At 74.6% G+C, this 57,671-nt stretch carries 15 protein-coding genes, 1 tRNA gene and 2 pseudogenes (2 of these 18 cut by a window edge); 5 read left to right on the forward strand and 13 right to left on the reverse strand.

Features of this window, described 5'->3' with window-relative positions; translation table 11 throughout:
* The 7 genes and pseudogenes from ABD343_RS03285 to ABD343_RS03315 form a co-directional block, all read right to left on the reverse strand.
* Positions 1–15,702 (reverse strand): annotated as a pseudogene (locus ABD343_RS03285) (amino acid adenylation domain-containing protein) (its annotated part extends 6,276 nt beyond the left edge of the window); the annotation flags it as partial.
* A 34-nt stretch (positions 15,703–15,736) separates the two neighbouring features.
* Positions 15,737–24,301 carry a type I polyketide synthase gene (locus ABD343_RS03290; protein ID WP_344523720.1) on the reverse strand — a complete coding sequence of 2,855 codons (8,565 nt, stop codon included), beginning with the start codon at positions 24,299–24,301 and terminating at the stop codon, positions 15,737–15,739.
* Positions 24,302–24,424: 123 nt separating this feature from the next.
* Positions 24,425–25,546 (reverse strand): DUF6421 family protein, encoded by a 1,122-nt coding sequence (locus ABD343_RS03295; protein ID WP_344523722.1) that lies wholly within the window; start codon positions 25,544–25,546, stop codon positions 24,425–24,427.
* A 14-nt stretch (positions 25,547–25,560) separates the two neighbouring features.
* A complete protein-coding gene (locus tag ABD343_RS03300; RefSeq protein WP_344523724.1) occupies positions 25,561–27,042 on the reverse strand; it encodes an FAD-dependent oxidoreductase in 1,482 nt (493 codons plus the stop codon).
* Positions 27,039–28,367, reverse strand: coding sequence for a cation:proton antiporter (locus ABD343_RS03305; RefSeq protein WP_344523726.1), 1,329 nt, complete (start codon positions 28,365–28,367; stop codon positions 27,039–27,041). Before ABD343_RS03305 ends, ABD343_RS03300 begins: the two co-directional genes overlap by 4 nt.
* Positions 28,364–37,654 carry an amino acid adenylation domain-containing protein gene (locus ABD343_RS03310; protein WP_425578097.1) on the reverse strand — a complete coding sequence of 3,097 codons (9,291 nt, stop codon included), beginning with the start codon at positions 37,652–37,654 and terminating at the stop codon, positions 28,364–28,366. Before ABD343_RS03310 ends, ABD343_RS03305 begins: the two co-directional genes overlap by 4 nt.
* Before the next feature lie 20 nt (positions 37,655–37,674).
* Positions 37,675–44,022: an amino acid adenylation domain-containing protein gene (locus tag ABD343_RS03315; RefSeq protein ID WP_344523730.1), complete on the reverse strand. Its 6,348-nt coding sequence runs from the start codon at positions 44,020–44,022 to the stop codon at positions 37,675–37,677.
* 743 nt (positions 44,023–44,765) lie between these two features.
* Between ABD343_RS03315 and ABD343_RS03320 the strand changes: the two genes are divergently transcribed.
* Positions 44,766–45,434: an O-methyltransferase gene (locus tag ABD343_RS03320; protein WP_344523732.1), complete on the forward strand. Its 669-nt coding sequence runs from the start codon at positions 44,766–44,768 to the stop codon at positions 45,432–45,434.
* Between the two features lie 79 nt (positions 45,435–45,513).
* On the opposite strand, the gene ABD343_RS03325 is transcribed toward ABD343_RS03320, so the two are convergent.
* Positions 45,514–46,635: an HAD-IIIC family phosphatase gene (locus tag ABD343_RS03325; RefSeq protein ID WP_344523734.1), complete on the reverse strand. Its 1,122-nt coding sequence runs from the start codon at positions 46,633–46,635 to the stop codon at positions 45,514–45,516.
* A gap of 271 nt (positions 46,636–46,906) precedes the next feature.
* Here ABD343_RS03325 and ABD343_RS03330 point away from each other — a divergent pair.
* From ABD343_RS03330 to ABD343_RS03340, 3 genes and pseudogenes are all read left to right on the forward strand, one after another.
* A pseudogene (locus ABD343_RS03330) lies at positions 46,907–47,755 on the forward strand (metallophosphoesterase family protein); the annotation flags it as partial.
* The gene (locus ABD343_RS03335; protein ID WP_344524367.1) at positions 47,729–48,517 is read left to right on the forward strand and encodes a 4'-phosphopantetheinyl transferase family protein; all 789 of its coding nucleotides are present in this window, start codon (positions 47,729–47,731) and stop codon (positions 48,515–48,517) included. The pseudogene ABD343_RS03330 and the gene ABD343_RS03335, both read left to right, overlap by 27 nt.
* A gap of 84 nt (positions 48,518–48,601) precedes the next feature.
* The gene (locus ABD343_RS03340) at positions 48,602–50,668 is read left to right on the forward strand and encodes a phosphocholine-specific phospholipase C (RefSeq protein WP_344523736.1); all 2,067 of its coding nucleotides are present in this window, start codon (positions 48,602–48,604) and stop codon (positions 50,666–50,668) included.
* A 44-nt stretch (positions 50,669–50,712) separates the two neighbouring features.
* Here ABD343_RS03340 and ABD343_RS03345 read toward each other — a convergent pair whose 3' ends face one another.
* Entirely contained in the window at positions 50,713–51,474 is a 762-nt protein-coding gene (locus ABD343_RS03345; RefSeq protein WP_344523738.1) for an ArsR/SmtB family transcription factor, read from the reverse strand.
* Positions 51,475–51,538: 64 nt separating this feature from the next.
* On the opposite strand from ABD343_RS03345, the gene ABD343_RS03350 reads away from it, so the two are divergent.
* A complete protein-coding gene (locus ABD343_RS03350) occupies positions 51,539–52,414 on the forward strand; it encodes a PhzF family phenazine biosynthesis protein (protein ID WP_344523740.1) in 876 nt (291 codons plus the stop codon).
* 54 nt (positions 52,415–52,468) lie between these two features.
* Here the strand turns inward: ABD343_RS03350 and ABD343_RS03355 are convergent.
* From ABD343_RS03355 to tmk, 4 genes are all read right to left on the reverse strand, one after another.
* Positions 52,469–52,542, reverse strand: a tRNA-Thr gene (locus ABD343_RS03355).
* Between the two features lie 85 nt (positions 52,543–52,627).
* Entirely contained in the window at positions 52,628–54,307 is a 1,680-nt protein-coding gene (locus ABD343_RS03360) for an alpha/beta hydrolase (RefSeq protein WP_344523742.1), read from the reverse strand.
* A gap of 163 nt (positions 54,308–54,470) precedes the next feature.
* On the reverse strand, positions 54,471–55,682 hold the full coding sequence (locus tag ABD343_RS03365; RefSeq protein ID WP_344523744.1) for a DNA polymerase III subunit delta': 1,212 nt from the start codon (positions 55,680–55,682) through the stop codon (positions 54,471–54,473).
* A 93-nt stretch (positions 55,683–55,775) separates the two neighbouring features.
* Positions 55,776–57,671, reverse strand: partial view of a dTMP kinase gene (gene tmk / locus ABD343_RS03370; protein ID WP_344523746.1) — the 3' portion only. The gene runs 1,389 nt beyond the window's last position; 1,896 of the gene's 3,285 nt are visible here — the last part of the coding sequence; its start codon lies off the right edge, out of view; the stop codon is at positions 55,776–55,778.

Here is a 57,671-nt window from a genome sequence, read left to right on the forward strand (position 1 = left end):
CGCGATGTGCTCGGCGAGCAGCAGGCCCAGCGCGCCGGTGCCGCCGGTGATCACATGGGCGCCCTCGCCCGTGAACGCCGAGCCGCCGGGTGCCGGGACGGCGGACGGGAGGCCCGCCTCGCGCCAGGACCGGCGCGACCTGCCCGCCGCGTCGATCCGGACCTCGGGCTCGCCCGGGGCGCCGAGTTCGGCGGCCACGGCGTCCGGGAGGGAGCCGGAGGCGACGGTCAGCACGCCGAAGTCGATCGCCGGGTGCTCCAGCCGTACGGAGCGGGCGAAGGCGGCCATGGCCGGGTGGGCCGGGGAGGCGGCCGGTTCCTGGAGCGCGTAGAGGTAGCGCAGGGCGCCGCGCCGCTGCCGCTGCCACTCCTGGAGGAAGGCGACGGCGGTGTGGAACCCGTGCTCGACGGCCCCGCCCGGGTCCTCGCCGGGACCGGCCAGGTGCACGACGTGGGTGGGGGCGGCGTCGCCGTGCAGCACCGTGCCGGGGTCGAAGTCCGCGCCGAGCGCGACCCGCCGGGCCGTGGCGCCCGCGGCGGTCAGCGCGGCGCACACGGCGTCGCCCTCGGAGGCGCCGGAGCCCTCGGAGGCGCCGGAGCCCTCGGAGGAGCCGGAGCCGCCGGAGGCCGCGTCGAGGACGAGGACGTTCCCCGTCAGCGCGTCACGCGCGGCGGGCGCGGGCTGCCAGTACGGCTCGAAGCCCCGCACCGCGTCCCCCGCCTGCTCCGCCTGGTCCGCGTGCTCCGTCCGGCCCGCCTGGTCCGTCGGCACCTCGCGCAGCGTGAACGCGTCCAGCGACACGACCGGTTCGCCGGTGCGGTCCAGCAGCGTCACGTCGTAGCAGAGCGTCCCCGGCGCGGCCGGGCGCGCGGAGGGCGTGGCGTACGCGTACATCTGCGAGGGCAGCGCCGCGTGGATCCGGACCGCGCCCAGCGCGTACGGCAGGTACGGCAGCGGGCGCGCGGAGTCGTCGGCGCCGGACGCGAGCATGCCCGCCGTCTGCAGCGCCGCGTCGAGCAGCGAGGGGTGCAGGACGTACGCGTCCGCGTCCCCCGTCCGCTCCACGGGCAGCCGCAGCGCCGCCAGCGCCTCGTCCTCGCCCAGGGCCAGTTCGTCGATCACCTGGAACGCGGGGCCGTAGTCGAGGCCCCGCCGGGAGAAGAGCGCGTAGCAGCTCGCGCCGGTACGCACGTCCGCGCAGCGGCGCCGTACGGACGCGACGTCGGTACGGGCCGGACGCGCCCCGGACTCGCCGAACAGCAAGGTGCCGCGCGCGTGTCCGCGTGCGCCGCCCTCCGCGCTGTGCACCTCGAAGGGCACATCGCCGTCGCGTGCGGCGTCGAGGCGGACGGTCAGCCGCCGTTCCCCGGCGCCCTCGGGCAGCCGCACGGGCGCGGCCCACACCAGGCCCTCGACGCCGCGTACGGGCGAGGAGGCGGTGAGGTCGCCCGCGAGCCGGGCCATCTCCAGGTACACGACACCGGGCAGCACGGGATCGCCGCCCACGACGTGGTCGCGGAGGAAGAACTCCCCGCCGGTCAGCGTCTTCTCGAAGACCCGCTCGCCGCCCTCGGAGACGGTGGCCCTGTCGAGCAGCGTCGGGTGCGGGCGCGGCTCCTCGACGGCCGCCGCCCGTTCCGGCGTGAACCAGTGCCGGGTACGGGCGAAGGGGTAGCCGGGCAGATGGACGCGGCGGCGGCTGGTGCCCTCGTGCAGCGGCTCCCAGTCGACCTCGGCGCCCGTCAGCCACGCGTCCACGGCGGCGTCGAGGCCGTCGCGACTCGCGGTGAGGCCCTCGGGGGCGCTGCGCGCGGCCCGTCCCGTACGGACCGCCGAGGGGCGGCCGTCCAGGTGCGCGGCCAGCTCGGACCGCAGCCCCGCGACGCCGTCCGTGACGACGGCGAGCCGGTGGGCCATCGGCTCGCGGCCCGTCTGGAGCGTGTACGCGAGCGCGCCCGCGGGGACGTCGTCCCGGGTCTCCAGGTGGTCGGCGAGCCGTCGCGCCGCGCTGCGCAGCGCCTCGGGGGTACGGGCCGAGAGCACGTACGCCTGCTCCGTGCTCCCCTCCTCACGGGCGTCCGGCATCTGTGACTCCTCCAGCACGATGTGCGCGTTGGCCCCGCCGAAGCCGAAGGAGCTGACCCCGGCGCGGCGCGGCGTCTCGCGCCCGTCGGCGTCGCGCCTCCGCGGCCAGTCCCGGGCGGTGGCGGCCACCTCGAACGGGCCGCCGTCCAGCTCCAGATACGGGTTCTGTTCCTGGAAGTGCAGGCTGGCGGGGATGGTGCCGTGCCGCAGCGCGAGCACGGCCTTGAACAGCCCGGCGATGCCCGCTGCGGCCTCCAGGTGGCCGATGTTGGTCTTGACCGAGCCGATGGCGCAGCCGGGAGAAGCGGCGTCCGTGCCGCCCGTCCCGTCCGTGCCGCGCTCCGCGCGCAGCCGCCGGAAGGCGGCCGACAGCCCGGCGGTCTCGATCGGGTCGCCCAGCGCGGTGCCGGTGCCGTGCGTCTCGATGTAGCCGACGGTCTCCGGCAGGACGCCGGCCGTGCGGTACGCGTCGACCAGCAGGTCCGCCTGCGCGTCCGGGTTGGGCGCGGTGAGCGAGGTGGTCCGGCCGCCGTGGTTGGCCACGGCCGCCTTGATCACGGCGTGCGGGGCGTCGCCGTCGCGCGCCGCCCGCTCCGCGGGCTTGAGCAGGACGACGCCGACGCCCTCGCCGCGCACATAGCCGTCGGCCCGGCTGTCGAACGCCTTGCAGCGGCCGTCGGGGCTGAGCATCTCGCCCTGGCCCAGGACCTCGTAGACGGACGGGGTGAGGATGAGGTTCACGCCGCCCGCGAGCGCGAGGTCGCAGGTGCCGTCCTGGAGCGCGGCGCACGCCTGGTGGACGGCGGTCAGCGAGCCCGAGCAGGCCGTGTCCACGGCCATGCTGGGGCCGCGCAGGTCCAGCAGGTACGAGACCCGGTTCGGGATCATCGACAGCGCGGAGCCGGTCGCGGTGTGCGCCTGCGGGCCGTTGCCCGCGGCCCGCTGCGCCTCCAGGTAGTCGTTGTTGGCGACGCCGACGAAGACCCCGACGCGCTTGCCCGCGAGGTCGGACGGGCGGTAGCCCGCGTCCTCGACGGCCGACCAGACCGCTTCGAGCAGCAGCCGCTGCTGCGGGTCCATCAGCTCGGCCTCCCGGGGGGAGATCCCGAAGAAGGCCGCGTCGAACCGGTCCACGTCGTCCAGGAACCCGCCCCGGTGGGGGCGGCCGTCCGAAGTGCCGCGCCCCTCCCAGCGGCCCTCGGGAACCTCCCGGACGAGATCGTCCCCGGCGGCCAAGTGCTCCCAGAACTCCGCCAGGTCCTCCGAGCCCGGCAGCCGCCCGGCCATCCCGACGACGGCGATGTCGCCGCCGCCCTCGGGCCGTACGGCCGGGGCCGTGGCCCGTACCGCAACGTCCTGCGCCTCGGTGGCCTGGGCCTCGGTGACCGGCGCCTCCGTGGCCTGGGCCGCCGTGCCGAACCGTGCGGTCAGCTCCGCCGGGAACCGGTCCCACAGGTGCTCGGCCAGCGCCTGGAGAGTGCCCCGGCGGTAGAAGAGCGTGGGGTAGACCTCGATGCCGTAGTCGGCGCGCAGCGCGGCGCTGAGCGCGGTGAAGCCCACCGAGTTCATCCCCGCCTCGCCGAGGGGGGTGTGCGCGCCGATCTCCTCGGCGGGTACGCCCGCCAGCCGCGCGACGTGGGCGGCCAGTTCGGCCCGCAGCGCCCCCACGCGGCCGGAGCCGCCCGTGGTCGGCGCCGGGGCCTCCGGCTGTCCGGCACCGGCGTCGGCGTCGGCGGAGTCGCCGAAGCGGGCGCGGATTTCGGCGAGCGGCAGCGTGGCCAGGGTGGTCCGGTCGACCTTCTCGTTGAGCGTGTGCGGGAAGCCGGTGACCGGGATCAGCACGTCCGGGAGCATGTAAGCGGGCAGCCAGTCCGCGAGGCGCTCGCGGTCCGGGTCGGCGCCGCCGTCGTCCCGTACGTAGCAGGCCAGCAGCGAACGGTCGCCGCCGCCCCGGCCGCGCGCCACCACCACGGCGTCGCGGACGCCGTCCAGGCGGCGCAGCGCCGCCTCGATCTCCTCCAGCTCCACGCGGTGGCCGCGCACCTTGACCTGCGAGTCGATCCGGCCCAGGTGCTCGATCCGCCCGTCGCCGAGCCGCCGCACGAGGTCGCCCGTGCGGTACATCCGCGCGTCGGCGCCGGGGGACGCGGCGAACGGGTCGGCCAGGAAGCGCTCGGCCGTCAGCTCGGGGTGCCCCGGGTAGCCCTCGGCCACCCCGTGGCCGCCGATGTACAGCTCGCCGGGCACCCCGGCGGGGACCGGCCTGCGGGCGCTGTCGAGCACGTACAGCGCGGTGTTGGCGATCGGCTCGCCGATCGTGACCCGCTCGCCGGGGGCGAGGCGGCACGCCGCCGACCAGATGGTCGTCTCGGTGGGCCCGTAGAGGTTCCACACCGCGCCGTTGCCCGCGAGGAGCCGCTCCGCCAGGTCGGCGGGGAGCGCCTCGCCGCCGCACAGCACCGTGAGGCCGGGGTCGCCCCGCCAGCCCGCGGCGAGCAGCATGCTCCAGGTCGCGGGCGTCGCCTGGACGACCGTGGGCGCGCTCCGCTCGACGGCCTCGCGCAGCCGTATGCCGTCCTGGGCGACCTCGGTCGGCAGGATCTCGACGGTGCCGCCGGTGATCAGCGGCAGGTACAGCTCCAGGCCCGAGATGTCGAAGCAGGCCGTGGTGAGCGCCAGCAGCGTGTCCCGGGGCCCGAAGCCGGGCTCGCGGGCCATCGACCAGAGGAAGTTGGTCAGCGCGCGGTGCGGGACGGCCACGCCCTTGGGCCTGCCGGTCGAGCCGGAGGTGTAGATGACGTACGCGGTGTCCGAGGGCCCGGAGGCGCCCGGCGACGGCGCCGCGGGCGGCTCGCTCCCGGAGCCGGGGACCATCCGCGGCACCGTGCCGCCGCAGTCGGCATCCACGGCCGGGTGCGTGAGCAGCAGGTGCAGCCCGGCGTCCTCGGCCATGTACGCGAGCCGCTCCTCCGGGTACGCCGGGTCGAGCGGGACGTACGTGCCCCCGGCGGCCTGCACCGCGAGCAGCGCCACGGGCAGTCCGGCGTCGCGCGGGAGCAGGACGCCGACCGTGCGGCCCCTGCCGACCCCGGCGGTGCGCAGCCGGTCGGCGAGCGCCTCCACCCGCTCGCGCAGCTCGCCGTAGGTGAGTTCGCCGTTCTCGTCGCGGACGGCGACCGCGCGGGGCCGGGCCTCGGCCTGGCTCCGGACCAGGTCCCAGACGAGCTTGTCGGCCGGGTAGTCGGCGGGCGCGGGCGCCTCGGTCGCGGCGCGCTCGGCGGGCGTCAGCAGGTCGAGGGCGCCGACGGCGGTGCCGGGGGCCGCGACGGCGGAGGCGAGCAGCGTGACGAAGTGCGCGCCGAGCCGCTCGACCGTGTCCGCGTCGAAGAGGTCGGGGTCGTACTTGAGCGTGTAGCGGCAGCCCTCGGGGCTGTCGACGAGGTCGAGGGTGAGCGGGAACTCGCCCTCCTGGTGCACGCCTTCGACCCGGTCGCCGACGAGGCCGTCGGTGCGGATGTCGCGGACCCAGTTGTGGAAGTAGAACGCGACGTCGAAGAGCGCGCCCCCGGCTCCCGCACCGCCCGGGCCGCCCGCACCACCGTGCGCCTCGCGGCGCAGGTCCTCGGTGAGCGTGAGCAGCGGGTACGCGCTGTGCTCCAGCGCGCCCAGCACCGTGCGGTGGAGCCGGCGGACCAGCTCGCGGAAGGGCTCGTCGCCCTCGACCCGGTCCGCGACGACGACCATGTTCATGAAATAGCCGAGCACGTCGTCGTAGCCGCTCGCCGGGCGGTTCGCGGTCGGGGTGCCGACGGCGATGTCGGCCTGGTCGCTGTAGCGGTGCAGCAGCGCGAAGAAGCTCGCGAGCATGACGCTGGAGAGCGAGGTGCGCTCCCCCGAGGCCAGCGCGCGGGCCCGCTCGGAGACCTCGGCGGGCACGCGGCCCTCGACGCTGGCGCCCCGGAACCCGGGCACCGCCGGGCGAGGCCGGTCCAGCGGCAGCGGCACGGCCGTCTCCCGGCCGCGCAGCCGCTCGGTCCAGTAGGCGCGCAGCCGCTCGCCCGTGGGCCCGTCGAGCAGCTCGCGCTGCTCCCGCGCGTGGTCGGCGAACGTACGCTCCGGGCGCACGCCCGGCAGCGGGCGGCCCTCGCGCAGCGCGCGGTAGCCGCTGTCGATCTCCTCCAGCAGCAGCGGGATCGACACCCCGTCGAGCACCAGGTGGTGGACGTCCAGCAGCAGGGCCTGCCTGCCGTCGCCGAGGCTGTAGAGCGTGGCGCGCACGAGCGGCCCGTCCGTCAGGTCGAAGGGCTCGCGCATGTCGGCACGCAGCCGCGCGCGCAGGTCGTCGTCGGAGACGGTGGTGAGGAAGACCTGCCGGAAGGGGAGTTCGGGCCCGGCCGCGATACGGACGTACGGCCGGTCGTCCTCCGTACGGACCGTCGCGCGCAGCTCCTCGTGCCGGTCCAGCAGGTCCTGGAGGACGACGCGCAGGGCGAGCACGTCCACGCCCGGGTCGAGCCAGAAGGCGAGCGGCAGGTTGTAGGCGTGGTTGCCGGGCGCGATCTGCTCGATCACCCACAGGGCCCGCTGCCCCTCGGTCATCGGATGCGTGGACGCCTCCGCGTCCGTGGCGTCCGTACGGGGACGCAGCACGCGGCGTGCCTCGTCCGCGGCCGTGGAGGCCACGACGGGGGCCGACACCACGGGCGCGGGCTGCACGGTCGCGGCGGGAACGGCCGTGGCGGGAACGGCCGTGGCGGGGGTCTCCGCCGCCGCGTCGGCGAGCCAGTCCGAGGTGAGGTGGACGGTGAGTTCGCGCAGCGTCGGGCGTTCGAAGAACTCGTCCAGCGGCACCGCGACGCCGAACTCCTCGTCCACGGCGGACACGATCCGCAGTCCGCTCAGCGAGTCGAAGCCGTAGTCCCCCAGCGAGCGGTCCGGGTCGATCGGCTCGTCCAGCTTGAGGATCCGCTCCAGCAGCTCGCGCAGCCGCTCCTGCACCCCCGCGCCGGAGGCGGCCGTCTCAGGGGCGGCCGTCACCGCGGCGGGCACGGCGGCGGGCGCGGGGCCGGGTACGGCCGCCGGTGCGGGCGCCGCGCACTCCGCGACGAGGACCCGCTGCCCCAGATCGGCCGCGTCCGCGCCGAGCGCCTCGGCCCCGACGTACCCCTCCTCCCGGAGGAGCCGCGTCCAGACCTCCGGCGGGGCCAGCGGGGCGCCGTGGACGCGCAGTTCGCTGTCCTCGAAGGCCCACCATCCCTCCATGACGCCGCCGCCGACGGTGAGGTACGGGCGGATGGTGGTCAGCTCGTTGAGCACCAGCAGGCCGCCGGGCCGGAGGAGTTCCCCGATCTTGCGCAGCGTGGCGCGCAGGTTCCGGGTCGCGTGCACGACGTTGGTGGCGATCACCACGTCGGCCGAGCCCGGCGCGACGCCCTGCTCGGACAGCTCGCGCTCCAGGTTGAGCAGCTCGAAGCCGACGTACGGGTGCCCGGCGGCGAAGCGCTCGCGGCCGTGCTCCAGGAAGCGGGGCGAGATGTCGGTGAACGTGTAGCCGACGCGGTCGGCGTGGCCGTCCAGCACGGGCAGCACGCTCTCGGTCGTCGCGCCCGTTCCCGCGCCCAGCTCCACGATCCGGACCTTCTCGCCGTCCGCGAGGAGCGGCAGCCGGGCCTCGGTGCGGCGCAGGACGCGGTCGGCGACGAGCCCGTTGAAGAAGTCGGTGAGCGGATTGCCCTTGTACAGGTCCCGCACCAGCTCCATCGACGCGTCGGGGAACATGACCTCGGTCCCGACGAGTTCGGCGCGCAGCAGCCGGGGATACGCGTGCAGGAACGCGCGGTTGAGCGCGGCGGTCGGCGCGACGTCCGGGCAGTCCCGCACGGCGCGGTCGAACGCGGCCTCCCAGTCGTCCGCGCGGACGGCCTCGGCCGTGGCGGTGACCTCGTCGCCGTCGCGCGTCAGATAGCCCGCGTCCACGAGCAAGCCGAGCAGCGCCCGGTGCAGCCGGGCGAACTTGTCCCTGATCCCGAGCCTGCCGCGCAGCTCCTCGGCCTCGTGCCGCTCCCCCGGCTCCAGGAAGGCGCCCATGCTCCGGTAGGCGGCGAGCACCCCGGCGACCGAGGCGGCGTCGAGCGCCGCGTACCCGTCGAGGACGCGCGCGACGCCGGGATCGACACCGGGCGCGGCACCGGACGAGGAGACGGCGGCGGAGGCCTCGGCAGCGGTCGCGGCAGCGGCGTGCGGCTGCGGGATCCAGCAGTGCTTACGGGCGAACGGGTAGCCCGGCAGCTCGATCCGGCGGGCCCCCGCCGGGGTGATCCGGGCCCACTCGACCTCGGCCCCGGCCAGCCAGTGCCCGGCGACCGCCGCCAGGTCCCGTGCGGCCAGCGCCTCGTCCAGGGCACGGGCCTCGTCCGCGCCGGGCCGCGTGCCCAGGCGGGTGACCTGTCCCGTACGCACCTCGTCGGTGGCGCGGCCCCCGGCGTACGCCTCCAGCGCCGGTACGGCCTCGGCGAGCGAACCGACGGTCAGGGCGAGCCGGAACTCGTAGGCGGTACGGCCCGACTGGAGGGTGTGCGCGACGTCGGCGAGCCGCAGCCCGGGATCGACGGCGACCTCGTCACCGGCGGCGGACGGCATCAGGGGCGCCACGGCCTCGGCGACGGCGCCGAGGGTGTCGGCGGCCGTGGCCGCGGGGGGCAGCTCCGCGCCCAGCTCCTCGGCGAGCGAGGCGAAGTAGCGGGCGCGCTCGGCCAGTCCGAAGCCGCAGTCGACCAGGTCGTCGGCGAGGCCGAGGGAGTCGAGGGGCACATCGGCGAGGTCGGCGGCGAGCCGCAGGCAGAGCCGCCCGGCCTCCTCCCGCGCCCCGTCCGCCGCCGTCTCCGCCGCCGAACCCGTCCCCGGCCCCGTCGCCGTCTCCGTCGGGGATTCCGCTCGCAGCCGGGCCGCGAGGTCGGCCGCGCGGGCCCGGAGGCGGTCCTCGGTCTTCGCGGAGAGGACCAGGACCTGCTCCTGTCCGTCGTCCACGGGCTCCGGCACCTCGGCCGGCACGTACTCCTCCAGCGTCACGCAGGCGTTGGCGCCGCCCGCGCCGAAGGAGCTGACGAGGGCGCGGCGGGGCAGCTCCTGCCGCTCCCAGGGCGCCAGCTCCTGCTGCACGGCGAACGGGGTGGCGCCGAAGTCGATCTCCGGGTTGGGGCGTTCGGAGTGCAGGGACGGCGCGAGCTTCCCGTGCCGGAACTGGAGCAGCACCTTCGTCAGGCCCGCGATGCCCGCCGCGGCCTCCAGGTGGCCGATGTTGGTCTTCACGGAGCCGAGCGCCACGGGCGGCAGCCCGGCGCCCCGCTCCTCGCCGCCGCCGAACACCTCGACCAGACCCGCGATCTCGATGGGGTCGCCCAGGTGGGTGCCGGTGCCGTGGGCCTCGACGTAGCCGATGGTGCCGGGCGCGAACCCGGCGCGGGTCAGCGCCCCGCGCACCACCTCGGCCTGCGCCGACGCCTTCGGGACCGTGTAACCGCCCGCGTCCCCGCCCGCGTTGACGGCGGAGCCGCGGATGACGCCGAGCACCCGGTCGCCGTCGGCGACCGCCGCCGCGAGCGGCTTGAGCAGCACGGCCCCGACGCCCTCGCCGTCCACGAAGCCGTCCGCGTCCGCGCCGAACGCCTTGAGGCGGTCGTCCCGCGAGAGCATCCCGGCCCACGAGAGGCTGCGCAGGTGGTGCGGGTGCAGGATCAGGTTGACGCCGCCCGCGAGCGCCGCGGCGCACTCGCCGGAGCGGATGCTCTGGCACGCCAGGTGGAGCGCGGTCAGCGAGGCCGAGCAGGCGGTGTCCACCGCGAGGCTCGGGCCGGTGAAGTCGAAGAACGACGAGACGCGGTTGGCGACCGACCAGTGGTGGGAGTGCGCGTCGTTCGGGACGCCGAGCGCGTTCGCCTCGCCGCCGATCCACGCGTAGTCGTTGCTCATCACCCCGGCGAAGACCCCGACCGGGCCCTGCGCCGCGAGCCGGGCCGCCGGGTAACCGGCGTCCTCCAGGGTCGCCGCGGCGGTCTCCAGGAACAGCCGCTCCTGGGGGTCCATCGCCTCCGCCTCGGCGGGCGAGATGTGGAAGAAGAGCGGGTCGAACGCGGCCACGTCGTCCAGGAAGCCCGCCCACTTGCTGTACGAGCCCCGGGTGCCGCTCGGGTCGTGGTGCGCGTCCGCGTCCCAGCGGTCGGCGGGGACCTCGCGGATGCCGTGCCGGCCCGCGGCGAGGTTCTCCCACAGGCGGCCGACCGTACCGGCCTGCGGATAGCGGCCCGCGACGCCGACGATCGCGATGCCGTCGTCCACGGCGTCCACGGCGTCCCCGACGGGCGTGGTGGGCTCGGCGGAGGCCTCGGCGGGCCGCCGTCCGGCGCCGGACAGCCGTCCCGCGAGGTAGTCCGTCAGCCGCCTCGGCGTGCGGTGCTCGAAGACCATCGTCGCGGGCAGCCGCAGCCGGGTGCGGGCGGCGAGCCTGTTGCGCAGCTCCAGCGCGCTGAGGGAGGTGAAGCCGAGCCGGTGGAAGTCGGCGTCGGGGTCGATGTCGTCGGCCGAGGCGTGCCCGAGCGCCGCCGCGACCTCGCGCATCACCAGGTCACCGGCGAAGCGCTCGCGTTCGGCGCCGGACATCCCCTGGAGCCCGTCGCCCGCCGGGGCGCCGGGCGCGGCCCCCCGTACGGCCGGGACGGCCCCTGCCGTACGGGCGGGGCGCCGGCGGCGTGCCGGGGCGAGCGTCCGGAACAGGTGCGGGACGGAGCCCTCCCCGTCGTCGAGCGCCGTGGGGTCCAGCCGGGCCGGGAGCAGGTGGGCGCGGCCGTCGCCGCGCGCGGCGTCGAGCGCCGCGTCGAGCAGCGCGAGCCCTTCCTCGGCCGCCATCGGCCGTACGCCCGCGCCCGCCAGCCGCGCCAGGTCGGCCGCGTCGAGGCCGCCGGTGAGCGCGCTGCGCTCGGCCCACAGGCCCCAGCCCAGCGACAGCGCGGGCAGGCCCTCGGCGCGGCGGTGGTGGGCGAGCGCGTCGAGCGCGGCGTTCGCCGCCGCGTAGTTGCCCTGGCCCGCGGTGCCGAGCGTGGCGGCGACCGAGGAGAAGAGCACGAAGGCGGACAGGTCCGCGTCCCGCGTGAGTTCGTGGAGGTGCCGGGCGCCGTCGGCCTTCGCCGCCAGCACCGTGTCCAGCCGCTCCGGGGTGAGCGAGCCGATCACGCCGTCGTCCAGCGTCCCGGCGGCGTGCACGACGGCGCGCAGCGGGCGGTCGCCGGGAACGGAGGCGAGGAGCGCGGCGAGCGCGTCGCGGTCGGCGACGTCGCACGCGGCGGACCTCGCCGTCACGCCGTCCGCCGTCAGCTCCTCGGCGAGTCCCGGCGCCCCGGAGCGGCTCACCAGCAGCAGGTGCCGCACGCCGTGCGCGGCCACCAGGTGCCGGGCCACCAGCCCGCCCAGCGTGCCGGAGGCCCCGGTGACCAGCACGGTGCCGTCGGCGGGGAACGCGGGACCGGCCGGCTCCTCCGGCTCCTCCGGCTCCTCCGATTCCCCGGGCAGCGTCGCCCGTACGAGACGGGGAGCGCTTATCTCCCCGTCTCGCACCAGCAGTTCGGGCTCGCCGGTCGCGAGCAGGGCGGGCAGCGCCGCGTCCAGTCCGTCCGGGTCGTCGGTGCCGACGAGCACGATCCGGCCGGGGTTCTCGGTCCGCGCGGAGCGTACGAGGCCCCGGACGGCGGCGGAGGCGGGGTCCGCCCCGGCGTCACCGGTCACCACGACGAGTCGCCCGTCGCCCTCCTCGTCCTCGGCCAGCCAGGCCTGGAGCCGTCCGAGCACGTCGGCCGTCGCGGCCCGGATCCGCTCGCCCGTGTCGCCCTCGGCGTCGGGGCAGCGCAGCACCGTGACACCCGTGAGGTCCGAGCCCTCGATGTCGGCCCCGGCGTCGGCCCGGACGGGCACCCAGTCCAGCGCGAACAGCGCGTCGCCGCCCGCGAGGGCCCGGCGCGCGGCGCTCAGCGGGCGCAGCGTCAGGGAGTCGGCGGCCAGGACGCCGCGCCCGGTGGCGTCGGTGATCCGCAGGGAGACAGAGCCGTCCTCCAGCAGCGAGACACGCGCCCGCAGGCCCGTCGGCTCCGCCGCCGCGTCCGCGTCCAGCCACCGCACCCCGCTCCAGGAGAACGGCAGCGCGGGCTCGGTCTCCAGGTCGAGCGCGGCGTGCAGCGCCGCGTCGAGCAGCGCGGGGCGTACGGGCTCGGGCAGCGCCACCTCGGCGTACAGGTCGTAGCCGTGCCGCCACAGGGCCCGCAGGCCCCGGAAACCGGGCCCGTACTCCAGGCCGCGTGCCGCCAGGTCCTCGTACCAGGTGGAGAGGTCGGCCTCTTCGGCGCCGGGGGGCGGCCAGGCGGCCAGGTCCGCGTCGTCCGCGTCGTCCGCCTCGGGGCCCGCGGGCCCGCCGAGCGCGCCGGTCGCGTGCAGCTCCCACGCCGCGTCGGACCCGGCCTCGCGGGCGTACACCCGCAACGGCCGCTGCCCGTCGCCGTCCCCGGCGGGCCCGACGAGGACCTGGACCTCGGTCTCGCCCCGCTCTGGCACGAACACGGGTGCCAGCAGCGACAGTTCCTCCACCGTGTCCAGACCGCCGTCCGGACCGCCGCTCGGGCCGCCGTCCAGGCTGCCGCAGGCCGTTCCCGCCTGGAACGCCATCTCCAGCAGCGCCGTCCCCGGCACCACGACGCGGCCCCGTACGCGGTGCCCGGCGAGCCAGGGGTGGCTGCGCAGGGAGAGGCGTCCGGTGAGCACCGTGCCCTCGCCGTCGGCGAGTTCGACGGGGGCGCCCAGCAGCGGCGCGGGAGCCGCCAGCCAGTACGGCGTCCGCGCGAAGGCGTAGGTCGGCAGGTCCACGGCGCGGGCGCCGGTGCCGTCGAAGGCGTGCGTCCAGTCGACCGCGACGCCGTGCGCGTGGAGCCGCGCCATCGACAGCAGGAAACGCCGGACCGCGTCCTCCTCGCGCCGCAGCGTGTCCGCCACGACGACGCCCCCGGCCGGGATCCCGTTCTGCGCGCCGTCCGGCGCGTCGTTCAGCGCGTCGACGGTGTCCTCGACCGCCGTGGTCAGCAGCGGGTGCGCGCTGACCTCCACGAACAGCCCGAACCCGGCGCCGACCAGGGCCCGTACGGTCTCCTCGAAGCGCACCGGCTCCCGCAGATTCCGGTACCAGTACGCGGTGTCCAGCTCCGTGCCGTCGAGCGGGCCCGCCGTCACGGTCGACCAGAACGGCACCTCCGTACGGCGCGGAGCCACTCCGGCGAGGACCCCGGCCAGCTCCTCCTCCAGGGCCTCCACGTGCGCGGAGTGCGCGGAGAAGTCCACGCCGGGCACGTTCCAGCGCATCACCCCGGACTTGGACAGCACGACCCCGAACTCCCGCAGCGCGTCCGGGTCCCCGGAGACGACGACGGTGTTCGGGCCGTTCACCGCGGCGACGGAGATCCGGTCGCCGAAGGGCTCGATCCGCTCCCGCACCCACTCCTGGGAGGCGACGACCGACAGCATCCCGCCGGTGCCGCTGAGGGCCCGCAGGGCGCGGCTGCGCAGCGCGGAGATCCGCGCGCCGTCCTCCAGGGACAGCGCCCCGGCCACGCAGGCGGCGGCGATCTCGCCCTGCGAGTGGCCCACCACGGCGGACGGCGCCAGTCCGGCGGCGCGCCACGCCTCGGCCAGCGCGACCATGACGGCCCACAGCGCGGGCTGCACCACGTCCACTTCGGCGAGCGCGTCCTCGTCGTCGAGGACGTCGGTCAGCGACCAGTCGACGTGCGCGCTCAGCAGCCGCTCGCACTCCTCCAGCCGCGCGGCGAACGCCGGGGACGCGGCGCGCAGTTCCCGCGCCATCCCGGCCCACTGCGCGCCCTGGCCGGGGAACACCCACACGGCGCCGGCCTCGGGGACCACGTGCCCCTCGACCACGCGCGCCAGCGGCTCGCCCCCGGCCAGCGCCGCGAGGCCCTCCACGAGTTCGGCCCGGTCCCCGGCGACGACCACGCCCCGGTGGTCCAGCGCCGTCCGGGTCGTCACCGTGGAGTACCCCAGCTCCGCCGGGCGTACGTCCGCGTCGGCCTCGACGTGCTCCAGCAGCCGCGCGGCCTGGGCGCGCAGCGCCGCGCCGGTCGCGCCGGAGACGACGACGGGCACGGGCCCGGCGGGCGCGGCGGACGCGTCGGGCCCGTCGCCGGAACCGTCGTCGGAACCGGGGTCCTCCAGGGGCGGCTGCTCGACGATCACGTGCGCGTTGGTGCCGCTCGCGCCGAAGGCCGAGACCCCGGCCCGGCGCGGCCGCCCCTCGCCGTGCTCCGGCCACTCGCGCCGCTCGGTGAGGAGTTCGACGGCCCCGGACGACCAGTCCACGTGCCGCGAGGGCTCCTCGGCGTGCAGGGTCCTGGGCAGGACGCCGTGCCGCAGGGCCGTCACCATCTTGATCACGCCGCCGACCCCGGCCGCCGCCTGGGCGTGGCCGATGTTCGACTTGAGCGAGCCCAGCCACAGCGGCTCCGTACGGTCGCGGCCGTACGTCGCCAGCAGGGCCTGCGCCTCGATCGGGTCGCCGAGGACGGTGCCGGTGCCGTGCGCCTCGACCGCGTCCACGTCGGCGGGCGCCAGCCCGGCCGCGGCGAGCGCCTGCGTGATCACCCGTTCCTGGGCGGGGCCGTTGGGCGCGGTGAGGCCGCTGGAGGCGCCGTCCTGGTTGACGGCGGAGCCGCGCAGCACGGCCAGCACCCGGTGGCCGTTGGCGCGGGCGTCGGAGAGCCGTTCGAGGACGAGCATGCCCACGCCCTCGGCCCAGCCCGTGCCGTCGGCCGCGTCCGAGAACGCCTTGCACCGGCCGTCCGGCGAGAGGGCGCGCTGGCGCGCGTACTCCACGAACGTCCTCGGCGTGGACATCACGGCCACGCCGCCCGCGAGCGCGAGCGAGCACTCCCCGGCGCGCAGCGCCTGCGCGGCCAGGTGCAGGGATACCAGCGACGACGAGCACGCGGTGTCCACCGACACCGCCGGGCCCTCCAGCCCGAGCGTGTACGCGACGCGGCCCGAGGCCACGCTCGGCAGGCTCCCGGTGAACAGGTGGCCCTCGTAGCCGCCCGTGTCGTGCCCCAGCCGCGTCCCGTAGTCGCTGTACATCACCCCGGCGAAGACCCCGGTGGCGCTGCCGCGCAGCGAGCCGGGGGCGATACGGGCGTGCTCCAGCGCCTCCCACGACGCCTGGAGCAGCAGCCGCTGCTGCGGGTCGGTCACCAGCGCGTCCTTCGGGGACATGCCGAAGAAGGCCGGGTCGAACTCGGCGGCGTCGTGCAGGAATCCGCCCTGCCGCGTGTAGCTGGTGCCGGGGCGCTCGCCCTCGGGGTCGTAGAGCCCGTCGAGGTCCCAGCCCCGGTCCACGGGGAAGCCGGAGACGGCGTCCACGCCGTCGGCGACCAGCCGGTACAGCTCCTCGGGCGAGGTCACGCCGCCGGGGAAGCGGCAGGCCATGCCGACGATCGCGAGCGGCTCCCGGCCCTCCTGGCCCGCGGACTCCAGCGCGTCCAGCTTCTGCCGCGTGTGGCGCAGTTCGCTGGTCACCCGCTTCAGATATCCGAGCAGCTTCTCGTCGCTCATGTCAGGGCCTTCCCAGCTCATCGTCGATCAGGGCATAGAGCGCGTCCGCGTCCGCGTCGGCGATCTCGTCGTCTCGGGCCGGCTCTGCGGGTCCGGCGGTCTCCAGCGCGGCCATCAGGCGCCACAGGCGGGTGGTGGCGGCCAGGCGGGTCTCGTCGTCGGCGATGCCGGTGACGCTCTCCTCCAGCCGCTCCAGCTCGGCGAGGAGAGGAAGGGGCGCCGACGGCTCGGGCGGACCCTCCGCGCGCGCGGAGGGCTCATCCGGCCCGTCCGGTCCGCCCGGCTCATCCGAAGTCACCGGCTCATCCCGCTCCTCCGGCGTCACCGGCTCCTCCGGCGTGAGCCCCTTCACCAGGTGCCGGGCCAGCGCGGCGGGGCTCGGGTGGTCGAACGTCACGGTCGGCGTCAGCCGCAGTCCCGTGCGGGCGCCGATCCGGTTGCGCAGCTCCAGCGCGGTCAGGGAGTCGAAGCCCAGGTCGGTGAAGCCCCGTTCGACGCCGACGTCCCCCGGGCCGGAGCGGCCCAGTACGGCCGCGATCTCCGACTGCACCATCCGGCGCACCGTCAGCTCCCGGTCGCGCTCGGGCATCGTCGCCAGCCTGTCGCGCAACGTCGGCGCGCCCTCCCGCTCCTGCCCGGCACCCGGGGCGGGGGCGGCGTGAACGGCGGTCACGGCGGGAACGGCGGGAACAAGGCCCCGCAGCAGGGGGTTCGGCGTGCCGGTGTCCCGCAGGGCCGCCACGTCGAACCGGGCGGGCACCAGGTGCGCCCGGTCCGCGCCGAGCCCGAGGTCGAGCAGGGCCAGCCCGGCGTCCGTGGGCAGCGGGCGCAGTCCGCCGCGCGCCATCCGCTCCCTGTCGGCGTCGGTCAGCGCGCCGGTGAGCCCCGTGCTGCGCTCCCACAGGCCCCAGCCGAGCGAGACGGCGGGCAGCCCCTGGGCACGCCGGTGGTGGGCCAGCGCGTCGAGGAACGCGTTCCCCGCCGCGTAGTTGGCCTGTCCGGCCAGCCCCACGGTCGCCGAGACGGAGGAGAAGAGCACGAACGCGGAGAGGTCCAGCTCCCTCGTCAGCTCGTGCAGATGCCAGGCCGCGTCGACCTTGGCGGCCAGCACCGCGCGCAACTGCCCGGGCGTCAGCGAGAGCAGCGCCGCGTCCTGGAGGGTGCCCGCCGCGTGCACCACGGCACGCAGCGGCGCGGTGTCGGGCACGGACGCGAGGACGTCGGCGAGCGCGGCCCGGTCGGTCACGTCGCAGGCGGCGACCGTGACGGTGGCCCCCGCCCCGCTCAGCTCCGCGACGAGCGCGTCGACGCCCTCGGCGTCCGGCCCCCGGCGGCTGACGAGCAGCAGATGGCGCACACCGTGCCGCTCCACCAGGTGCCGGGCGGCCGTCGCGCCCAGCCCCCCGGTGCCGCCGGTGATCAGGACGGTGCCCTCCGCGTCGAGCGCCGCGGCCTCGGGACCGGGCGGCGGCACCGAGCCGCGCCCCAGCCGGGGCACGAGCACGCGCCCCGCGTCCAGGACGAGTTGCGGCTCGCCGGTGGCCAGGGCCCGGCCCAGCTCCTCGGCGTCCGGCTCCTCGTCGCCGGTGGAGTCCACGAGGACGATACGGCCGGGGTGTTCGGTCTGCCCCGCCCGCAGCAGCCCCCACACGGCGGCCCCGGCGAGACCGGAGGCGACGGTGCCGACGGGACCGACAGGACCGGCAGGGGCAGCGCCGGTGTCCGCCCGTACGGGCATGGCTCCCCGCGTCAGCACGACCACGGGCGCCCCGTCGTCGCCGTCCTTGCGGCCCAGCCGCTCCTGGACCTCCCGCAGCACGGCCTCGACGGCCTCGTGCACGCCCTCGGGCACGTCCACCGCCTCCGCGGGACCCACGCGTACGACGGCCGGGCCCTCGGGGCCCACGGGCCGGGCCGGAACCGCCGGGGCCGGGGCCTCGTGCCAGTCGACCTGGAAGAGCGCGGGGTCGAAGCGGCGGGCGTCCAGGGGGCGGAGGGTGAGCGCTCCGACGGTGAGGACCTCGGCGCCGGTGCCGTCGGCGACGGTCAGCGAGGCGCGGTCGGGTCCGTCCGTCGTGACGCGCACCCGGGCCTGGGCGCCGCCCGGCCCGGCGAGCCGCACGCCGGACCACGAGAACGGCACCATCGGCGCCGCCCCCTCGCCCGCCTCCAGCACCACGGGGTGCAGCGCCGCGTCGAGCAGCGCAGGGTGGACGGGGAACGGGCCCGCGTCCTCGCCCAGCGCGATGTCGGCGAGGAGCGCGCCCTCGTGCCGCCAGACCTGCCGCAGGTTGCGGAACGCGGGCCCGTACTCCAGGCCGCGCGCCGCGAGTTCGTCGTACCAGCCCGTACGGTCCACCGGGACCGCCCCTGCGGGCGGCCACTCCGCGAGGACGAGGTCCGGGCCCGGGTCCGGGGCGCCGCCACCGGGCGCCGCAGCGCGGACCGTGCCGGTGGCGTGCAGCCGCCACCCGTCGCCCTCGCCGTCGGCGGAGCCGTGCGTACGGCTGTGGATTCGGACGGCGCGCAGCCCCTCCTCGTCCGGCGCCGCCGCCGTGAGCTGCACCTCGACCTCGTCGCGCTCGGGCACCACCAGCGGGGTGTGCAGGGTCAGTTCGTCCACCGTGGAGCCGACGCGCAGGGCCATGCCCAGCAGCGCGGTCCCCGGCACGACCGCCCGCCCGAGCACGCGGTGGTCGGTCAGCCAGGGGCGGGAGCGCAGGGAGAGGCGTTCGGTGAGGACCGTGCCCCCGCCGTCCGCGAGATCGACCGGCTCGCCCAGGAGGGGCGTGTCGGCCGTGGCGTCCACCCAGTAGCGCTCGTGCTGGAAGGCGTACGTCGGCAGCTCGACGGGGGACGCGCCGGTGCCCTCGAAGGCCGGGGCCCAGTCGACCGTCGCGCCGCGCGTCCACACCCGCGCCACGGAGGTGAGGAACGTGTCCAGGCCGCCCTCGTCGCGCCGCAGCGACCCCGCGACCCGCGAGGCGGCCTCGTCCGCGGCCTCGGAGTCACCGGAACCCCCGGAATCCCCGGACACGCCGGCCTCCAGGATCTCCTGGACGCTCATGGCGAGCACCGGGTGCGAGCTGATCTCGACGAAGGTGCCGTACCCCTGCGCGGCCAGCGCCTCCACGGCGGACCGGAAGTGGACGGTCCGCCGCAGGTTCCGGTACCAGTAGCCCGCGTCCACCAGTCCGTCGCCCAGCCAGTCGCGCTCGACGGTCGAGAAGAACGGCACGCGCGCGGGCCGGGGCCGCACCTCCGCGAGCAGCGCGGCCAGTTCGTCCTCGATGCGCTCCACATGGGGCGTGTGCGAGGCGTAGTCCACGGCGACCTTGCGGGCCCGTACGTCGTCCGCCCGGCACGCGGCGTGCAGCGCGTCCAGCGCCTCCGGCTCGCCCGCGACGACGGTGGAGGAGGGCCCGTTCAGCGCCGCCACCCACAGGCGGCCCTCCCACTCCTCCAGCCGGGACTCCACGTCCGCGAGGGGCAGGGCCACCGACATCATCCCGCCGTGCCCGGCGAGGCCCTTCGCGACGGCCTGCGAGCGCAGCGCGACCACCCGCGCGGCGTCCTCCAGGGACAGCGCCCCGGCCACGCAGGCGGCGGCGATCTCGCCCTGCGAGTGCCCGACGACCGCCGACGGCTCGACGCCGTACGCCCGCCACAGCGCCGCCAGCGACACCATCACCGCCCAGGAGGCGGGCTGTACGACGTCGACGCGCTCCAGCGTGGGCTCGCCGGGCACCTGCCGCAGCACGCCTTCGAGGTCCCAGTCCGTGAACGCGGACAGCGCCTCGGCGCACTCCCGCAGCCGCGCGGCGAAGTCCGGTGCGGTGTCGAGGAGTTCCACGGCCATGCCCGCCCACTGCGAGCCCTGGCCGGGGAAGACGAAGACCACGGGGGCGCCGGTGTGCCGGGCCGTGCCCCGGACCGTGCCCGGGGCCTCGTCGCCGCGCGCCAGCGCGTCCAGCCCGGCCGTCAGCGCGTCGGACCCGTCGGCGACGACGACGGCGCGGTGCTCCAGCGCGGCGCGGGTCGCCGTGGTGGAGAGGCCGAGGTCGGCGGGGCGCGCGTCCGGCGCCGACGCCAGGTGGTCACGCAGCCGCGCGGCCTGGTCCCGCAGCGCCGCCCCGGTCCTGCCGGACAGCACGACGGGTACGGGCCCCGCGGCCCTGTCCGTCGCGCCCTCGCCGGAACCGGTCTCGCCGGAACCGGCCTCGCCGGAACCGGCCTCCTCCGGCGCCGCTTCGAGGACGACGTGCGCGTTGGTGCCGCTGATCCCGAACGAGGAGACGCCGGCCCGGCGCGGGCGCCCCGGCTCCTGCGGCCACTCGCGCCGCTCGGTGAGGAGTTCGACGGCACCGGACGACCAGTCCACGTGCCGCGAGGGCTCCCCGACGTGCAGGGTCCTGGGCAGGACGCCGTGCCGCAGGGCCAGCACCATCTTGATCACGCCGGTGACGCCCGCCGCCGCCTGCGTGTGGCCGAGGTTGGACTTCACCGAGCCCAGCAGCAGCGGCCGTTCGCGCTCCTGCCCGTACGCCGCCAGCAGCGCCTGCGCCTCGATCGGGTCGCCGAGCGCGGTGCCGGTGCCGTGCGCCTCGACCGCGTCCACGTCCGCCGGGGACAGGCCGCCGCTCGCGAGCGCGTCGCGGATGACGGCCTGCTGGGAGGGGCCGTTGGGCGCGCTCAGCCCGTTGGAGGCGCCGTCCTGGTTGATCGCCGAGCCGCGCAGCACGGCCAGCACCCGGTGGCCGTTCGCCCGCGCGTCCGAGAGCCGCTCCAGGACGACCATACCCACGCCCTCGGCCCAGCCCGTGCCGTCGGCCGCGTCCGAGAACGCCTTGCACCGGCCGTCCGGCGACAGTCCGCGCTGCCGCGAGAACTCCACGAACATGCCGGGCGTCGACATCACCGCGACACCGCCCGCGAGCGCGAGCGCGCACTCCCCCGCCCGCAGGGAACGCGCGGCCAGGTGGAGCGAGACCAGCGACGACGAGCACGCCGTGTCCACCGACACCGCCGGGCCCTCCAGCCCGAGGGCGTAGGCGACGCGGCCCGAGGCCACGCTCGGCAGGCTGCCCGTGAGCGCGTGGCCGCCGAAGCTGTCGGACGTCTCGTGCAGCCGGGGCACGTAGTCCTGGTCGCTGATCCCCGCGAAGACGGCCGTACGGCTGCCGCGCAGCGACGTGGGGTCGATCCCCGCGCGCTCCAGCGCCTCCCACGAGACCTCCAGCAACTGCCGCTGCTGCGGGTCCATCGCGCGGGCCTCGCGCGGGCTGATCCGGAAGAGGTCGGCGTCGAAGCCGGGGGCGTCCGCGAGGAAGCCGCCCGTACGGACGCCGCCCGTGACCGCCGGGTCCAGGCTCCAGCCCCGGTCCTCGGGGAACGCCGCGACGGCGTCCCCGCCCGCGTCGAGGAGCCGCCACAGCGCCTCGGGCGAGTCCACGCCGCCGGGCAGGCGGCAGCCCATGCCGACGATCGCGACGGCGTCCTCGTCCCCCGGCGTGCCGCGCGGGGCCGCGCCGGGCGCCCGCGGGCCGTCGCCCGAAAACTCCTCGCCCAGGTGCCGCACGAGCGCGGCAGGGGTCGGGTGGTCGTACAGCAGGGTCGTCGGCAGCCGCAGTCCGGTGGCGCGGCTCAGCCGCCTGCTCACCTCGACGGCCGTCACCGAGTCGGAGCCCAGCTCCTTGAACGAGCGGTCGGCCTCGACCGCTTCGGGGCCCGCGTGCCCGAGCACGGCTGCCGCCTGCCCGCGCACCAGCGCCCACAGGTCCCGCTCCCCGGTGCCGGAGGACGGCACGGGCGCGGGCCCGGACTCCCGTACGGGGGCGGCGGGTACGGCGGGTACGGAGGGCGCCGCCGGTGTGCCCGCGATCCAGTACGGCTCCCGCTGGAAGGCGTACGGGGGCAGCGGCACGGCCGTCGCGCCGGTGCCCGCGAACACCGGGCGCCAGTCGAGCGCGATGCCCTGGACGTACAGCTCCGCCATGGACAGCAGCAGCCGGCGCGTGCCGCCCTCGCCGCGCCGCAGGGTGCCCCCCACCACCGCGCCCGCCACGGACTCCACCGTGTTCACGGTGTCCTGGGCGGGCGTGGTCAGCACGGGGTGCGGGCTGGCCTCCACGAACACCGCGTGGCCGTCCTCCGCCAGGGCGCGGACGGCGTCCCGGAACCGCACGGTCTCCCGTACGTTCCGGTACCAGTACCCGGCGTCCAGCGCCTGCGCGCCGAGCCGCGTGCCGGTGACCGTGGAGTGGAACACGACGCCGGTGTCCCGCGCGGTGACGTGCGCCGCGGCGCGCAGCACCTCGTCGCGGATCTCCTCGACCTGCGGGGAGTGCGAGGCGTAGTCGATGGGGACCATCCGGGCCCGTACGTCCCGCTCCCGGCACTCGGCGACCATCGCGCGCACGACGTCGACGGGGCCCGAGACGACGGTCGCGCCGGGGCCGTTCACCGCGCCGATCGCGACGCGGTCCAGGTCCACCTCCTCCGGGTCCACGGCGAGCTGGGCCATCGCGCCCCGGCCCGAGAGCCGGGCGACGATGACGCGGCTGCGCTCGACCATGAGCCGCAGGGCGTCCTCCAGGGAGATCATCCCGGCGGCGCAGGCCGCGGTGATCTCGCCCTGGGAGTGGCCCACGACGGCCGAGGGCGCGAGCCCCACGGACCGCCACACCTCCGCCAGCGACACCTGCACCGCGAACAGCGCGGGCTGCATCACATCCATGCGCAGCAGGGCGTCCTCGTCGCCGAGCACGTCCCGCAGCGACCAGTCGACCAGCCCGTCCAGCAGCGCGGCGCACGCGTCCATCCGCGCGGCGAACACCGCCGAGGACTCCCACAGTTCGCGGGCCATCCCGGCCCACTGCGGGCCCTGGCCCGGGAACATCCACACGACGCCCGGCGCTGCCCCGGGCCCCGATCCGGTGTCGCCCTCGACCACGTGCGGCGACGGCGTGTCCGAGGCCACCGCGTCGAGCCCGGCGAGGAGTTCGGCGCGGTCGGCGGCGACGACGACGGCGCGGTGCTCCAGCGCCGAGCGGGTCGTGACGGTCGCGTACCCCACGTCCTGGGGGCGCAGCTCCTCGTCGCCCGCCACCCGCTCGCGCAGCCGCCCGGCCTGGGCCCGCAGGGCGGCGCCCGTACGGCCCGAGACGACGACGGGCACGGGCACGGGCGCGCCCGGGGAGTCGGCCCCGTCCGGCTCCGCCGGCCCGGCGGGCGGCGCCTCGCCCACCACCAGGTGGCAGTTGGTGCCGCCCAGGCCGAAGGAGCTGACGCCCGCCAGCCGGGGGCCCTCGGGCCAGGGGGCGGTGGCGGCGTTGACGCGCAGCCGGAGCCGGTCCAGCGGGATCGCCGGGTGCGGCTCCTCGTAGTGCAGGCTCGCCGGGAGGGTGCCGTGGCCGAGGGAGAGCGCGACCTTGATCAGGCCGACGACGCCCGAGGCGCCGTCCAGATGCCCGATGTTGGTCTTCACGGAGCCGACGGCCAGGGGCCGCTCCTCCGGCCGTCCCCCGCCGAGCACCGCGCCGAGCGCCGCGGCCTCGACCGGGTCCCCGGCACGGGTGCCGGTGCCGTGCAGCTCGACGTAGCCGACCCGCGCGGGCTCGACCCCGGCGCGGGCGCAGGCGTCGCGCAGCAGCGCGCGCTGCGCGTCGCCGTCGGGGACGGTGAGGCCCTCGCCGCCGCCGTCGTTGTTGACGGCGCCGCCGAGCAGCACGCAGTGCACGCGGTCGCCGTCGGCCACCGCGTCGGCGAGGCGCTTGAGGACGACCACGCCGCCGCCCTCGCCGCGCACGGTGCCGTCGGCCCGCGCGTCGAACGTACGGCAGCGGCCGTCCGGCGACAGGGCGCCCGACCTGGCGAAGGCCAGCGTGCTGTCCGGGGTGAGGTTGAGGTGGACGCCGCCCGCCAGTGCCAGCCCGGTGGCGCCCGAGAGCAGGCTCTCGCACGCCATGTGCACGGCGACCAGCGACGAGGACTGCGCGGCGTCCACGGTCAGGCTCGGCCCGCGCAGGCCGAGGTGGTACGAGATCCGGTTGGCGATGACGCCCCGGCTGAGCCCCGCCAGGGAGTGGTGGGAGACGGCGTCGCCGCCGTGCCGGTGGACGAGCGTGGCGTAGTCGTCGCCGGTGGCGCCGAGGAAGACCGCGGCGGGGCCGCCGCGCAGCGTCTCCGGCACCACGGCGGCGTGTTCCAGCGCCGTCCAGCTCAGCTCCAGGGCGAGCCGCTGGCGCGGGTCCATCGCGGCGGCCTCGCGGGGCGAGATGCCGAAGAACCCGGGGTCGAAGCCGGCGACCCCGTCGGGGCCGCCGAGGAATCCGCCGCGCAGCACTCCCGCCGCGCGGAGGTCGTCGGGGACGCCGTCGAGGTCCCAGCGCCCCTCGGGCACCTCGCCGACCGCGTCCACGCCGTCGCGCAGCAGCCGCCAGAAGGCGTCGAGGTCCTCGGCGCCGGGGACGCGGCAGGACATGCCGACGACGGCGACCGCGCCGCTCCCGGCCGGGCGTGACGTGTTCGTGTCCCGGGGCTTCCGCTCCGGATGCTCCTGTCGCAAGTGGCTCCTCGTGCGCGCTCACGCGTACCCGCCCGGTCCGGGCCTGCGCGGGCCCGGACCAGGCCCGTCAGGGCTGTCCTCGGATTCGTGCGGGGAGAGCGGGACGGCCCGCTCCCCGGGGGCTCAGACCCCCAGCCGCTCCTTGATCTCGGCGAAGAACGGGATGTGCCGGTAGTCCTTCGCCTCGGGGTCGTAGTCCGTGTACTGGTTGGTGAATTCCAGAAGGTTCTTCTGGACCTCTTCGACGGGCTTTCCGTGGATCCCCGATTCGATCCGCTGGATCTCTCCGAGGAAGCGCGTGAGCACCTCGGGGAGTTCGGGGTGGAGGTGGATCAGACCGTCGCGCAGCTCGATCCCGCCGTTCTGCGACAGGTAGTTGAAGAGGAGCTGGGAGGCGACGGCGTCGTAGTTCGGGCGGGGAATTCCCTCCACGGCGTAGCGCAGCAGCCGCTCGGAGAGGATGTACTCGTAGGCGAGCCGCGATTCGCGCTCGGGGAGGTCGTCGTCGTTGAGGCAGACGAGCATCGCCGAGACGTCGACGCGCAGCTCCTCCAGCCCGGCCAGCGGCTTCCGCTTCTTGTACGGCAGGTAGTCCGGGATCGGCATGTCGCCCTGCCGGTGGTGGTATTCGTGCAGCCGCACCCACCACGACGAGGCCTGCTCCACCGTGACGTCGTCGACGCCCTGGAGGTGCGGGAAGCTGCCCTCGGCCATCACCGCGTCGATCATCTTCCGCGTGATGCGGTTGTGCCGCTCCACGAACTTGTTGATGAAATAGAAGATCAGGTCGTCGCCGTGCTGGACCCCGTCGATGTGGTTCTCCGGGAACAGCGCCACCACGACGCGGGACGTGAATCCCTTCGAGCTGGCCGTGATGTTCACCGGCATGGTGTTGCTGGCGTAGCGGGTGGCCAGGTGCGGATTCGTCGGGAGCGTCTCGTACGTCAGGTACTCCAGCGAGAGGGAGGGGAAGTACGAGGCGTCGAAGAGCGAGAAGATGTGGTGGTCGCGCTCTTCCCCGATATGGGCCTTGACGTTCTCCAGCCGGGGCGCGTCGGAGAAGTTCCGCAGGTCCTCCGCCAGCGCCTTGGCGGCGGGCTGCTGCCCCAGGTGCGGGGAATCGGAGATCCGCTGCGCGAGCTTGTCCAGGAATTCCTGGTCGCGGAATGCCTCGCGCGAGCCCTTGACCTCCTCACGCAGGGCGTCGACCTCTGCGATGAACTCGGGCGTCGTGTTGTTCGACATCGTGCACCTCCTCCTCAGGCGTGGACCCAGGACATGCCGTCGGGCGAGGGGATCAGCCCTCCCTCGAACAGCGGGGTCTCCTCTTCCGCGTCCTCGCCGAGCGAGGCGTGCATCTGCACCTTCGAGCTCTCGGTCATGGCCTCGCGCACGACGGACGAGCCCAGCAGCGGGGCCCAGTTGTCGTTGTCGCCGTCGGAGATCGCCTCGACGGCCTCGGCGAACTCCTGGTTCTGCGCGTTCAGCCGCTTGGCGACCGCCTCGCCGTCGGCGAGCGCGGCCTCGCCGGAGGAGACGCCGCCCACCAGGTCGACGAACGACTCGATGTCGGAGCTGCTGTTCCGGGTGAGCTTCTTGGCCTCCCAGAAGTAGGAGCCCTCGACCTGGTGCATGTCGTAGAACGACATCAGGAACTCGTAGAAGACGCCGTACTCGCGGCGGTAGCGCGTCTCGAACTCCGTCATGGCCGCCTCCTCCTCGACGGTCCCGGCGAGCACGCTGTTGATGGACCGGGCGGCCAGCAGCGCGCTGTACGTCGCGAGGTGCACGCCGGAGGAGAAGACCGGGTCGACGAAGCAGGCGGCGTCGCCGACGAGCATCATCCCGGGCCGCCAGTACGAGGTGTGGTGGTACGAGTAGTCCTTGCGGACCCGGATCTCGCCGTACTGCCCCTCGGTGACCCGGCGGGCCGGGGAGAGGTAGTCGGAGATCATCGGGCACTCGTCGATGAGTGCCTGGAGGGCCTTCTCCGGGTCGCCCTGGACCTTCTCGGCCATGTCGCGGCGGACGACGGCGCCGACGCTGGTGAGGGTGTCGCTGAGCGGGATGTACCAGAACCAGCCGCTGTCGAAGGCCACGCACAGGATGTTGTTCCGGCTCGGCTCCGGCAGCCGCTTGCCGCCCTCGAAGTAGCCGAACAGGGCGAGGTTGCGGAAGAAGTCCGAGTACTCGCGGTGGCCGCCGAGCTTGGTGTTGAGCCTGCTCTTGTTGCCGGAGGCGTCCACCACGAAGCGGGCGGCGACCTCGCGCTTCTCGCCCTTGTCGTCGGTGTAGCGCACGCCGGTGACGCGCTCGCCCTCCTCGCGGATGTCGGAGACTGCGCAGCCCTCGCGGACCTCGGCGCCGACCTTGCGGGCGTTGTCCAGCAGGATCTTGTCGAACTTGGAGCGCTCGACCTGGAACGCGGTCGAGGTCGGGCCGGCCATGCGCGGCGAGACCGCGAACTCGAACTTCCACGGCTCGGGGTTGGCGCCCCAGCGGAACGTGCCGCCCTTCTTGACGGGGAAGCCGGCCTTGGCGATCTCCTCGTCGGCCCCGGTCAGCTTGCAGACGCCGTGGATGGTCGAGGGGAGCAGGGACTCCCCGATCTGGTAGCGGGGGAAGAACTCCTTCTCCAGAAGGAGGACCGAGTGCCCCTGCTTGGCCACGAGTGCGGCCAGCGTCGAACCGCCGGGGCCACCGCCGACGACCACGACATCGAATTCTTCGGTGCTGTTCACGCTGATTTCTCTCCCGTTCGTTCCCCGCCGGGACCGGCGGGCTCCGCAGGCTCTGCGGAATGGGTGGACGTGGTGGAGGTGGACGTACGGGCGGAGTCGGCGGGCCGCCCCTTTCTCTCCTTGCCGACGAGTTGGAGCAGCGGCCCCGTCATGAACGTGGTGACCAGGGCCATGAGGACGAGCACGGCGTACAGGTCCTGGCCGATGAGCCCGGCGGACCTGCCGACGTCCAGCACGATCAGCTCGGTGAGCCCCCGGGTGTTCACCATCACGGCGACCAGCGAGGACTGCCGGGAGTCGAGACCGCCCAGCCGGGCGGCGCCGTAGGCGGGGACGAACTTCCCTGCGATGGCGATCAGCAGGATCAGCGCGAGCAGCCCGAAGCCGTCGCCGCCCAGCGAGCCGATGTCCACGGAGAGCCCGGTACTCACGAAGAAGAGCGGCAGGAGCATCCCGGAGGTCTGTTCCATGGGCCCGAGCACGTCCGCGCTGGGCCGTCCCTCGCGCCGCGGCATGGCCAGCCCGGCGAGGAACCCGCCGAACACGGCGTGCAGGCCCAGCGATTCGGTGACCCACGCGCTGCCCAGGGCGAGGATCATCGCCGCGGGCACGGGGTTGCTCAGCAGCGTCGCGGGCCGGTCGAGCCACCCGCGCAGCAGGGGCCTGACCGCGAGGAACAGGAACGCGGTGAACGCCGCCAGCAGGCCCAGCGCGACCGGCCACGAGAAGCGGGTGGCCTGCCCGGAGTCGCTGAGCACCGCCGCCAGCACCAGCCAGGCCGCGACGTCCATGAACCCGGCGGCGGCGATCGACACGGTGCCCGCGGGCGTCCCGGCGGCGCCGCGCTCCCGCACGATCGCGGCGAGCACCGGCAGCGCGGTGATGGAGACCGCGACGGCCACGTACATCGCGAACGAGCCCTGGTCCGCGTGGCCCGGGTCCACGGCGGAGAACGCCCCGCCGAACAGCGCCACGGCCCCGACCGCCAGCGCCATCGGCGCCAGCAGCCCGGCCGCCGCGACGCCCACGGCGGTGCGCCCGGCGCGGAAGGCCCGGAAGTCCATCTCGTACCCGGCGACGAACATGAACAGGACGATCGCGACCTGCGCGAGCATCGACAGGAACGGCCGGGCGTCCTCGGGGAACAGATGGCCGGACGGATCGCCCGGGATCCGGCCCAGCAGGGTCGGCCCCAGGGCGATGCCCGCGAGGATCTGCCCGATCACCGTGGGCTGCCCCAGGCGCCGGGCGGCGGCGCCGAAGGCCCAGGACACCAGGATCACCAGTGCCACGTCGCCCAGGACGGTCGCTGTCAGGTGGCTCACGCGCGGACGCCCCCGATCGTCGCGCCGGGCTCCGCCACGATCCGTTCGAGCAGCCGTACGTAGCTCCGGCCCAGCCCGGCGGCGGTCGCGGGGGCGAACAGGTCGGTGCTGTACTCCAGGTGGCCGTCCAGTCCGTCGACCGTCTCGTGCAGGGCGAGGCTCAGGTCGAACTTCGCGGTTCCCGAGTCGCTGACGACCGGCTCGGCCTCCAGTCCCTCGATGCCGCCGTCCCCGTCGCTACCGCCGTGGGCGACCAGGTTGAACATCACCTGGAACACCGGGGAGCAGGACGGGTCGGGCTCCGGCACCAGGTCCCGGGCGAGTTCCGCGAACGGCAGGTCCTTGTGCGCCTGCGCCTCCGCGACCACCTCCCGGGCCTGCGCCAGCAGCTCCGGGAACGTCCGCTCGGGCGCGATGTCGAGGCGCAGCACGAGCGCGTTGACGAAGTAGCCGACCAGCTCCTCCAGTTCGGCGGCCGGACGGTGGGTCACCGGGGAACCGACGGCCAGCTCGCGGTCGTCGGTACGGCCGCCGAGGAGCACGGCGTACGCGGCGAGCAGCACCATGTAGAGCGAGGCCCCCTGGTCGGCGCCGAGCTTCCGCAGCCGCTCCGTCAGCGCGGCCGGGACGGCGAAGTCCACCGCCGCGCCCTGGTACGACTTCACGGGGCACCGGGGGTAGTCGGTGCGCAGCGCCAGGCACCCGGGCAGGCCGTCGAGCCGCTTGCGCCAGTGGTCGCGCTGCCGGTCCAGCTCCGCCGCGTCCAGCGTGCCGCTCTGCCAGCGGGCGAAGTCGGCGTACTGCAGGGGCAGCGGCGCGAGCCCGTGGGCGCGGCCCGCGCTCAGCTCCCGGTAGGCGCTCGCCAGTTCGCGCAGGAGGAGGCCCGTCGACCAGCCGTCGAAGACGCCCCAGGGCCGGGTGAGCACCAGAACGTGGTCCTCGTCCCCGAGCGCGAGCAGGTGCGCCCGCAGCGCGAACGGGCCCTCGGGCGCGAACGGCCGCAGCCGCTCGGCCCGCAGCCACGCGGCCGGCGCCCCGTCCCCGTCCCCCTCCTCCTGCGGGACGTCGAGCACCGGCACCTCGAAGCCGCCGGCGCCGTTCACACGCTGCACATAGGCGTCCTCGCGGCGCACATAGCCCGTGCGCAGGACCGCGTGCCGCTCCACCAGGGCGCGTACGGCCCCGGTCAGGGCCTCGCGGTCCAGCGTGCCCCGCATCCGCACGGCGAGCTGCACATTGTCGTACGCGCTGCCCAGGTGGCCGGGGCCGCGCAGGAACCACAGGTCGCGCTGGAACGTGGACAGCGGCGCCTCGGCGCCCTCGGCGGCGGGCGTCGCGGGCACCAGGCCCGGGCCCTCCTCCTCGCCCAGCTCCTCCTCCAGCGCGGAGGCCATCTCCTCCATCGTGGCGGCGGTGAGGATGAGCTGGAGCGACAGCTCGACGCCCGTCTCCTTCTTGACCCGCAGATTGAGCCGGGTGGCCAGCAGTGAGTGGCCGCCCAGGTTGAAGAAGTTGTCCTGGAGGCCGACCCGTTCGAGCTGGAGGACGTCCCCGACGATCCGGCACAGCGTCCGCTGGGCCTCGGTGCGGGGCGCGACGTAGACCTCCTTGGCCAGGTCCTCCTCGTCCGGCGCGGGCAGCGCCCGCTTGTCGATCTTGCCCTGCGGGGTGACCGGCAGCTCCTCCAGCACGACGAAGGCGCCGGGGACCAGGTGGTCGGGGAGCCGGTCGGCCAGGTGGTCGCGCAGCTCCTTGACCAGGCCCGTGCCCAGCCTGTCCACCTGCGGCGCGTTCGCCAGGCGCCGCTCGCGGTACGGGGACCGCGCCCGCGCCCGGGGCGCCCCGCCGCGGGCGAGGATCAGGTCGAGGCCGTCCAGCCGGTCCTGCGACCAGGTGGCCGCCACCTCGTACCCGAGGGACTCGGCGTGCAGCAGCGCCGCCTCCAGCTCGCGGACCTCCTCCCGGGCCTCCGGGGAGAGCCTGCCGCCGCGCGGCAGCGGCTCGACCTGGCGGGACGGCGCCCAGCGGGAGAGGGACGTGCACACGCGCACGTCCTCGGCGACCCGGTGGTTGGTCAGCCCCGTGACGCCGAAGACGTCGGGGGCGCCGCCGTCCAGCAGGGCGCGCAGCTCCGCCGGGGTCGCGGCCTCCAGCCAGGGGTGCTGGGGCGCCGCCGGGACGGTGCCCTTGGTCAGCACCACGTCGTAGCGGTAGGCGAGCATCTCGTTGTCGCCGGTGCCGCGCTTGACCATGAGGTCCACGGCGCCCACCTCCCCGAACCGCTCCGGGAGCAGGGTGAAGTACGTGGGGCTGACGAGGAGTTCGGTCTCCTGGCGCCTGCGGCGCTGCACCTGTGCGTTGAGCGCGCCCGCCGTGCCGGGCACGCCGGAGCGGCTGCGCTCGATCGCGGAGACGTGCGCGGAGAACAGGTCGAGGTTGCGGATGTCGCCCAGCAGGATCCGGCCGCCGTCGGCGACGAGGGGCAGGACCCGCGCGAGCACCTCGTCCAGGTAGTTGCGGCTGGGGAAGTACTGGGCGACGGAGTTGAGCACGACGACGTCGAAGAGCGCGCCGTCCGTGCCCTGGCCGTCCGCCTCCTCCCCGAGCCGGTCCACGGAGAGCGCGTCGCCCTGGGCCAGGGTGACGTGGGACCAGCCGCGCCGAGCGGCGCCCCGGCGTACGTCCGCGAGGGCCGAGGCGGAGATGTCCACGCCGTGCACGGACTCGCACTCCTCCGCGTAGCGGAAGAGGAGCAGGCCCGTGCCGCAGCCGATCTCCAGGAGCCGCTTCGGGCGGAGCGCGCGGATGGTGGCGACGGTGCCGTCGATCCACTCGCGCATCTCGTCCTCGGGCACGGGCTCGCCCGTGTAGCTGCTCTCCCAGCCGGCGAGGTTGAGGTCGTCGGGCACGGACTCGTCGCCGCCGCGCGCGTACTGGTCCTCGAACAGCCGCTCCCACTGGCCCAGGTGCTCGGAGGTCTGCGCCTCGGCCGCCGCCTCCAGCCACTCCTCGGCGGGGCTCACATAGGCGCTGAGGCTCTGCACCTCGTCGGCCGTGCGCGGGACGACGACGGCGCTGTGCACCGAGGGGTGCGCGTGCAGCACCGTCTCGATCTCGCCGGGCTCGACGCGGAAGCCCCGCACCTTGATCTGGTCGTCCACCCGGCCGCGGAACTCCAGCGTGCCGTCGGGCAGCCTGCGCACCAGGTCGCCGGTGCGGTACAGCCGCCCGCCGGGCTCCTCGCCGAAGGGGTCGCGGACGAACCGCTCGGCCGTCGTCTCCGGCGCGTCGAGATAGCCGCGCGCGACACCGGCGCCGCCCAGGCACAGTTCGCCGATCACGCCGTCGGGCACCAGCCGCAGCCGCTCGTCCGTCACGTACGCGGTGGTGTGCGGGACGGGGCGGCCGATGGGCACGCGGGCCTCGTCGGCAAGGTCCCGGGGGATCTCGTGGTACGTCGAGGCGATGCTGTTCTCCGTCGGCCCGTAGCCGTTGACGACGGTCAGGCCCGGCTGGGCCTCGTACAGCCGCCGCACGTCGCGCGCGGAGAACGTGTCGCCGACGACCGCCAGGTACCGCAGCGCCAGCTCCCGGCCCGCGGCGGACTGGACGAACGCCGGGAGGAAGGCCGCGGACAGCAGCATGGTGGTGACACCGGCGCGCGCGACGGTGTCCAGCACCTGCGCCGGGTCCTTCGACTCGCCGTCGTGCAGGACGAGTTCGCCGCCGGTCAGCAGCGGGGTCAGGACCTCCTGGGAGCCCGCGTCGAACGAGATCGACGAGTGGTGCAGCACCACCGCGTCCTCGTCGCAGGCGAAGTAGTCCGGGTTGGTGACGAGCCGGACCACGCCGCGCTGCTCCACGAGCACCCCCTTGGGCCGCCCCGTCGAGCCGGAGGTGAAGATCGCGTAGGCCAGGTGGTCCGGGGTGAGGCCCGTCTCCGCGCGGGGCACGTCCTCCTCGGCCAGGTCCTCCAGTACCCGCGCCCCGTCGGCGGCCCGCTGCCCCGTGTCGAGGTGCAGGACCTCGTCCACGTCGCCGAACAGCCCGCCGGGCAGCCGTGACTGGGCCAGCACCACGCGCACCCCGGAGGTCTCCACGAGGCTCCGCACGCGCTGCTCGGGGTAGTCGGGGTCGATCGGCACATAGGCGCCGCCCGCCTTGAGGATGCCCAGCATCCCGACGACCAGGTCCGGCGTGCGGTCGGCGCACAGACCCACCAGCACGTCGGGGCCGACCCCGGCGCCGCGCAGATGGCGGGCGACCTGGTTGGCCCGGGCGTTGAGCCGGGCGTACGTGAGGGTGCTCGCGCCGTGCCGTACGGCGACCGCGTCGGGCCGCCGTGCCGCCCGCTCCTCGAACAGCCCGGCCAGGCAGGCGTCCTCGGGGTACGCGGGCCGCTCGCCCCGCGCCGCGGCCAGCAGCAGCTTCCGCTCGTCCGGGGGCAGCACCTCGACGTCGAGGGCGCGGGTGCCGTGCCCGTCGCCGTCGGCCAGGGCCGTCACGATGCCGTCGAGCGCGGTCTCCACGTACCGCAGCAGCGTCTCGGGCTCGACCGCGTCCTCGACCTGGACGGTGAGGGACAGCTCCTCGCCGGTGTCGTCCAGCGACATGCCCATCGGGTAGTTGGTGCGGTCCATGACGCCCAGCCACGCGATGCCCTGCCCTTCGAGGGTGGGCGCGCCGGCGTCCTCGTTGCCGGGCTCGAAGTGCCGGAAGTTGATCGCGGCGCTGAAGAGCGGGGTGTCGCTGTCGAGCCCGCTGCACCGCTGCGCCAGGCTCAGCGAGGACTGCTCGCGGGCGATCAGCTCGCGCACCCCCGAGGCCACCTCGTCGACCAGCTCGCGCACGGACCTGCCGTCCAGCCGGACGCGCAGGGGCAGCGTGTTGATGAAGTTGCCCAGCATCCGCTCCACGCCGGGCACGCCCTGGAGGCGGCCCGACATCACGGTGCCGAACACCACGTCGTCGCGCCCGCTGCTGGCGGCCACGACGCGGGCGCAGGCCGCGTGGAAGAGCCAGGCCGGGCTGAGGCCCAGCCGCCCCGCCTCGTCCCGCAGCCGCCGGGTGAGCCCGGCGTCCAGGGAGCGGCGCGGCTTGCGGGTGCGGCGGCCGTCGCCGTGCACGTCGCTCAGGCCGAACGGCACGGTGGGCTCGGTGACGTCGCCGAGCGTCGCGCGGAAGAACTCCTCCGCGTCGCCCGTGCGCAGCTCGTGCAGGGTGTGGGCGACGAAGTCGCGGTACGGCGCGGGCGGGGCCAGCAGGTCGGCGCGCCCGGCCATGAGCGCCGCCAGCTCGTCGAAGATCAGCCGCAGCGAGGTGGCGTCCTCGATGAGGTGGTGGAAGGTCACCAGCAGGAAGCGGCGCTCCGTGCCCGGCTCGGGCGCGACGCGGAGCTGCATCATCGGCGCCCGGTCGGGCAGCAGCGGCGGCGGGGTGTGCAGCAGCGCCTTGACCCGCTCCTCGGCCTCCTCGCCCGCCGCCACGTCGCCGTCCGCGTCCAGCCGGATGCGCGTCACGGGCAGCTCGGCCGAGCGGTGCACGACCTGCACCGGCTCCGGCAGCCCCTCGGTGAGCACCGCCGTACGCATCACGTCGTGGCGGTCGATCACGCCCTGGAGGGCCTCGGTGAACGCGGCGCACGCGGCCTCGTCCGGCGCGGTGAACGCCGCGGACATCACGTACGGGTCGTTCTCCGGATCCATCAGGTGGTGGAAGAGGATGCCGTCCTGGGAGGGGACCAGCGGGTAGACGTCCTGGATGTTGGCCGCGCCGCCGGGGACCCGGTCCGCGAGCGAGTCCAGGTGCTCCTGCGTCAGTTCGACCAGGGGCAGCATGCCGGGCGTGAGCCGCTCGCAGCCCTCGGGGACGCCGTTGGGCGGGACGGTGTAGGGCGCGGCCGCCGTGCCGCCGCCCGGGCCCGGGCCCGCCGCGCCGCCGGACGAGGCGTTCTCGTCGATGCGCGCGGCCAGCGCCTCCAGGGTCGGCGCGCTGAACGTGTCGCGCACGGTGAGGTGCAGTCCGGCGTCCTTCAGCCGCGCCACCAGCACGGTGATCAGCAGCGAATGGCCGCCCAGCGTGAAGAAGTTGTCGTGCGCCCCGATCCGGTCCTGCTCGAAGCCGAGCAGCTCGGCCCAGACCCGCGCCAGCTCGCGCTCGGTCGCGGTGGAGGGCGCGACGTACGTGTGCTCGGCGCGGCGCGCGTAGGCGTCGATGCCGGGCGCGGGGAGCGCGGCGCGGTCCAGCTTGCCGTTGGTGGTCAGCGGCAGGACGGGGAGGAAGACGTACGCGCCGGGCAGCATGTAGTCGGGCAGCGTGCGGCGGGCGAGCCGGTCCAGCTCGGCGCGCAGCCCGGACTGCCGTTCGTCGTCCTCGTCCTCGCCGGAAGCGGTCGCGGAAGCGGACACGGGCACCACGTACGCCACGAGCCGCCGGTCGCCGGGCTGGTCCTCGCGGACCACGACCGCGCACGAGCCGACCTCGGGGTGCTCGTCGAGGCGCGCGGAGATCTCGCCCAGCTCGATGCGGTGCCCGCGGATCTTGACCTGGTCGTCGTTGCGCCCGTGGTACTCCAGCGAGCCGTCGGCCAGCACCCGGCCCAGGTCCCCGGTGCGGTACATCCGGGCGCCGGGCACGCCGCGGAACGGGTCGTCCAGGAAGCGCTCGGCGGTCAGCTCCCGCCGGTTGAGGTAGCCGCGGGCCACGCCCTCGCCGCCCACGTACATCTCGCCGACGGCGCCCGTGGGCACCGGGTTCCCGTGCGCGTCCAGCACGTAGACCGTCAGGTCCGGGAGGGGGCCGCCGATGGGGCTGACGGCGCGCGCGGTGTCGGCCTCGGTGAGCGGCCGGTGGGTGACGTGCACGGTGGTCTCGGTGATCCCGTACATGTTGACCAGCTCGGTCCCGGCGTTGACCGGGCGCGCGTACCAGGGCCGCAGCGCGGCCGTGTCCAGCGCCTCGCCGCCGAAGACCACGGTCCGCAGCGAGTGCGGGGCTGCCTCCTCGCCGTGCTCGCCCTGCGCCGCGATCAACTGGCCGAAGGCGCTGGGCGTCTGGTTGAGGACGGTGACGCCCTCCTCGACCAGCAGCGCGTAGAAGTCCCTGGGGCTGCGCGTCGTCGCGTGCGGGACGACGACGAGCCGGCCGCCGTGCAGCAGCGCGCCCCACATCTCCCAGACGGTGAAGTCGAACGCGAAGGAGTGGAAGAGCGTCCACACGTCGTCCGGCCCGAAGCCGAACCACTCCCGGGTCGAGGTGAACAGCCGCGAGACGTTGCGGTGCTCGACCATCACGCCCTTGGGCACGCCCGTCGAGCCGGACGTGTAGATCACGTACGCGAGGTTCGAGGGGAACGCCCCGTCCACCGGCTGGAGGTCGTCGTCGGGCAGCCAGTCCCAGCGGTCCCGCACGTCCACCACGGAGGCACGCCCGACGTCCAGGCCCTCCGGCACCCCGCCGTCGACCAGGACGACCTTCGGGGCGCTGTCGGTGAGCACGTGCCGCAGCCGCTCGGGCGGCGCCGAGGGATCCAGCGGTACGTACGCGCCTCCGGCCTTCAGCGCGGCCAGCGCGCCCACCACGAGCCACTCGCCGCGCGGCAGGCACAGCGCCACCAGCGACTCGCGGCCGACGCCCCGGGTGCGCAGGAAGCGGGCGACCTGGTTGGCGCGCGCGTTCAGCTCCGCGTAGGTCAGGGTCGTCTCCCCCGACCGGACGGCGACCGCGTCCGGCGAGGCGCGCACGACCTCCTCGAACCACTCGTGCAGACAGCGCTCCGAGGAGTCCTCGGCGGGCGGCGTGCGCCACTCCTCGGCCCGGCGCTCGCGCTCGGCGGCGTCCATCAGCTCCAGGCGGGATATCGGCTGCTCCGGCCCGTCGGCTATGGACTCCAGGAGGGTCGTGAAGTGCCGGACGAAGCGCTGGACGGTCTCCCGGTCGAAGAGCGAGGTCGCGTACTCCACGGCGCCCGTCAGCCCGTCCGGGGTCTCGCGCAGGTCCAGGGTCAGGTCGAACTTGCTGATGTCGAAGTCGACATCGACCGAGGTCACCTCCAGCCCGCCCAGCGTGAGCCGCGGCTCGGCCTGCTCCTCCTGGAGGACCAGCACGGTCTGGAACACCGGCGAGTGGCTGAGGCTCCGCTCGGCCTGGAGCGCGTCCACCACGGCCTCGAACGGCACGTCCTGGTGGTCGTAGCCCTCCAGCGCGGTCTTCTTCACCCGGCCCAGCAGCTCGGAGAAGGCCGGGTCGCCGGCGAGGTCGTTCCGCATCACCAGGGTGTTGGCGAACAGCCCGATGAGCCCCTCGATCTCGGCCCTGCCCCGGTTGGCCACGATGGTGCCGACGGCGATGTCGGTCCGCTGGGTGTAGCGGTGCAGCAGGACGGAGTAGGCGGCCAGCAGCGTCATGTAGAGCGTGGCGTCGTGCTGCTCGGAGAGCTTCCGCAGCCGGGCCAGCAGCTCGGGGGAGCAGCGGAAGAACTCCCGGGTGCCCTCGTGGTCCCGGACCGCCGGGCGCGGCCGGTCGGCGGGGAGCGTCAGGCCCGGGTCCACGCCGTCGAGCTGCTTCTTCCAGTACTCGATCTGCCGCGTCTGCACCTCGCCCGCGAGCCACTGGCGCTGCCATGCCGCGAAGTCCGCGTACTGCACGGGCAGCGTCTCCAGCGCCGCGTCCCGGTCCTGCCGGTGCGCCTCGTACAGCTCGGTCACCTCGCGGAAGAACACCCCGACCGACCAGCCGTCCGAGACGATGTGGTGCATCGTCACCATCAGGACGTGCTCGGTGTCGCTCTGCCGCAGCAGCAGCGCCCGGATCAGCGGGTCCCGCGCGAGGTCGAAGGGGGCGAGCATCTCCTCCCGGCAGGCCCGGACGACCTCCTGCGGGTCGGCCGTCTCCCGCTCCCGCACGGTGAAGTCCGCGCCGTCGTCGATGATCTGGCGCGGCACGCCGTCACTGTCCTCGAAGCGGGTGCGCAGGGCCTCGTGCCGCAGCACCAGGCCGGACAGCGCGCGGCGCAGCGCCGGGCGGTCGAGCTTCCCGTGCAGCCGCAGGGCCAGTGGGACGTTGTAGTGCGCGCCGGTGTCCTCCAACTGGGCCAGGAACCACAGCCGCTGCTGGGCGAAGGACAGCGGGAGCGGCTGGTCGTCGGAGCGGGGCAGGCGGGGGATCAGGTCCAGCGCGGACACGTCCACGCCCTGCTTGCGCAGCAGCGCGATCACGGCGCGCTGCCGCTTGAAGGGCATGGACTGGATCCGGCGGATCAGCTCCTGCCCGCTCTCCTCGTGCGGCATGCTCATCTCGCTCTCTCTGCCTAGCTCTCGGTGGCGGGGACGGGGGCGGTGTCGATGTCCAGGGCGTCCAGCTCCTCGTCGCTGAGGTTCTGGACGAGGCTGATGCTGTCGCTGAGCGCGTCCAGGTCGAGCGCGGCGGCGGGCCCGCTGTCCGGGGTCAGCCGCTCCACGTCGGCGGCCAGGTGCGCGAGCTGCTCGGCGCCGAAGATCGTCTGGACCCGCAGCTCGACGCCCGTACGCCGCTTGATCAGGTTGATCATCCGGGTGACCAGCAGCGAATTGCCGCCGAGCGAGAAGAAGTTGCTGTCCCGCCCCAGGAGCCCGGCGTCCAGGTCGAGCAGCTCCGCCCAGACCTCGGCGACGACGCGCTCGGCCGGGGTGTCCAGCTCCGCCGCCCCGTCGGCGGACCTGCGGGGCAGCTCGGGCTCGGGCAGGGCGTGGGTGTCGAGCTTGCCGTTGCTGGTGAGCGGCAGCGCGTCGAGCATCACGTAGCCGGACGGCGCCATGTACGCGGGCAGCGCGGCCCGTACGGCGGCGTCCAGCTCCGCCTTCAGCACCCCCTCGTTCGGCCAGCGCGGCACGGCGACGTCGCCGAGGGGCGTACGGTCGCCCCCGGGATCCGGGGCCCGGCGGGCGCGGAGGACGTACGTCCCGCTGCCGCCCTCGCTCTCCTCGCCGGAGACCTCGTATCCGCGCTCCTCCAGCAGCGCCGTGACCGTCTTCCGCCGCCCGTCCGCGTCGTCGCGCAGCTCGACCACGAGCTGGCGGACGGCGCGCCAGCCGTCGCCGGTCAGGCCGTCGAGCAGCGCGTGTCCCGTGTCGTCCGCGCCGAGGCGCAGCAGGCCCACACCGCCGCCGTCCGCCAGGAGCGCGGACAGCGCGGTGGCCGGGTCGCCGTCGTGGACCCGCGCTTCGAGGCCGTACAGCGCGAGGTTGGCGCGCAGCGCTTCCTGGAGCAGCGGGTCCCGCTCGTGCGCGTGCAGCTCGGCGTCCGGGCGGGACAGCCCCGCCAGCAGCGTGAAGAGGCCGGGACCGGCCCCCATGTCCACGACGCGCTCGCCCGCGCCGAGCGTCAGCCCGTGCTCCCCGGTGAGCGGCACGGCCGTGCCCCCCTCGGGGTCGAGGACCGGGAGCCCACCGGGGAGTTCGCGGACGGTGTCGTGGAGCCCGGGGCGCTCGGCGGCGAGGCGGCGCAGGGCCCGCATCGGGCCCGTGTCCTGGTCGGCGGGGACGACGTAGCCGACGAGGCGGCGCTCGTCGCCCTGGCCCCGGACGACGACGCGGGCCTCGGCGACGGCGGGGTGCTCGTTGAGCCGGGTCGAGATCTCGCCCAGCTCGATGCGGTAGCCGCGGACCTTGACCTGGCCGTCGTTGCGGCCGAGGAACTCCAGCGTCCCGTCGGGCAGCCGCCGCCCCAGGTCGCCGGTGCGGTACATCCGCGCGTCCGGCAGCGTGGCGTACGGGTCGGGCACGAAGCGCTCGGCGGTCAGCTCCTCCCGGTTGAGGTAGCCGCGCGAGACGCCCTCGCCGCCGATGACCAGCTCGCCCACGGCGCCGGTCGGCGCCGGATTGCCGCGCGGGTCGAGCACGTACACGCTGTTGCCCGGCATCGGGCGGCCGATGGGCCGGGTGGTGAGGCGGGTGTCGGGCTCGACGACCTGGCGGAAGGTGGTGACCACCGTCGTCTCGGTGGTGCCCCACATGTTGATCAGCTTCACCCCGTCGTTGACGGGCCGCTGGAACCACGGGGCGAGCGGCGAGGCGTCCAGCTCCTCGCCGCCGATGAGCACGGTCCGCAGCGAGTGCGAGGCGCCCTTTTCGAGGTACTCACCCTGCGCGTCGATGAGCTGGCCGAAGCCGGTCGGCGTCTGGCCCATGACCGTGACGCGCTCGGCGCACATCAGCGCGTAGAAGTCCTTGGGGCTGCGGGCCACGTCCTGCGTGACGACCACGAGACGGCCCTGGTGCAGCAGCGCGCCCCACATCTCCCACACGGTGAAGTCGAAGGCGAAGGAGTGGAAGAGCGTCCACACGTCCCCGGTCCGGTAGCCGAACCACTCGTGGCACGCGACGAAGAACCGCGACATGTTCCGGTGCTCGACCATCACGCCCTTGGGCAGGCCCGTCGAGCCCGAGGTGTAGATCACGTACGCGAGGTCGGCGGCCGAGGCGCCCGCCACGGGCTCCAGGTCGCCGTCGGGCAGGTCCGCCCACCGGTCCGCGTCGCCCGGCACGTCCACGACCGTGGCGCCGCCCGCGTCGAGGCCCTCCGGCACTCCGCCGGAGACGAGCAGCACGCGCGGCGCGCTGTCCCGCATCACATGGCCGATGCGCTCGGCGGGCGCGGACGGGTCCAGCGGTACGTACGCGCCTCCGGCCTTCACCACGGCCAGCGCGCTCACCACGAGCCACTCGCTGCGCGGCAGGCACACGGCCACCAGCCCGTCCCGGCCCACGCCCCGCTCGCGCAGGTAGCGCGCGAGGCGGTTCGCCCGCGCGTTCAGCTCGGCGTAGGTCAGGTCGCGGTCCTCGCAGCGCACGGCGACCTGGTCGGGCGCCGCGCGGACGATCTCCTCGAACCACGCGTCCATCCGCCGGTCGGCCTCGCCGAGCGGGATCCCCGTCTCCACGGGCTCCCAGGCGTACGAGCCGGTCTCGCGCTCCCGCATCACGGGCGGCAGCACCGACAGCTCCAGCGCCGGGGCGTCCGCGCGCTCCTCGTCGGACAGCGCGTCGACGAGCGCGGCCATGGCCGCCTCCAGGCAGTCGACGACCACGTCGGCGTCCTGGGCCCGGTGGATCTGGGCGTCGATCTGGAAGCTGCCCTCGATGTCGTTGACGGAGACGGTCAGCGGGTAGTTGCTGCGCTCGATGACCTCGGTGGACAGCGGCGTGACGCCGACCCGCTCCAGCATCTGCTCGACGCCGTGGTCGCCGGGCATCTGGCGGTAGTTGAGGATCGCGTTGAAGAGCGGGGACTCGGGGCTCGGCAGCCCGCTGTGCGCGCGGGCCTCGGAGAGCGGCGTCTGCTCGTACCGCACGATCCCGTTCAGCGTCTCGTCGGCCCGCTCCACCAGCTCCCGTACGCTGCTGCCGGCCAGCCGGAAGCGCACGGGCAGCGTGTTGATGAAGCTGCCGAGCATGCTCTCCGTCCCGGCGGGCCCCTGGAGCCGGCCCCACATGACGGTGCCGAACACCACGTCGTCACGGCCCGCGCAGGCGGCGGCCGTCAGGGCCCAGCCCGCGTGGAAGAGGGTCGCCGGGCTGGTCGCCAGCTCAGCGGCGAGCGCGCGCACCCGCCGTCCGAGCCCCTCGTCCAGCGAACGGCGCAGCTCGCGGACCTCCTCGCCGTCCCCGTGCACATCGTGGAGCCCGAACATCACGGTCGGCTCCTCCACGTCGCCGAGCAGTTCGCCGAAGAACGCGGCGGCCTCGGACCGTTCCGCAGGACCACGCCGGGTGTGCTCGATGAACGCCCGGTACTGCGCGGGCTCCGGCAGCTCCGCCGCCCGCCCGTCCATGTGCGCGCCGATGTCGGCGAACAGCAACCCGAGCGAGGAGGCGTCGTGGATCGTGTGGTGCAGGCTGAGCGCCGCGTGCCAGACCCCGGTGTCCGGGTGCCTGCCGCCGCGCAGCCGGATGAGCGGCGCCTGGTCGAGCGGCATCCGCGGCGCCTGCCGCAGCAGCTCGGCGAGCTGCTCCCCGGCGGGCTCCCCGGACCGCAGCCCGACCTCCTCCAGGGCGAGTTCGACGCTCCGGAGGACGGCCTGGACGGGCCCGTCGAGCCCGTCGGAGAGGATCACCGTGCGCAGCGCGTCGTGCCGCGCGACGACGGCCCGCAGCGCCGCCGCGAACCGGTCCAGACACTCCCGGTCCGCGAAGGAGAACAGCCCCGTCGACACGTACGGGTCGTGCGCGTCCTCCCTGACGTGGTGGAAGAACATGCCCTCCTGCATCGGGGCGAGCGGATACACGTCCTGCAGATTCGCCGCCCCGCCCGGCACAGCCGCGACGACGGCCGCGACCTCGTCCTCCGTGAGAGCGACGAGGGGGAGCATCTCGGGGGTGACGCGGGTGGTGTGCGGCGGGATGCCGACGGGGGAGGGTGCAGAGGAGGGGGCCTCTACGGGTTCCGCGGACGCTACGGGCTGCGCGGACGCGACGGGCTCCGCGGGCGCTACGGGCTGCGCGGACGCCTCGGCCTCCACGGGCTCCCCCACGTATTCCGCCGCCTCCGCGATGTCCGCGAGCGAGCGGGCCCGCAGGATGCTGGGCGGGTCGCAGTCCAGGCCCCGTTCGCGCAGGTCGGCGGCGAGGCGGTGCGCGACCAGGGAGTGGCCGCCGAGCGCCACGAAGCCGTCGCCGGGCCCGATCTGGCCGGGCTCGAACCCGAGCAGCTCGGCGCAGGCGGCGACGACGGCGGCCTCCTTACGGGCCTGAAGGGTCCCGGCATCGGCGTACTCCGCGCCTTCCGCGGGCCGGACGCCGTTCGAGGTGCCGGTCACTCCCGGAGCCGGACCGGCGTACGCGCCGCCGCTCCCGTTCGGGCTCCCGTTCCCGTTCCCGGAGAGCTGGTCGTGGCCGCTCATCCGATCGAGCCAGTGGCTGCCCCGCTCGAACGCGGTGCCCGGCAGCGGGACCACGGTCCGCCCCTCCAGGTGCAGCGCGCTCCAGGGCACACGGGCCCCGTTCACCCACAGCTCGGCGAGGCGGGCCAGGTCGCGGTCGTCGACGAGGGCGGCGAGGAAGGCCTTGCCGGAGGCGCCGTCGAGCACCGAGAGCAGCGAACCCGTCCTGCTGTCCCGGGCGTTGCCCGTGTGCGCGGCGGGGTCCTCGTCCCTGGTGAGGAAGCGGGCGAGAGAGGCGCGCAGTCCTTCGAGGTCGTGCGCCACCACGGCGAACCGCTCGGGCAGGGCCTCGCGGCCGGTCTGCAGCGTGTACGCGACGTCCGCCAGGCTCACCTCGCCGCCGCCCGGCCCCGCGTCGCCCGCGAGGCAGGTATCCAGGTACGCGTCCAGCCGCCGTACCGCCCCGGTCAGCCGCTCCCGGCTCGGCGCGGACACCACGACGAGCTGCGGGCGGGCGTCGTCCCGCGCGCCCGTGCGGGGCGCGCGCTCGGGCGGGGCCTCGACCACCAGGCTGACGTGACTGCCGCCCACCGCGACGGAGTTGACCAGCGCGCGGCGCGGGACCTCGCGGCCCTCCGCGTCCCGGCGCCGCTCCCAGGGCGTCAGCTCCTCGCAGAGGGCGAGGGCGCCGCCGTCCAGGGGGAGGGCGGGGTTGGGCTCCCCGGCGCCGACGAGCGGCGCCAGCTCGCCGTGGCGGAACTGGAGGGCGACCTTGGTGAGCTGGGCGATGCCGGAGGCGGCCTCCGGGTGCCCGAGGTTCGACTTGACGGTGCCCACGGGCACGGGCGTACGGGCGTCCGCGAACACGTCGCGGAGTGCGGCCAGTTCGGCCCCGTCGCCCGCGGGGGCGCCGCTCGCCGCGGCCTCGACGTAACCGATCGAGGCCGGTTCGGCCCCGGCCTGCTCCAGCGCCCGGCGCATCACGGCGGCCTGGGCGCGGCGGCTGGGCCTGAGGAAGCCGTCGGCGCGCCCGCTGTGCAGCGAGGCGCTGCCCTTGATGACGGCGTGTACGGTGTCGCCGTCGCGCAGCGCGGCGTCCAGCGGCTTGAGCAGCACGGCGCCGACCGCCTCTGCGGGCAGATAGCCGTCCCCGTCGCGGAAGCTGCGGCTGCCCGGGTGGCTGCCGAGCAGCCCCATCTCGGAGAGCCCGAGGAACTTGTCCGGGTGCGTGGCCAGGTTGACGCCCCCGGCGACGGCGAGCGCGCTCTCCCCGCGCGCCAGGTCGGCGCAGGCGAGGTGGACGGCCATGGCCGAGGACGCGCACATGCTGTCCACCGCCAGGCTGGGCCCCTCCAGTCCGAAGAAGTGGGACACCCGGTTGGCGATGAGGTTGTACGAGGCCATGGAGGTGAGCGCCGCGAGGGGGCGGTCGGCGGCGTCCGCCCGGTAGAGCTGGTACGCCGCGCCCACGTAGACCCCGACGCGGCGGTCGTACCGCTGCTCGACGGCGTCCTGCGTGACGCCGCTGCTCTCCAGCAGCTCCCACACCGTCTCCAGGAACAGCCGCTGCTGCGGGTCCATCACCGCCGCCTCGCGGGGCGAGACGCCGAACAGCGCGGGGTCGAACCTGTCGATGCCGTCGAGGAATCCGCCCCACACCTCGGGCCGGCTGTCCTCGTCCCAGCGGTCCTCGGGCGGCCGGGTCACGCAGTCCTGGCCTGCCCGCAGGTGTGCCCAGAGCGTGTCCAGGTCCTCCGACCCCGGATAGCGCCCCGTGATGCCGATGACTGCGACGTCCATCAATTCACCTCTGCTTTCGGCGCGCCAGAACGAGGCACGCTCCGGCGCGGACCCGACCCCGCGCTCCGTGGACGGGTGGCGCCGGTGTCCGGGCATGCCGGAGCCGAGGACTCGGCAGCGGTCCCTGCGAACGCCGGCGGATCGATCATGGATATCCGTTTCTGGATAGCGTCGAACCAGCAGTGAAGCCGGGCGCGGAATCGACGCACTTGTCGTTCCGGCAACCGTGAGGAATGAGTTCGGGTTCGATATGACGTTTCGGCGCACGTGAAATCAGGGATACCGGCGAACACCCCTGTAGGCACGGAATCCCGGAATGCCGAAGAACGTCACAGAGTCACAAAAAGCTCTGCGGATGCTTCAAGCAGAAGACGGCAGCTATGCCGTGGAGAATTGAGCGGCGTAAGCGCCGCACCCATGAATGATCATTACATTTCGCCTGCCCCCGTACTGATGGGTCGCGTCTTTCACGACCCCAGAACCCAGGGGGGACACACAGAAAGCCCCGTCACCCCCGTGATCGACAATCACCCTAACGGACGACTCTGGCGAGATGCAATGAACTCCGGTACCGAGTACGCCCGTTCTCTGTAACCGGTGGGTAATATTTCTTCCCCCGTTCAGCGCCGACCTCGGGTTTTTGCCTCCGCGCCACCGGCCCGTACGCCGTGAAGCGCCGTGCGCGCGGGCGGAGACGAGGGGAAGCGGTGCAACCACCCGCCGGGACGACGTACGTTGACCCCATGGCCACTCAGCTTGCCGTCACCGAAGAACTGCTCGCCTACGTCGAGGACGTCTCCAGCCCCGAGGACGAGGTGCTGACCGCCCTGCGCACGCTGACGGCGGAGCTGCCCGGGGGCACGTCGATGCAGGTCCCGCCCACAGAGGCCCGGTTCCTCGCGCTGCTCGTCCAACTCACGGGCGCCGCGCGGGTCCTGGAGGTCGGCACCTTCACCGGGTACAGCACCCTCGCCATGGCCCGGGCGCTCCCCGCCGGCGGACGCCTGATCACCTGCGACATCAGCGAGAAGTGGACCGACATCGGCGCCGAGCACTGGGAGCGCGCGGGCGTCGCCGACCGCATCGAGCGCCGTACGGGCGACGCGCGCGAGACCCTCGCCGAACTGCGCTCCACGGAGGGCGAGAACAGCTTCGACCTGGTCTTCGTCGACGCCGACAAGACGGGTTACCCCGCGTACTACGAGGCGGCGGTCGGCCTGGTCAGGCCGGGCGGTCTCGTCGTCCTGGACAACACCCTCTTCTTCGGCCGGGTCGTCGACCCGGAGGCCGACGACCCGGACACCCGCGCCATCCGCGAGGTGAACCGGCTGGTGCGCGGGGACGAGCGCGTGGAGATCTGCGTCCTCCCGCTGGCGGACGGCCTGACGCTGGCCCGCAAGAAGACGGCGTAACGGAGCAACGGGGCAACGGGGCACGGGAGGCCGCCCGGCCTCCCGCCTGCCGCCTCCCGTACCGAGGCCCGACCGACGCCTACGCGCCGGGAACGGACACCGCGCGTTCCCCGGCGTCGTCCGTACGTCCGCCCAGGTCAGGGGTGAACAGCCGCATTGTGACCGGCGGATCGCGCCGCTCGGTGACCAGGTGCAGCCGCTCCACGCCCTCGGTCTCCGGCGCGGGCAGCCCGGCGCGGCACGCGCAGTCCTCGCCGTCGAAGCCCGCGAACCGGTAGGCGATCTCCATCATCCGGTTCCGGTCGGTGCGCCGGAAGTCCGCGAGCAGGTGCGCACCGGCCGCCGCGGCCTCGCTCGCCAGCCAGTTCAGGACGGTCGCGCCGACCCCGAAGGAGACCACGCGGCAGGACGTGGCCAGCAGTTTCAGATGCCAGGCCGAGGGCCGCCGCTCGACCAGCAGCACACCGATCGCGCCGTGCGTGCCGAACCGGTCGGAGAGGGTCGCGACCAGCACCTCGTGGCTCTCGGAGGCGAGGAGCCCCCGCAGCTCCTCGTCGGAGTAGTGCACGCCCGTCGCGTTCATCTGGCTGGTGCGCTGGGTCAGTTCCTCGACGCGGCTCAGCTCGGTCTCCGTCGCCCGGAAGACGCGCAGTTCGAGGTCGAGGGAGCGGAGGAACGCCTCGTCGGGGCCGGTGAACTCGGCCCGTTCGGCGTCGCGCCGGAAGTTCGCCTGGTACATCGCGCGCCGCTTGGCGGAGTCGACGGTCCTGGCCGCGGGCGTGAACTCGGGCAGCTCCGTGAGCCGGGCCGCCTCCTCGGCCGGATAGCAGCGGACCTCCGGGAGGTGGAACTCCACCTCGGCGCGCTCGGCGGGCTGGTCGTCGATGAACGCGAGGGTGCGCTCGGCGAAGTTGAGCCGCTCGGCGATCGACCGTACCGAACGGGACTTGGGGCCCCAGCCGATCTCGGCGAGCACGAAGTACTCGGCGAGGCCCAGCTCCTCCAGCCGCGCCCAGGTCGGTTCGTGGTCGTTCTTGCTGGCCACGGCCTGGAGGATGCCCCGCGCGTCCAGCTCCTCGACGACCTCCCGTATCCCGTCGGCGATGCGCACGTCACCGTCCTCCAGGAGCGTGCCCTGCCACAGCGTGTTGTCCAGATCCCAGACCAGGCACTTCACCGTGGTCGTGGCTTTCTCGCTCACCGGCTTACCTCCATCATTGCCAATTCTTTGTCGGGATTTGGCAAGCCCCCGGTTTTCCGGCCAAGGGTGGCCACGGCCCCATCCTTGGGGAGTCGCCCCGGAAGTACGCGAGCGACAGGGCGATTGTGCCGCACCTCACAACTGTGCCGCCCGAAGGTTCCGTTACCCGCACGCGCGGCGGGAATTCCCGCGCACCGGCGGCCGTTGACACGATTGCCGCGCCCTTGTTTTGATGCGGCGGCGGTGCGCGTCAGCGACTACGCAACGGGGGATGGGCGTACGGATGAACGGAAAGCTGCTCGCCGTCAGCGATCTGCATGTCGCGTTCCGGGAGAATCACACGGTCCTCGACTCCTTGCACCCCACAACCGACGCCGACTGGCTGATCGTCGCGGGCGATGTCGCCGAGCGGTTCTGGGACATCGAGCGGGCCCTCGGACTTCTCAGCGACCGTTTCGCCAAGGTCGTCTGGGCCCCGGGCAATCACGAGCTGTGGACCCACCCGAGCGACCCGGTGACCCTGCGCGGCGACCGGCGCTACCGCCGCCTGGTCAAGGCCTGCCGGGACATGGGCGTCGTCACGCCCGAGGACCCGTACCCGGTCTGGCACGACGAGGAGGGCCCGGTCACGGTCGCCCCCCTCTTCGTGCTCTACGACTACTCGTTCCGGGCTCCGGGCGCCGCGACCAAGGACGAGTCGCTGCGCCTCGCCCATGACGCCGGGGTCGTCTGCACGGACGAGTATCTGCTCCACCCCGACCCGTATCCGACGCGGGACGCGTGGTGCCGGGCGCGCGTGGAGTGGACCGAGCGCCGCCTCGAAGACATCCCCGCGTCCCACCGCACGGTCCTCGTCAACCACTTCCCGCTGGTCCGCGAGCCCACCAGGATCCTGCGCCACCCCGAGTTCGCACAGTGGTGCGGCACGGAGCGTACGGCGGACTGGCACCGCCGCTTCCGCGCCACGGCGGTGGTCTACGGGCATCTGCACATCCCCCGGGTCACCTGGCACGACGGGGTCCGCTTCGAGGAGGTCTCGCTCGGCTATCCGCGCGAGTGGCGCCCCCGGCCCCCGCGCGAGCCCCTCCGCACGGTGCCCACCACCGCGGCGCCCGGGCCCACCCTCGTCCAGGAGCTGTTGCCCGGCGCCGCGGCGACGAGCGAGGCGTTCACGGACGCCGAGGGCCCGCCGGAGAAACATCTGTATCCGGAGGAGCTGGAGATCGTCGAAGACGCCGTGCCCTCGCGCCGGCGCGAGTTCGCCACCGGGCGCGTCTGCGCGCGCCGCGCGCTGCGCGGCCTCGGCGTGCCCCCGGCCCCGCTCCTGCGCAACCGGCGCGGCGCCCCGCAGTGGCCCGAGGGCGTGACCGGCTCCATGACCCACTGCGCGGGGTACCGCGCGGCGGCGGTCGCCCGGCGCGGCGACGTCCTGGGCCTCGGCATCGACGCGGAGCCCAACGAGGCCCTGCCGGAGGGCGTCCTGGAGGCCATCGCCCTCCCCCGCGAGCAGGAGTGGGTGGCCGCCCTCTCCCGTAAGGAACCCGGGGTCCACTGGGGACGGCTGCTGTTCAGCGCCAAGGAGTCGGTGTTCAAGGTCTGGTATCCGCTGACCCGCCGCGAGCTGGGCTTCGAGGAGGCGCTCATCGAGGCGGACCCGGACAAGGGGACGTTCACAGCCCGCGTCCTGGTCCCCGCGCCCACGGTCGGGGGACGCCCGCTCGACCACTTCTCCGGCCGCTGGCTCTGCCGCGAGGGGCTGCTCCTCACGGCGGTGACGCTGCTTCCGGCGCCGGTCGGCGAGAGCGCGCCTACCCCGCCCTCGGGCCCACAAAACCGCAGGTCATCGGGGCCGTCAGAGCAATCAGCACAAATGACCTCTTAGTCGTCACCACCCTTCCGGAATGCCTGTGACCTTGGCAGACTTCCCGCGTCCCTGCAGTCCCGCGCCTTCCAAAGGTCCTCAGTCATGCCTGAACTCAACCGGCGGCGTTTCCTCCAGATAACGGGAGCGACCGCGGGCTTCGCAGCCCTCTCCAGCAGCATCGAGCGGGCCGCGGCCATCCCGGCCGCGCGCCGCACCGGCTCGCTCAAGGACGTCGAGCACATCGTCGTCCTGATGCAGGAGAACCGGTCCTTCGACCAGTACTTCGGCGCCATGAAGGGCGTGCGCGGCTTCGGCGACCCCCGCCCCGTCACGCTGCCCGGCGGCAAGAACGTCTTCCATCAGCCCAAGAAGCCCGGCGACGCGACCGAGGTGCTGCCCTACCGCGCCGACGACGAGGACCTCGGCATGAAGTTCCTCGCGGGCCTCGACCACAGTTGGAACGGCAGCCACCAGGCCCTCAACGGCGGCAAGTACGACGGCTGGATCGCCGCGAAGTCCGAGGAGACCATGGCGTACATGAACCGGGACGACATCCCGTTCTTCTACGCCCTCGCCGACAAGTTCACCGTCTGCGACGCCTACCACTGCTCGTACATCGGCAACACCGAGCCCAACCGCTACTACATGTGGACCGGCTACCAGGGCGGCGAGAAGGACGGCATCGGCGGCCAGGTCGTCTCCGGCGACAAGCCGGGCAACCCGGGCATCAGCTACCCCGAGCGGCTGGAAGAGGCCGGGATCTCCTGGAAGTTCTACCAGGACATCGGCAACGGCCTGAACGGCGCGGGCGAGTGGGGCTGGACCGACGACGCCTACATCGGCTGCTACGGCTGCAACACGCTGCTCTACAACAAGACCTTCCGCGAGGCGAAGCCCGGCGAGCCGCTCTACGAGAAGTCGCGGCGCGGCACCGAGATCAAGAAGAGCGGCGAACTCCTGGACGACCTGCGCGCCGACATCCGCGCGGGCAAGCTGCCCCAGGTCTCGTACGTCACCGCCCCCGAGGCCTTCGACGAGCACCCGAACTGGCCCACCAACTATGGCGCCTGGTACATCGCCCAGCTCCTGGACGTGCTCACCTCCGACCCCGAGGTGTGGAGCAAGACCGCGCTGTTCATCACGTACGACGAGAACGACGGCTACTTCGACCACGTCGTCCCGCCCTACGCCCCGGCCGACGCGAACCAGGGCAAGGCCACCATGGACACGGCCGCCGAGCACTACAAGGGCGATGCGAAGAACCAGGCGGGCCCGTACGGCCTCGGCCCCCGCGTCCCCATGCTCGTCGTCTCCCCCTGGTCGACCGGCGGCTACGTCTGCTCGGAGACCTTCGACCACACCTCGATCATCCGCTTCATCGAGGAGCGCTTCGGCGTCGAGGAGCCGCAGATCACCCCATGGCGCCGCGCGGTCTGCGGCGACCTCACCTCCGCCTTCGACTTCTCCCTCAAGGACACCGACCGCCCGGACCTCCCGGACGTCGACGCCTACGAGCCGCCGGACAACGACCGCCACGACTCCTGGAACCCGGCCCGCCCCGACGTCCCGCAGGCCCTCAAGCAGGAGAAGGGCGCACGCCGGACCCGTCCCCTCCCCTACGCCCCGCTGACGGACCTCGCATCCGACCCGACCACGGGCAAGGTGACCCTGACGTTCGGCGGCGGCGAGAAGGCGGGCGCGCACTTCCACGTCACCTCGGGCAACCGTACGGACGGCCCCTGGGTCTACACGACGGAGGCGGGCAAAACGCTCGCGGACACCTGGAACACCTCGCAGACGAAGGACGCCTACGACCTGACGGTCCACGGCCCCAACGGCTTCCTCCGCACCTTCCAGGGCCCGGCCAAGAAGCGGACCCCGGAGGTCACCGCCCGCCACGCCGCGAAGGGCGCGCTGGAGCTGGCGTTCACCAACCCCACGGGCTCGAAGGTGACGGTCCAGGTGACCAACGCCTACGGCGGCAGGTCCAAGAAGCTGACCCTCCGCCCCGGCGCCACCACGACCCACACCCTCCCCCTCGGACCCACCCGCCACTGGTACGACGTCCGCATCACGATCGACGGCGACTCCGCGTACCTCCGGCGCCTCGCGGGCCACGTGGAGACGGGCAAGCCGGGCGTGAGCGACCCGGCGATCGCGACGCACTGAGCCGCGTACTGAGCCCGCACTGAGCCGTACCGCTGCTCGTACCGCTACCGGACGGGGACCAGGCCGAGGGTGCGCTCCAGCCCCTCGGCTCCCTCGTCCGTCACGCGGACCACGCGCGGCGCGGCGCCCCAGCGCACCCAGTCCAGGGCGAACAGCCGGGCCGTCAGCGCCGCGCCGAGCCCCCCGGCGAGGTGGTGCCGTTGCTCGCTCCAGTCGACGCAGTACAGCACCGGGGGACGGCGCGGCGGCAGCCGCTCGGCGTGAACGCCGAGTTCACGGAGCAACTCCCGCCCGGGGCCCGTCATCCGATACCGGATGTCACGCCCGTAGGAGGCGGGCCGGTCGCGGACCGCCTCCTCGGGCCGGTGGATGCCGTCGTACCCGGTCAGCACCCCGCGGTCGAGCAGCGCGGCCATCAGATCGGCCCCGAGCCGCCCGGCCAGATGGTCGTAGCAGGTACGGGCGCGGTGCAGGGCGCCCGCGCGGTTGCTCTGCTTCAGCGAGGTGACGGGCAGCGGCGGGGCGATCAGCGCCAGGGCCTCCAGCGCCGCGGACACCTCGGGCCCGGCCAGCCGGAAGAGCCGGTGCCGCCCCTGCCTGGCGACGGTGACCAGCTCCCCCTCGACCAGCTTGGCCAGGTGCACGCTCGCGGTGGCGGCACTGACCCCCGCCTCACCGGCGAGCGCGCTCGCGGCCAGGGCCCGCCCGTCGGCCAGGCACTTGAGCATCCGCGCCCGCGACGGATCGGCGACCAGCGCGGCGGCGCGGGCGATGTCGGTCTGCTGCTTGAGCGGCTCGTCGGTCATGGCCGCAGCGTAGAACATCGACACTTAGACGGCCGACGAAGCGTCCGGCTCCGATGATCTCTCCATGCCCACGACGAAGCAGAACCCGAAGTCGACGCACGTACTCCACTACACGGCGTTCACCACCGACCCGGCCGGCGGCAACGGAGCGGGCGTCATCCTCGACGCCTCCTCCCTCGACGACGCCGACATGGTCGCGATCGCCGCCGAACTCGGCTACTCGGAGTCCGCCTTCCTCACCCCCGGCCCCGACCCGGCCGACGACCGCTCGTACACGCTGCGCTTCTTCAGCCCCAAGGCGGAGGTGGACTTCTGCGGCCACGCCACGGTGGCCGCCGCGGTCGCGCTCGGCGAGCTGCACGGCGAGGGCGACTTCGGCTTCCACACCTCGGCGGGCCACGTCCCCGTCACCGTCCGCGCCGAGGACGGCGTCCTCAAGGCCACCCTCACCAGCGTCGTCCCCCGCCTCCACGACGCCGCCCCGGCCGACGTCACGGAGGCCCTGGCGGCCCTCGGCTGGCACCACTCCGAACTCGACGGCGCACTCCCCCCGAGGATCGCCTTCGCGGGCGTCCGCCACCTCGTCCTGGCCGCCGCCACCCGCGAACGACTGGCCGACCTGGACTACGACTTCGACCGCCTGCTCCGCCTGATGCGGCGCCTCGACCTGACGACCGTGCAGCTCGTCTGGCGCGAATCGCCGACCGTCTTCCACGTCCGCGACCCGTTCCCGGTCGGCGGCGTGGTCGAGGACGCCGCGACGGGCGCCGCGGCCGCCGCCTTCGGCGCCTACGCCCGCGCCCTCTCCCTCGTCCCCCCGACCACCCGCCTCACCCTCCACCAGGGCCACGACATGGGCCGCCCCTCCCTCCTGGAAGTAGACCTCCAGGAGAACGACCCCCGCATCCACGTAACGGGCGCGGCGATCCCCACCCACTGACCGCCCCAAAGAAAAGAGCCCAGGCCACGAAAATCGTGACCTGGGCTCTGACGGAGCCGCCTAAGGGAATCGAACCCTTGACCTACGCATTACGAGTGCGTCGCTCTGGCCGACTGAGCTAAGGCGGCAGGCTGCGTGCGACCAGCGTGGCAGCCGCAGCGGCGATAAGTCTACATGGTTTATCGGGGTGGTCCCGACCATGGTCGGGAGGGCTTACGAGCAGGTGGTGCCGTCCTTGGGCGGGCGGTTGTCGAGGAGGTAGGCGTCGATCGCCTCGTCGACGCACTTGCTGCCGCGCTGGTACGCGGTGTGGCCGTCGCCCTCGTACGTGAGGAGGCGGGCCGAGTCGAGCTGGCCGGCCAGGCCGCGGGCCCAGCGGTAGGGGGTGGCGGGGTCGCGGGTCGTGCCGACGACCACGATGGGGGCCGCGCCCTTGGCCTCGACGTGGTGCGGGCGCCCGGTGGGCTTCTTCGGCCAGGAGCCGCAGTTGAGCGCAGCCCAGGCGAAGCCCCGGCCGAAGACCGGGGACGCCTTCTCGAAGGAGGCGAGGGACTTCTCGACGTCGGCGGAGGAGGTGAACGCCGGGGGGAGGTCCAGGCAGTTCACGGCCGGGTTCGCGAACATGATGTTGGTGTACTTGCCGTCGGCCCCCCGCTCGAAGTAGTCGTCGGAGAGGGCGAGCAGCGGCGCCCCCTCGCCCTTCTTCGCGGCGGCGAGGGCCTCGCGGAGGGTGGGCCAGGAGCCCTCGTCGTACATCGCGCGGATCACGCCCGTCGTCGCGAGGGACTCCGTGAGCTTCCGGGAGTCGTCGTCCGTACGGACCGGGTCGGCGTCGATCTTCTTGAAGAGGGCGCTCAGCTCGCGCCCGGCCTCCTTCACGCCGCCCGTGCCGAGCGGGCAGTCGTCGCGCTCCGCGCAGTCGCGTGCGAACGCCCGGAACGCGGTGTCGAAGCCCGCCGTCTGCTCCCGGTTGACCCGCAGGGACGAGAGCGTGGGGTCCATCGCGCCGTCCAGCACGAGGCGCCCGGAGCGCTGGGGGAAGAGGCCGGCGTAGTAGGCCCCGAGGTACGTGCCGTACGAGGCGCCGACGTAGTGCAGCTTCTTGTCGCCGAGCGCCGCCCGCAGCACGTCCATGTCGCGCGCCGCCTCGGTCGTCGAGACATGACCGAGCCGCTTGCCCGTACGCCCCTCGCAGCCCTTCGCGAAGCGTTCGTACGCGGACGTCAGGCGGCGGGTCTCCGCGCGGCTGTCGGGTGTCTGGTCGGTGCGCGTGAAGGCGTCCATCTGGCGGTCGCTCAGACACTCGACGGGCTCGCTGCGGGCGACGCCGCGCGGGTCCATGCCGACGATGTCGTACCGCTTGCGCACCTCGGGCGGGTACGCGAGTCCGGCGGCCTGCTCGACGTAGTCGACCGCGGAGCCGCCGGGGCCGCCCGGGTTGACCTGGAGGGAGCCGATGCGGTCCTTCTTGCCGCCCTCGGCCTTCTTACGGGTCACGGCCAGGCGCAGATCGCCGCCGTCCCGGTCCCCGTCCCCGCTCCCGTCCCCGGGGTGCGCGTAGTCCAGCGGGACGCGCAGTTCGGCGCACTGGAAGTCCCCCGAGCCCGCGGCGCCGCACGGGCGCCACTCCAGCTTCTGCGCGTAGTACGGCTTCAGCTCCTTCGGGATCCCGGCGGGGAGGGGCTTGAGCCGGGGCGCGTCGGCGCCCGCGGTGGCGCCGCGCGCCGACGCGTTCGCGCGGGGCTCGGCGGGCGAGCCCTCGTCCGAGCAGCCCGAGAGCGCTGACAGAGCCGACAGCGCCACCACGGCCGTCGCGAGCGCCGCCGTCGCCCTCCCCGCACGGGAGGCCCGGCGCACGCTCCCGGTCGTGCGCCTGGTGTCACTGGGCTGCATGGGCGGATCCCTTCGCTCGCGGCGCGTCCTGGGGAGCGTATCCGGGGGCGTACGGACCATGCGGGGGCGCCCGCCCCTCCTCCTCGGACGAGTGACCGAGGGCCGGGCCGGGCGGGCCGGGCCGGGCCGGGCCGGAGACGGACGCGGAGGCAGAGGCCCGGCGTCAGCCCGCCCGCAGTGCCATCGTCATCGACTCGACCGCCAGCAACGGCGCCACGTTCCGGTCCAGCGCCTGGCGGCACTCCAGCACCGCCTCTATCCGGCGCAGCGTCTGCTCGGGCCCCGAGGTGGACGCCAGACGGCCGATCGTCTCGGCGCTCTCCGTGTGCGCGAGGGCGACGTCGGAGCCCAACTGGCGGGCCAGCACATCCCGGTAGAAGCCCGTGAGGTCGGTGAGCGCGAGGTCGAGCGAGTCCCGCTGCGTACGGGTCGAGCGGCGCTTCTGCTTGTCCTCCAGCTCCTTCATCGCGCCCGCCGTGCCGCGCGGCATCCGCTTGCCCTCGGAGCCGCCCAGGGCCGCGCGCAGCTCCTCGGTCTCCTTGGCGTCCAGTTCCTCGGCGACCTGCTTGGCGTCCTCCGTCGCGGCGTCGATCAGCTCCTGGGCCGCGCGCAGCGCCCCGCCCACGTCGTCCACCCGGCCCGGCAGCTTGAGCACGGCCTCGCGCCGCGCCCGGGCGCGCTCGTCGGTGGCCAGACGGCGGGCGTGGTCGATGTGGCCCTGGGTGGCCCGGGCCGCGTACGCCGCCATCTCCGGCTCGATGCCGTCCCGCCGCATCAGCAGGTCGGCGACGGCGTCCACCGGGGGCGTACGGAGCGCGAGGTGGCGGCAGCGCGAACGGATCGTCGGCAGCACGTCCTCCGTCGACGGCGCGCACAGCAGCCATACGGTGCGGGGAGCGGGCTCCTCGACGGCCTTCAGCAGCACGTTCCCCGCGCCCTCGGTGAGGCGGTCGCCGTCCTCCAGCACGATGACCTGCCAGCGGCCGCCCGCGGGCGACATCTGGGCCCTGCGCACCAGGTCGCGGGTCTCCTTCACGCCGATGGTCAGCAGGTCGGTGCGGACGACCTCGACATCGGCGTGCGTCCCCACCATCGCCGTGTGGCAGCCCTCGCAGAAGCCGCAGCCCGGCGCTCCGCCGAGCGCGCGGTCCGGGCTGACGCACTGGAGCGCGGCGGCGAACGCGCGCGCCGCTGCGGCACGCCCCGCGCCGGGCGGGCCGGTGAACAGCCAGGCGTGGGTCATCGACGAGCCGGACAGCACCGCGCTGCCCCGGCCCGCCGCCTCGGCCGTGACATACGCGTCCGCGTCCCGGGCGGCGGCGCCGAGCTGCGCCGTGGCCCGCTCCTGGCCGACCACGTCGTCCCAGACCGCCATGGGCTCAGCCCTCCCTTCCGCGCCGTGCGTGACGTACGGCTTCCATTCTCACGGACGCCACTGACAACCAGCTCCCACCGGGGCCGTGGGCGATCAGCCGCGCCCGGAGCCCTTGTCCCGGCCCTCGTCCTCGTCCCCGGTCCCGTCCCCGTGCGGCCCGAGCAGCTCGTCCGCGAGCGACGGGACGTCGTCCAGCGGGGTCTCCTCGGCCCACTCGGGGCGCGGCAGCTCGTGGGTACGGTCGCGCTCGCGGCCCTCGTCGTACGCCTCGTCCGGCTCCTGGAAGTGCGGCAGCATCGCCGTCTCCTCGGCATCCGTCGGCTCGTACGGCTGGGGCTCGGCCTGAGGCTCCGGCTGGACCTGGGCCTGCGGGAGGAGGGCCGTCTCCTCGGCGTCCGACGGCATCTGGGCCTGGGGGAGCAGCGCGGTCTCCTCCGCGTCCGGCGTGCCCCCGGGCGCCACCTGGGGGAGCTGTGCCGTGTCCGCCTCGGTCCCGTCGGGGTTCAGCGCGGGGCCGGAGCCGGAGCCGGAGCCGATACCGGAGTCCGGGCCCTGCTCCTTCCGCATCGTGTACGGCGCCGCGGCCTGTGCCTGTGCCTGGGCCTGCCGGGCCCGCTCCTGTTCGGCCTGCTCAGCACGCCGCGCCTCCTCGGCCCGCTCGCGCTCGGCCCGCTCGCGTTCGGCGCGCTCCTGCTCGGCCCTGGCCTGCTCGACCCTGGCCTGCTCGGCGCGTGCCTGCTCCGCGCGGACCAGCGCCTCCTCGGCCTTGCGCTGCTTCTCCAGCCGCCGCTCCTCGGCCTCGGCCCGCAGCCGGGTCTCCTCCTCGTGCTGGCGGCGCAGCCGCTCCTGCTCCTCCTGGCGGACGCGCTCCTCGGCCTCCCGGCGCTGGCGCTCCTCCTCGGCGATCCGCCGGGCCTCCTCGGCCTGCTTGCGGGCCTCTTCCGCGCGCCGGGCCTCCTCGCGCTGGCGCTCCAGCTCGGCCTCGCGCTTCTTGCGCTCCTCCTCCTCGCGGCGGAGCTTCTCCAACTGCTCCTGGCGCTCGCGCTCCAGGCGCTCCTCCTCGGCCTTCCGCGCGGCCTCTTCCTCGGCCTTGCGGCGCGCCTCCTCCTCGGCCCGCTGACGGGCCTCCTCCTGGGCCTTCTTCTCGGCCTCGGACAGGGGCAGCACCTGGTCGAGCCGGTGCCGTACGACCGTGGTGACGGCCTCCGGCTCCTGGCCCGCGTCCACGACGAGGTAGCGCGCGGGGTCGGCGGCGGCGAGCGTCAGGAATCCGGCCCGCACCCGCTGGTGGAACTCGGCGGGCTCCGACTCCAGCCGGTCCGGCGCCTCCGTGAAGCGCTCCCGCGCGGTCTCCGGGGAGACGTCGAGCAGCACCGTCAGATGGGGCACCAGGCCGTCCGTGGCCCAGCGGGAGATACGGGCGATCTCGGTCGGCGACAGGTCGCGCCCCGCGCCCTGGTAGGCGACGGAGGAGTCGATGTAGCGGTCGGAGATGACGACGGCGCCGCGCTCCAGGGCGGGGCGGACGACCGTATCGACGTGCTCGGCGCGGTCTGCCGCGTAGAGCAGTGCCTCCGCGCGGTGCGAGAGTCCGGCGGAGGAGACGTCCAGAAGGATCGAGCGGAGCCGCTTGCCGATCGGCGTCGAGCCGGGCTCCTTGGTGACGACGACCTCGTGGCCCTTGCCCCTGATCCATTCGGCGAGGGTCTCGACCTGGGTGGACTTGCCCGCGCCGTCACCGCCCTCCAGGGCGATGAAGAAGCCCGTGGCGGCCGGTGCCTGGACGGGCTGGCCGCCGCCGAACGCCTCGCGCAGGTCGCGCCGCAGCGACACGCCCTGGCGGTCGTCGGCGCGGCTCAGGAAGAGCGCGGCGACGGGCAGCAGCAGGGCGCCGACGAGCATCAGCGTGAACGACGCGCCCCCGTGGTCGAAGACGAACTCGCCCTGCTCGACCCGGTGCGGCCCGATCAGCGCGGCCAGTACAGGCGC

Source organism: Streptomyces albiaxialis (assembly GCF_039530985.1).
In the GTDB taxonomy this organism is placed as follows: domain Bacteria; phylum Actinomycetota; class Actinomycetes; order Streptomycetales; family Streptomycetaceae; genus Streptomyces; species Streptomyces albiaxialis.

What these genes read in the sequence shown, in the direction of transcription:
- ABD343_RS03350 (WP_344523740.1), top strand. Translation starts at nt 51,539, where the DNA reads ATGCCCACGACGAAGCAGAACCCGAAGTCGACGCACGTACTCCACTAC.
- ABD343_RS03340 (WP_344523736.1), top strand. Translation starts at nt 48,602, where the DNA reads ATGCCTGAACTCAACCGGCGGCGTTTCCTCCAGATAACGGGAGCGACC.
- ABD343_RS03315 (WP_344523730.1), bottom strand. Translation starts at nt 44,022, where the DNA reads ATGGACGTCGCAGTCATCGGCATCACGGGGCGCTATCCGGGGTCGGAG.
- ABD343_RS03345 (WP_344523738.1), bottom strand. Translation starts at nt 51,474, where the DNA reads ATGACCGACGAGCCGCTCAAGCAGCAGACCGACATCGCCCGCGCCGCC.
- ABD343_RS03365 (WP_344523744.1), bottom strand. Translation starts at nt 55,682, where the DNA reads ATGGCGGTCTGGGACGACGTGGTCGGCCAGGAGCGGGCCACGGCGCAG.
- ABD343_RS03310 (WP_425578097.1), bottom strand. Translation starts at nt 37,654, where the DNA reads ATGCCGCACGAGGAGAGCGGGCAGGAGCTGATCCGCCGGATCCAGTCC.
- ABD343_RS03320 (WP_344523732.1), top strand. Translation starts at nt 44,766, where the DNA reads ATGGCCACTCAGCTTGCCGTCACCGAAGAACTGCTCGCCTACGTCGAG.
- ABD343_RS03295 (WP_344523722.1), bottom strand. Translation starts at nt 25,546, where the DNA reads ATGTCGAACAACACGACGCCCGAGTTCATCGCAGAGGTCGACGCCCTG.
- ABD343_RS03360 (WP_344523742.1), bottom strand. Translation starts at nt 54,307, where the DNA reads ATGCAGCCCAGTGACACCAGGCGCACGACCGGGAGCGTGCGCCGGGCC.